Source organism: Litorivita sp. NS0012-18, assembly GCF_040371945.1.
Classification (GTDB): domain Bacteria; phylum Pseudomonadota; class Alphaproteobacteria; order Rhodobacterales; family Rhodobacteraceae; genus Litorivita.
The window spans coordinates 624,015-679,926 of sequence record NZ_BAABWS010000001.1 but is presented as its reverse complement, the minus strand read 5'-3'; the positions used below and the strand labels follow the sequence as shown (position 1 = coordinate 679,926).

Below are 55,912 nucleotides of genomic sequence, written 5' to 3'. Positions count from 1 at the left end.
GTCTTCGATTGCACCCATGGTGCAAAACCGGCCCAGCCGCGCCGCCAGCCCCAAAAGCAGCCCGCCAAACAGGCCGATCATGGTGACGATAAGCGCATCGCTCACGGGTCCCAGCATGGCAGATCCTCCCCAGTCAATGCCTTGCGGTTATGAGCGTGATGCGCGGCGGCGCTCAGTCGCCGCCGGTCTCGCAAAATAGCTCATATACCAATTCCAGTATGCGTTTGGGGCGGTCATCCGCCAAGCGGTAATAGATCGCCTTGCCCTCGCGGCGCGGGATCACCAGACCTTCGAGGCGCAAACGCGACAATTGCTGGCTGACGGCGGCTTGGCGCGCCGAGAGCAGGTCTTCAAGTTCGGTGACCGATTTCTCGCCGGTGACCAGATGGCACAGGATCATCAACCGGCCTTCATGGCTGACCGCTTTTAGGAAATTCGAGGCTGCGGTCGCGCTGTCCACGATGCGGTCCATTTCCGCTTCGGTGATGCTGTCGTCAATGACCGGAAGTCCCATGTCGATCGTCCTCGTGTTGTCGCGGTCTTGCCCTCGGGCGCCGCTGTTTTGTCTTTCGCGCCATGGGCGCTTAGGGCGCAGTGCGGGGTGTTGCACGCGCCGCCTTGATTAACCATTTGCGCTCTCTTGCGCGATTTTTACCCTTTTATGCAAGGGTCTTGGGCGCGATTGGTAAATCTTGCAGGCGACCGCGCCGCCTTTGCCTGCGTTTTGACCGCCCCGTGATCAGCCCGCAAAATCCGTCCTCTCGCGCAGCAGTTTTTCAAGCAGCGCCCAAAAGAAATCCTCTCCCGGATAGCCCTCGATGCGGCCTATTTCCTCGCCGTTCTCGATCAAGACGAAGGTTGGCGTAAAGACCACGCCGCGCGCGAACCGCAGGTCCGGCGGCGGGGCGTCGGAGATATCGACATGGCGTAGGGGTGCAAAGATCCCCGCTTCGGTCTTGGGGTAGATGGGGCCGATTTTCTCTTCCCATTCAATGCAATAGGGGCATCCAGGGCGGTCGACCATAACCAGCTCTGCCGCGGTTGCTTGCGCTGCGGGCCAAAGCAGCGCGGCCACAAGCCCCACGCGCGCCGCACTGCGGAGCAGGCGCGCGGCAGGGCGCGGCAGCGAGGCGGTGGCATGGGCGGTCAGGGCGGCATCCTCTTGCAGGCAATCGTTTTGATTGACGGTCGCTTGTTAAACAACATAATCTGAATATGTGAATTATTCAAGCAGGAGGTCGGCGTGCTCGAAATCACCTATGCGGGCGCCGCTTTGGCCGGAGTGCTGTCGTTCTTTACGCCCTGCATCTTGCCCATGGTGCCGTTTTATTTGTGCTATATGGCCGGCACGTCGATGGCCCAATTGCGCAGCGAAGGCGGCGTGTCGGGGCGCACGCAGCTGCGGTTGATCCTCTCGTCGGTCTTCTTTGCCTTTGGCGTGACCACGATTTTCGTGCTGCTCGGCCTTGGGGCGACAGCCTTGGGGCAGGCCTTTGCGCAATGGAAACAGCCGCTCAGCTATGTCGCGGCGGGGGTCTTGTTTCTCTTCGGGCTGCATTTTCTGGGCGTGCTCAAGATCGGCCTGTTCTACCGCGAGGCGCGATTGCAGAGTAAGGCCGAGCCGACCACGGTTCTGGGGGCCTATGTGATGGGGCTGGCCTTTGGCTTTGGCTGGACCCCCTGCGTCGGGCCGGCGCTGGCGTCGATTCTCATGGTGGCCTCGGGGATGGGCGATTTGTGGCGCGGCGGGATGCTATTGCTGGTTTACGGCTTGGCGATGACGGCGCCTTTTGTGGTGGCGGCGGTCTTTGCCAAACCCTTCCTCAACTGGCTGGCGCGCAACCGGCACTATATGGCCTATGTCGAAAAGGCGATGGGGGTGATGCTCATCCTCTTTGCTGTGCTGATCGCCACCAATAGCGTGAATTACATTGCGCAAAAGATGATCGAATGGTTCCCTGTGTTCGGCACCCTCGGGTAGGGCCTGCGCATCGGGACAGTCTGTGGAGGACATGAGATGAAGCGGATTATGATGACCTGCGCGGCGTTGCTCTTGTCGGCGCTGCCGGTGTTCGCGGCCAATGTCGGCGACGACGGGCTGCACAAGGCCGAATGGATGCGCGATACGTTCAAGGACCTGCGCGAGGATTTGGCCGAGGCCAATGCCGAGGGCAAGCGTCTGGCGCTGATCATCGAGCAGCGCGGATGTATCTATTGCCAGAAAATGCACGAAGAGGTTTTCCCGATCCCTGCGATCGACGCCTATATCAAGGACAACTATTTTTTCATTCAGATCAATATGTTCGGCGACATAGAGGTGATCGATTTCGATGGTGAGACGCTGCCCGAAAAAGAGATGGTGCGCAAATGGGGGCTGATGTTCACGCCGACGATGATGTTCTTTGGCCTTGAGGCTGACGAGGCCGCTGCGCCGCAGGTCGCCGTCGCGCAGGTGCCGGGCGCCTTTGGCAAGCACACGACGTTGAATTTGCTCACTTGGGTGAAGGAAAGGGGCTATGAAAGCGATGAGCCGTTCCAAAAATACCATGCGCGCAAACTGGCTGAAACCGGTTCGCAATAGGCGAGCGACCGCTTTGCGGCAGGGCAATTTTAGCTTTCAGTTAACGCTTTGGGCCGGTTGGGCCGGAGGCTGCTCCGTGAACGCATAAGTAAATTCAGAATTGTGAATTTGTTCTTGTCACGGAGATAGGTTGTGGACTACGGTATGCGAAGCTATCCAAGCCGAGAAACGATAGCCATGGGAGGAAACATGAAGCTTTCTACACTTACACTGGCGGCAACGCTGATTGCAGCAGGGGCGGCGCAGGCCAATCCGGTTGCACCTGCGGATGTCAAATTCACGGATGGTGCCGTGGCCGAATCGCTGACCGGCGCGGCGGGTGATCCGGCGCAGGGCGCGGAGATCATGAAGTCCAAAAAGCTGGGCAATTGCGTGGCTTGCCACGAGGCATCGGCGCTCAGCGACGCGCCCTTTCCGGGCGATGTCGGACCGATGCTCGATGGCGTTGGCAGCCGCTATGACGAAGCGCAGCTGCGCGGGATTTTGACCAATGCCAAGATGACCTTCGAAGGCACAGTTATGCCAGCCTATTACAAGGTCGACGGATTCAACCGTCCAGGCGACGGCTATACCGGCAAGGCCGCCACAGGTCCGCTCGATCCGCTGCTCAGCGCGGCGCAGATCGAGGACGTAATTGCATTCTTGATGACGCTCAAGGACGAGTGATCAAGAACCGAACCTTAAGGAGATGAACATGGAATTCTCACGACGCGAAACTCTGGCCATCGGGCTGGGTGCGGCTGCGCTGACGGTTCTGCCTCTGCGCGTGATGGCGGCGGCGGATGAGGCGATTGCCGCCTTCACCGGCGGCGCCGATGTGGCCGAAGGCGGTGTCACTTTGACCGCGCCCGAAATCGCAGAGAACGGCAACACGGTTCCGGTTTCGGTTTCGGCCGAAGGCGCGACATCGATCATGCTGCTGGCGGCGGGCAACCCGACACCGGGCGTGGCCACCTTTAACTTCGGCCCCCTCGCGGGCAGCCGCTCGGCCAGCACACGCATCCGCCTTGCAGGCACGCAAGACGTTGTTGCGATTGCGAAAATGGAAGACGGCAGCTTTGCCCGTGCAAGCGCGACCGTGAAAGTCACCATCGGCGGCTGCGGCGGCTAATTCAGGAGAGATAAGACAATGGCATCTGGTGTAAAACCCCGCGTCAAAGCCCCCAAAACGGCGGCGGCTGGCGAAACTGTCACCATCAAGACCCTGATCAGCCACAAGATGGAATCGGGTCAACGCAAGAACAAGGATGGCTCGCCCATTCCGCGTTCGATCATCAACCGCTTCACCTGTGAGTTCAACGGCCAGTCCGTGATCGACGTCAAAATGGAACCCGCGATCTCGACCAACCCTTATTTCGAGTTCGAAGCCGTCGTGCCCGAAGCGGGGGAATTCAAGTTCACGTGGTATGACGATGACGGGTCGGTCTACGAGGACGCGAAATCGGTCGCAATCGCGTAAGGCGTTGGACTTTAGGGAGGAATGATATGACGAAGCTGACAAGCACAAAGGCCCTTTTGGCGCTCGCCCTGACCGGCGGCGCTCTTGTGGGCGGCGCGGCTTTTGCCGACGAGGATGCGGAATTGGTCATCAATGGCGAGATTGAAATCGTCACCAAAGCGCCGCTTCCGGCGCATATGGAAGATGCCAATATGGATGCGATCTATTCCGGTTGGCGCTTTCGTGCGAGCGAAACCCAGCAGACCCAGATGGATGATTTCGACAATCCGGGCATGATCTTTGTGGATCAGGGCATGGATCAGTGGAACGCTGTCGAGGGATCTGAGGGAAAATCTTGCGCCTCGTGCCATGACGACGTTGAAACCTCGATGAAAGGCGTGCGCGCTGTCTATCCCAAGTGGAATGACGGGGCCGAGGAAGTGCGCACTTTGGCGATGCAGATCAACGATTGCCGCACCAGCCGCATGGGCGCCGAGCCTTACGGCTACACCTCCGGCAAGATGGCCAATATGGAAGCCGTGATTTCGCTTCAATCGCGCGGCATGCCGGTGAATGTGGCGATTGACGGTCCGGCCGAGGCCGCATGGGCGCAGGGCAAGGAGATGTATTACACCCGCACGGGGCAACTCGATATGTCTTGCGCGTCCTGCCACGAGGAAAACTATGGCAATATGATCCGTGCCGATCACCTCAGCCAAGGCCAGATCAACGGCTTTCCGGTCTACCGTTTGAAGAACGCCAAATTGAACACCGCTCACGCGCGGTTCAAGGGCTGTGTGCGTGATACCCGCGCCGAAACCTTCGCGCCTGGTAGCCCCGAATTTATCGCGCTGGAGCTTTATGTCGCCTCGCGCGGCAACGGGCTGTCGGTCGAAGCGCCTTCGGTGCGTAACTGATCAAGACTTTGCGTGGGGGCGCCGGATGCGCGCCCCTGCGCCACAAGCTCGCGCGGGTCGCGCGGACGACGGGACATATGACAATCGGGGCAGGGCCTCACATATCTGGCCGCGTCGGCCAAGGCTGCACGCGATACTCGCGGGCGGTTCAGGACATTTTTAACCTTTCGGAGCCGGTAGACATGATCTCACGCCGCGATTTTCTTCAGGTCGGTATGGCCGCATCCGCGCTGGTGGGCGCATCGGGGTTTGGCAATTGGGGCCGTTTGGCGGCGCAGCAAGCCCTGACCCAAGACCAGCTTTTGGAGTTCGAGACCTTTGGCAATGTCAGCCTGATCCATGTCACCGACATCCATGCGCAGCTCAAACCGATCTATTTCCGCGAGCCGCAGATCAACCTCGGCGTCGGCGCCGCCAAGGGACAGATGCCCCATGTCACCGGCGCGGATTTCCGCCGTGCTTACGGGATCGCGGATGGGTCGCCCTCGCATTATGCGCTGACCTACAATGATTTTACCGCGCTGGCGGGCACCTATGGCCGCGTCGGCGGTCTGGACCGCGTCGCCACCGTGGTCAACCAGATCCGCGCCGCGCGCCCTGATGCTTTGTTGCTCGATGGCGGCGATACATGGCACGGGTCCTACACCTGCTATCACACCGAAGGCCAAGATATGGTCAATGTGATGAACGCGCTCAAACCCGATGCGATGACCTTCCATTGGGAATTCACGCTCGGCTCCGACCGCGTGAACGAGATTGTCGAAGGTTTGCCTTTTGCCGCTTTGGGACAGAATATTTTCGATGCGGAATGGGACGAGCCTGCGGAACTCTTCAAACCCTACAAGATGTTCGAACGCGGCGGCGTGAAGATCGCCGTGATCGGGCAGGCCTTCCCCTATATGCCCATCGCCAACCCCGGTTGGATGTTCCCCGAATACAGCTTTGGCATCCGCGACGAGCATATGCAAAGCGTGGTGGACGAGGTGCGCGCCGCAGGGGCCGAACTGGTGGTCTGCCTGTCGCATAACGGCTTTGACGTGGACAAGAAAATGGCCGGTGTCGTCACGGGCATCGACGTGATCTTGTCGGGCCATACCCATGACGCGCTGCCCGAACCTGTGCTGGTGGGCGAGACGATCATCATTGCCTCCGGCTCGAACGGCAAATTCGTCAGCCGCGTCGATCTGGATGTGCGTGATGGCCGCATGATGGGCTTCAAACATAAATTGATCCCGATTTTCTCGGATGTGATCGAGCCGGATAAAGAGGTCGCCGCGCTCATTGACGTGCAGCGCGCGCCCTATGCGGATCAGCTGTCCGAAGTGATCGGCCAGACCGACAGCCTGTTGTATCGCCGTGGCAATTTCAACGGCTCTTGGGATGATCTGATATGCGATGCGCTCTTGTCCGAACGCGAGGCCGATATCGCCATGTCGCCCGGTGTGCGTTGGGGGCCGTCGATCCTGCCGGGGCAGGACATCACCCGCGAGGACATCTGGAACGTCACCTCGATGTCCTATGGCAAGGCCTACCGGACCGAGATGACCGGCGAATTCATCCATGTGATCCTCGAAGACGTGGCCGACAACCTCTTTAACACCGACCCCTATTACCAGCAGGGCGGCGATATGGTGCGGATCGGCGGCATGGGCTACCGCATTGATGTGTCGAAAAAACAGGGCGAGCGGATTTCCGAAATGACCCTGCTCAAGAGCGGCGAATTGATTGATCCGGCCAAGACCTACCAAGTCGCCGGTTGGGCCAGCGTCAATGAGGGCACAGAAGGTCCGCAAATTTGGGATGTGGTGGAAAGCCATATCCGTAAACAGGGCAGGGTCACCGTCGCCCCGAACAATAGCGTCACGGTGGTGGGGGCCTAAGCGCCCCCGCTTCGGCGGCATATTTTTTTACCCATTGAATTCACGTAGATGAATTTGATGTTTTGAAAGGAGCAAGAGACAGATGACAGTCAGCTTCAAAGGCAAATCCCCCTCGCGGCGCGCCTTCCTCAAGGGCGCGGCCACGGCGGCGGGGGCGCTTGCCACGGCGGGCGCGGCGCGTGCGGCGGGCGATCCGCTCATTACCGAAGTGCAACCTTGGGCCAGCGGCTTTGGCGACGGGGTGGACGAGACGCCCTACGGCCTTCCGATCAAATTCGAAACCGATGTGGTGCGGCGCAATGTCGAATGGCTGACGGCCGATACGATCTCTTCGATCAACTTCACGCCGATCCATGCGCTCGACGGGACGATCACGCCGCAAGGCTGCGCTTTCGAGCGGCACCATTCGGGCGCGATTGAATTGGCAAAAGAAGATTATCGCTTGATGATCAACGGCTTGGTCGATCAGGAATTGATTTTCACCTATGCCGATCTGGAGCGGTTTCCGCGCGTCAATCAGGTGAATTTCCTCGAATGCGCTGCCAATACCGGCATGGAATGGGCGGGGGCGCAATTGAACGGCGCGCAATTCACCCACGGTATGATCCACAATATGGAATATACTGGCGTCAGTCTTCGCACGATCTTGGAAGAGGCGGGCCTTGGTAAGGCGGGCGATCTCAAGGGTAAATGGATCTACGTGGAAGGGGCCGATGCCTCTTCGAACGGGCGGTCGATCCCGATGGAAAAGGCGCTTGATGACTGTATTTTGGCCTTCAAGGCCAATGGCGAGGCCCTGCGCAAGGAACACGGCTATCCTGTGCGCCTCGTTGTGCCCGGTTGGGAAGGCAATATGTGGGTCAAATGGATCCGCCGTATCGAGGTCACCGATGCGCCTGTCGAGAGCCGCGAGGAGACGTCGAAATATACCGACACTCTGGCCGATGGCACATCGCGCAAATGGACTTGGGTGATGGATGCGAAATCGGTCATCACCTCGCCCAGCCCGCAATCGCCAATCACCCACGGCAAAGGGCCTTTGGTGATCACCGGCCTTGCATGGTCGGGCAATGGCGCGATCAAACGCGTCGATGTGTCGATCGACGGCGGCAAGACATGGCAAACCGCACGTCTGGCCGCAAAGGGGCAGAAAATGGCGCTCTCGCGGTTCTATCTCGATGTCGATTGGGACGGCTCGGAGATGCTGTTGCAAAGCCGTGCGATGGACGAGACCGGCTATGTCCAGCCGACCAAAGCCCAGCTGCGCGAGGTGCGCGGTTTGAACTCGATCTATCATAACAACTGCATCCAGACCTGGTGGGTCAAGGAGAGCGGGGAGGCAGAAAATGTCGAAGTATCTTAAGTCTCTAGCCGCCGCAGCTTTGGGCGTTGCGGCGACGGTTTCGGCGGCGCAGGCCGGTCCCTTGGGCCTTGGCCGTGCGGCGACGCCCGAAGAGGTCGCGGCATGGAACATCGACGTGCGCCCCGACGGGGTGGGGCTTCCGGTCGGGTCGGGCAATGTCGAAGACGGCGAGGTTCTTTTCGCCGACAATTGCGCGTCCTGCCACGGCGATTTCGCTGAAGGGCGCGACAACTGGCCCAAGCTGGCAGGCGGTGTAGATACGCTTGACCATGAGGATCCGCTCAAAACGGTTGGCTCGTATTGGCCTTATTTGTCAACGACTTGGGATTATGTGAACCGCTCTATGCCCTTTGGCAATGCGCAAAGCCTGAGCGCCGATGAGGTCTATGCGATCGTCGCTTACATCCTTTATTCCAACGATATGGTCGAGGATGATTTCGTCCTGTCGAACGAGACGTTTCTGGACGTCGAGATGCGCAATGCGGACGGGTTTATCGTCGATGACCGCCCGCAGACCGAATATGCCAAATGGACCGGCGCGCCTTGCATGGAAAATTGCAAGACTGAGGTGAAAATCACCATGGAAGCCACGGTTCTGGATGTGACGCCGGAGGAGGAGGAGGGCGCCGCGCCCGTGGCGGAACCCGCCAAATCCGAACCGGCCACCCCCGCACCCGTGCAGGAGGCGGCGCTTGATCCGGAATTGGTGGCGGACGGCGAGAAAGTGTTCAAGAAATGCAAAGCCTGCCACCAAGTGGGCGAGGGGGCGCAAAACAAGACCGGCCCGATCCTCAATGATATCGCGGGGCAGACCATCGGTTCGGTTGAGGGTTATAAATATTCCAAGACGTTCAAAGGGCTCGCCGCCGAAGGGGCGGTTTGGGATGATGCCGCCTTGGCGGCGTTTCTTGCCAAGCCCAAGGCCTTTGCTCCCAAAACAAAAATGTCCTTTGCGGGTTTGAAGAAAGAGAGCGATATCGCGGCGATGATCGCCTATCTCAAGTCGCTGTCGCAATAACATCGAGGAAGGCAGGCCCGATTTCGGGGGCGGCAAGCAGGGGGCGCTTTGGCACCCCCTGTTTTGTTTGCGCTTTATGACGGGCGCGGCGGTGATCTTAACCCTTCATCAACCAAGACCTGAAATTCAGGGCAAAACCTCGCGCCTAAGGCAGAGAAATTCCCTGCTGCCCTTGCAGCCCCTTTGGCGCGCGACTAAGACTCCATTAGCATCTGATGCGTAATGATGCCCGGACAGCAGAAGGCAGGCGGATATGAAAGACCCAATCGATACCTATATGAACACCCTTGTTCCCATGGTCGTTGAACAAACGAGCCGTGGCGAGCGGGCCTATGATATTTTCTCGCGGCTTTTGAAGGAGCGGATTATTTTCCTCTCCGGTCCGGTGCATGACGGCATGAGCTCGCTCATCGTGGCGCAGCTTTTGCACCTTGAGGCGGAAAATCCGTCCAAAGAGATTTCGATGTATATCAACTCGCCGGGCGGTGTTGTGACCTCGGGTCTGTCGATCTACGACACGATGCAATATATCAAACCCAAAGTATCGACCCTCGTGATCGGTCAAGCCGCCTCGATGGGCTCGCTCCTGCTGACCGCAGGGGAGAAAGGCATGCGCTTCTCGCTGCCCAACTCCCGCGTCATGGTGCACCAGCCCTCGGGCGGCTACCAAGGTCAGGCGACCGATATCATGATCCACGCGCAAGAGACCCAAAAGCTCAAGACGCGCCTCAACGAGATTTATGTCAAACACACCGGCCAGACCCTCAAAAAGGTCGAAGCGGCGCTGGAGCGTGACAACTTCATGTCGCCCGAAGAGGCCAAAGATTGGGGCTTGATCGACGAGATCGTCGAAAGCCGCGCCAAGGGCGACGACGCGGAATAAATTATCACGGCTGCGTGCCCATGCGGGCGCGCCGCCATTTTCAGATTGTAGAGCCTCTTTGGCTGTCTTAAGCTACCCTTCAACGCGGGGCTTCGGGCGACCAGAACGGTCAACACGATGCAGATACGGGGCCTGAAAGGGACGACATGGCGAATACATCCAACGGCGACAGCAAGAATACCCTCTACTGCAGCTTTTGCGGCAAAAGCCAGCATGAGGTGCGCAAGCTGATTGCTGGCCCGACGGTGTTCATCTGTGATGAATGCGTCGAGCTTTGCATGGATATTATCCGCGAAGAGACGAAATCCTCGGGCCTCAAATCCTCCGAAGGCGTGCCTTCACCGCAAGAGATTTGTGATGTGCTTGATGATTATGTGATCGGGCAGCGGATGGCCAAACGCGTGCTCTCGGTCGCGGTGCACAACCATTACAAGCGGCTCAACCATTCGGCCAAAGGGTCGGATATCGAGCTGGCGAAATCGAACATCATGCTCATCGGCCCGACCGGTTGCGGCAAAACGCTTTTGGCGCAGACCTTGGCGCGCATTCTGGATGTGCCCTTTACCATGGCCGATGCGACCACTTTGACCGAGGCCGGTTATGTGGGCGAGGATGTGGAAAACATCATCCTTAAATTGCTGCAAGCCTCCGAATACAATGTCGAGCGCGCGCAGCGCGGCATCGTCTATATCGACGAGGTCGACAAGATCACGCGCAAATCCGAAAACCCGTCGATCACCCGCGATGTGTCGGGCGAGGGCGTGCAGCAGGCTTTGCTCAAGCTGATGGAAGGCACGGTTGCCTCGGTGCCGCCGCAGGGCGGGCGCAAACATCCGCAGCAAGAGTTCTTGCAAGTGGACACCACCAACATCCTGTTCATCTGCGGCGGGGCCTTTGCGGGTCTTGATAAAATCATCGCGCAGCGCGGCAAAGGCTCGGCCATGGGCTTTGGCGCTGATGTGCGCGACAATGATGCGCGCGGCGTGGGCGAGATTTTCACCGATCTGGAGCCTGAAGACCTGCTCAAATTCGGTTTGATCCCCGAATTTGTTGGCCGTTTGCCGGTGATTGCAACGCTCGAAGACCTTGATGAAGACGCGCTGATCACCATTCTGACCAAGCCCAAGAACGCGCTGGTCAAGCAATACCAGCGTTTGTTCGAGCTTGAGGATGCCAAGCTGAGCTTTACCGATGATGCGCTTTCGGCCATCGCCAAACGCGCGATCGAACGCAAGACCGGCGCACGCGGCCTTCGCTCGATCCTCGAAGACATCTTGCTCAACACCATGTTCGAATTGCCGTCGATGGAAAATGTCGAAGAGGTTCTGGTCAACGAGGAAGCGGTCAATTCCGATGCCGCGCCTTTGATGATCTTTGCCGAGAGCAAGGAAAAAGGCGCGACCGCAGGATAAGCGATACGCCCGTTTTGATAGAAAATGCCCGCTTTTTTGGCGGGCATTTTTCGTTTGGTAACGGCTCTTGTGATGTTGTGCAGATCGGGCGCATTGCGCAGATTGCGCCGCGCAGCGCTGCGGTGTATCGCAGCAGCAAAAGGCGCAATGAAGGATCACGTCAAATGAAACGCATTTTTACCGGTGGTGAGTTCGAAGCGAAAATCGGTTATTGCCGCGCCGTTGTCGCGGGCGGTTTTGTGCATGTGGCCGGCACGGTCGGCCAAGGCGACAGCGTCGAGGCGCAATGCCGCGCCGCGCTTGAGACCATCGGCAAGGCTTTGGCCGAGGCGGGCAGCGGGTTCGACCGTGTGGTGCGGGTGACCTACTACTTGCCCGACCGCAGCGAATTCGAACCCTGCTGGCCAGTTCTGCACGAGGTATTCGGCGATGCGCCGCCCGCCGCGACCATGGTCGAATGCGGATTGATCGACGATAAATACCGCATCGAGATCGAAGTAACGGCTTTGGCAGGGGAATAACCGCCCAAGCGGGCGGCGACGGCGCGGCGGCACTGGACCTCGGTGCGGTTTTGGGTCATATGGAATGGGACTAGTTGCGGAGAGACCAATGGGTATTCTGAACAGTGTTTTGCGTGTTTTCACCTGGTGGAATGGCCAGACCTTGAACACACAGCTTTATACATGGCGCAAAGGCGTCAAAGTGGGCGAGGACGAGCAGGGCAACCGCTATTACCGCACCGTGGATGGCAAGCGCCGCTGGGTGATTTACAACGGCGAGGCCGAGGCCAGCCGCATTGGCGCCGATTGGCACGGGTGGTTGCATCATACGTTCAAAGAGCCGCCCACCGACCGCCCGATGGTGCATAAGACATGGGAAAAACCGCATCAGCCGAACCTGACCGGCACGCCCTTGGCCTATGCTCCGGCAGGCTCCATTCGCCGCGAGGCCCCTGCCGAGCGCAGCGATTACGAGGCTTGGACGCCGGAATAAATGGCGGGCGCGCCGCGCCTGACCACGCTTCCGCGACGCAGAATGCGAGTGCAGATATATGTCTGAAAACACGACCGAAACCCTTGTTGGCGGCGCGGTTCTGGCCGCGGCGATCGGCTTTTTGTTCTATGCGGGGCAGGCCACGGGCTATTCCGCGAGCAGCGCAGGCTACCCGCTGACGGCGTCGTTTCGCTCGCTCGAAGGGGTGAGCGTCGGCACCGATGTGCGCCTCGCGGGGGTCAAGATCGGCACAGTGACGGATGTGGACCTTGATCCGGCAACCTATCGCGCCACGGCTGAATTCACCGTGTCGAGCGGCATTGAAATCCCTGACGACAGCGCGGTGTCGATTTCCTCCGAAGGGCTGCTGGGCGGCAATTTCGTCGAGATCATGCCAGGCGGGTCGCCCTTCTACCTCGCTGCAGGCGACGAGATCGAATTCACCCAAGGCGCGGTGAGCCTGATTTCCTTGCTGATGAAATTTGTCGCAGGCGACGGGAGCGCGGCTGACGCGGCGGCGAATTGATGCGCCGCGTGCTTTTGGTGGCCGTGCTCGCGGGTCTTGCCGCCGTCCCCCTCAAAGCGCAGCAACAGGCCAGCAAAGCCGATGGCGCCATCTTGCGCACCCTCGACAAGGTTTCGGGGCAGGTGTTCGACCATACGGTGGGCGCGGGCAGCGGCTTTGACCTTGGGCTTTTGCGCGTCGATCTGTCCGAATGCCGCTTTCCGGCGGGCGATCCTTCGGGGGATGCCTATGCCCATGTCACGGTGCGCGACGGGGGCGAGGACGTGCCGATTTACAGCGGCTGGATGATTGCCTCTTCGCCCGCGCTCAGCGCGCTGGATCATGCGCGTTATGATGTTTGGGTCATCCGCTGCAAAACCTCCTGAGGCGCCGCGCAGAGCGGCAGGGCGGTGATGTCGGCAGGCACATCCAATGCCGCGTTGAGCAGCCCGTGATAGTCTTTGCGCGGCACTTCAATCGCGCCTAAACTGATCAAATGCGGCGTGGTGAATTGCGTATCAAACAGCGTAAATCCGCAGCGGCGTAGATGGTCGACCAAATGCGCCAGCGCCAGTTTTGACGCATCCGTGCGCCGCGAGAACATGCTTTCCCCGAAAAATGCCGCGCCGCAGGTGACGCCGTAAACCCCGCCGCACAGCGCGCCCTCTTGCCAGATTTCAATCGAATGGGCCTCGCCGCGCAGGTGCAAGGCGCGATAGAGCCGCGCGATATCGGCGCTGATCCATGTTTCCTCGCGGTCGGCACAGCCGCGCAACACCCCGTCAAAATCGCGGTTCAACGTGACCTCATAGCCGCCGCTGCGCATCCGGCGGCGCAGGCTGCGCGACAGGTGAAACCCGTCCAGCGGCAAAAGCCCGCGGCGGCGCGGATCGACCCAGAACACTTCGGGGTCGTTCTCATGCTCGGCCATCGGGAATACCCCGATGCGGTAGGCCTCAAGCAAGGTATCAGGCGTGATCTGGGCGGCGATGGTCATTCAAATACTGCGAAACTCGTTCGGATTATTGCGGCGCACGTTAACGGAGCACTGTGCCCCGCCATTTAGGCTGATCTTTGGTGAAGTTTCCAGTGAGGTCTTGAAATGAGTGGAAGTGGAGAAGGGCCGGACAATCCGGCGATGATGATGGTCAGCCGCATGCATGCGCGCCACGGGGTGTTGCTTGATGCATATCGTCATGTGATTGCCGATAGCTCTGTGCTGCATCTGGGGGCCGAAGACGGGCGGTGGTGTTACGCTTTTGCTTCGGCGGGGGCGCTGCAAGTTGTCGGGGTCGAGAAAAGCGCAGAGCAGGTGAGCAAATTCACCCGCTATCCCGATATCGGCCTGCGCGAGCGTATCGATTTGCGCTGCGCCGATCCGATGGAGGAGCTGAGCGCAGAGGTGCGGGCCGAACGGCGCTACGATGTGGTGGCGATGTTCGATTTGCTCGAAGACGTCGCCGATCTGTTTTTGCTTTTCTCACATATCCGCGCCCTCGGGCCGCGTTTGGTGATCCTTGATGGGGTGTTCTTGATCTCGCAAGATCCGGTTTTGCGTATCGTCAGCCAGCCGGTGCCAAGCGGCGAGGGGGGCGGCGGCCCGCTCCGTCCGCGCGCCGTGCCCAGCCCGCGGGCTTTGGAGGTCATTGCCGAGGCGCTCGATTTTGAGCTGGAGTGGATAGATTGGACCCAAGTGCCCGAGGACGGGCGCATCGGGCTGGCTGATTATTTTGCCACCCACGGCGAGAAACGCGCCAGTTGCACGTTGGTCCCGCGCGATTTGTAGCGCGCTTGAATGAAAGCGCCCGCCAGAAAAGGCGGGCGTTTGTCATTTATATCAACCGCTTAGGGTTGAAACTTGTTTTCAAGCCAGTCTTCGAGCCAATGGATGTTATAGCTGCCATCCAAAATGTCCTGCTCTTGCAAAAGAGCATCGAAGAGCGGCACGGTGGTGTCGACCCCATCGACAATCAATTCGCCCAAAGCGCGGTTCAAACGGGCCAAGGCCTCGTTGCGATCACGGCCGTGGACGATCAGCTTGCCGATCAAACTGTCGTAATAGGGCGGGATCGTATAGCCGTCATAAAGCGCGCTATCCATGCGCACACCAAGCCCGCCAGGGGCGTGATAGGCCGTGATCTTACCAGGGCAGGGCGAGAATTTCGGCAGTTTTTCCGCGTTGATCCGCACTTCAATGGCATGACCGTTGATGGTCAGATCGTCCTGCTCGAAGGACATGGGCAGGCCTTCGGCAACGCGGATTTGTTCGCGCACGAGGTCCACGCCGAAAATCCCCTCGGTGACGGGGTGCTCGACTTGAAGGCGGGTGTTCATTTCGATGAAATAGAACTCGCCGTTCTCATAGAGAAACTCGATGGTGCCCGCGCCGGTATAGTTGATCTTGGCCACCGCATCGGCGCAGATTTTGCCAATGCGGGCGCGCTCTTCGGGGGTGATACAGGGGCCGGGGGCCTCTTCGAATACCTTTTGGTGGCGCCGCTGCAGCGAGCAATCGCGCTCGCCCAAATGCACGGCGCGGCCTTTGCCATCGCCGAACACCTGAATTTCGATATGGCGCGGCGTGGTCAGATATTTCTCGATATAGACCTCGTCATTGCCAAAGGCGGCTTTCGCCTCGCTGCGCGCCGTCATAAAGGCGCTTTCCATCTCGGCTGCGGTTTCGGCAACTTTCATGCCGCGCCCGCCGCCGCCAGCGGTGGCCTTGACGATGACCGGATAGCCGATTTCAGCGCCCAGCTTTTGCGCGGTTTTCAGGTCCGGCACGCCGCCGCCCGATCCGGGCACGCAGGGCACGCCAAGCGCCTTCATCGTGTCGATGGCGGTGATTTTGTCGCCCATGACGCGGATGTGCTCGGCAGTCGGGCCGATAAAGGTCAGCCCGTGATCTTCGATGATCTGCACGAAATTGGCGTTTTCCGACAAAAAGCCATACCCGGGGTGCACGGCCTGCGCGCCGGTGACTTCGCAGGCGGCGATGATCGCGGGGATCGACAGGTAGCTGTCGGCGGAAGAGGGCGGGCCGATACAGATGCTTTCATCGGCCATGCGTACATGCATCGCATCGGCATCGGCGGTGGAATGCACCGCGACCGATTGGATGCCCATTTCGCGGGCCGCGCGGATGACCCTGAGGGCAATCTCGCCTCGGTTGGCAATTAGGATTTTATCGAACATATGCTGCGCCTTATTCGATAACGACGAGGGGCGAGCCATATTCGACCGCATCGCCATCGGCGACGAGGATGCGCTTCACGGTGCCCGATTTCGGCGCCGGAATATGGTTCATGGTTTTCATCGCTTCGACGATCAACAGCGTGTCGCCTTCGCTGACCTGAGCGCCGACCGAAATGAAGGAGGGCGCGCCGGGTTCGGCTTGCATATAGACTGTGCCGACCATGGGCGAGGTCACCGCGCCGGGGTGGCTGGCGGGGTCTTCTTCGGCGGCGGGGGCGATTGGGGCCGGTGCGGCGGCGGGCGCCGGTGCGGCAGCGGCGGCAGGGGCCGCCGCGACTTGGGTGACGATTTCCTTTTTGCGGCTGACGCGCACGTTGAGGCTGTCGTCTTCGCCATATTCGCGTTTGACCTGCAACTCGGTCAAATCGTTTTCGCGCAAAAGCTCGGCCAGTGCCTGAATAAAGGCCACATCGGAGTCATGGGTGTTTTTTGTCATGTTGTCCTCAAACGGTCAGATGCGCTCATCTTTGTTGTGCGCGCTACCAAATCTGGCCTGCTTATATGGCATGCGTGGATGCGAATAAAGCGGGCAATTTCTTCCTCTTTGCGCTAACTCTTGTGGGAAAGCGAGGTGAAAATCCCCGATTTTGCGTCAAAACGGGTAGGGCGATATGGCTTAAAGGGGGGTTCCCGACAATTTCGCCACCAATTCCGCCAGCTTGCGCGCCTTGAATTTTTGCAAAAGCCGCGCACGGTAGACCTCGATTGTCCGGTAGCTCAGGTCCAGTTCCTTGCCGATTTCCTTGCAGGTTAGCCCGCGGCAGGTGAGGATCGCGACATCGCGCTCGCGGCGCGTTAACTCGACCAAGGGGCGCTCTTCGGAGATATCGGCAAAGGACCACACACCTTGGCGAAACGGGTCTTCGGGGGTGAGCGATTGCCCGCGCGCGCGGCACCAAAACAACGTTCCATCGCGGCGGCGCATGATGCGTTCATCTTGATGCCTACCGGTGCTGCGCATGCCTTCTCGCCAACGCGCACCGATGGTTTCAAACTCCTGAAGGGAGGGGTAGAGCGCGGAAAACTGGGTGTTTATATAGCTTTCGGGTGTGCCGCCGAACATGCGCGCGAATTGTTGGTTGCAGCGGCGCACGATGCGATTTTCCAAGACCACCAAGCCCGTCGGCGCATAGTCGAAGGCCAGATCGGACAGCGATTGCGGCGCGGCGCGATCCGCGGGATCGATGGGGTGCGAGGAGGGCGGCGTGCTGCGTGTTTGGGTGACCATAGCCTATTGTGGACCCACTGGCCCGCAGGCGTAAAGCGCAATATTGCACCTGCGCCTGCCTGCGGCTTGGCTTTTGCGGCGAGCGCGGCGCAGGGTTATGCGGCGCGGCTGGCGACGATGGCGGCGTTATAAGTCGCCAGAACCTGACTTGCGGCAAAGCGTTGATCCGAGGTGGGAATATCCACTCCGCCGACCTTCTCGCCATTGCGGGCAGCTTCAATCGCGCTTTGCTTGGCCTCACGCACGGCGGCTTGAATCTCGCGCACCAGATATTGCGCGCGCAGTTCTGCTTGCAACGCGAGGCTGCGGGCATGGCTCTCGGCCGAGGAAATTTCGGCCTGCTCGCGCAGCGCATCCTCGCTCTGTGTGGCCGTCTGCTGGGGCGGCGCAGTTTCGCGGCGGGTCTCGATGCTTTGCGCGGTTTGGGATTTTTCGGCCTGCACAAGGGCAAGGTTGTGGTCGTTGCTGGCGTCCCGCTCGGCCTTGAATGCGGCTTGCGCGGCGGCGTTTTGCTTGGCGTCCAAAGCCGCGGCGCGCGCCTCCTCTTCGGGGCTGCCAAACATGGCGTCGGCGTCTTCTTTGCGGCTTTTGTGATCCTCGCGCGCGCGCGGCGCACTGCGGTCTACCGCGCCTTCAATGGCGGCGCGCGCGGCGCTTTCGCTCGAGGACGGGTTGGCGGAGCGGCGCACCACATCGGCGGCGGCTTGGTTTTTTTGCTCCTGCGCGGTGCCGGATTTCTCTGCCCCTGCGGGATTGGCCAGAACCGTGGCCGGATTGATCGCCGAAGGCGGCGAGAGAGCGCCCGTGGCAGGGGCCGCACCGGGCACAAAGCCGCGCGCGCCTGTTCCCGCCGACGAGGTATCGGTTTGAGGTGTTTGGTGAATTTGCTTTTGCGTGCCGTCTTGCAGCACGCTGGACATCGCCCATCCGACAATCCGCATCGCTAGCATTTGTTACATCCTTCGATTACCCCCCACACGACTCAGAGGTTAAGAGGTAAATCTTTACATGCGATTAATACCTCTTAAGTGGACGTAATTCTTGAGGAAATTGGACGGTTCAAACCCTACCCTGCGTGGGGTTTGCGGGGGCGGCGGCGGGCAGGGCCCTGTGGATGACTTTGCCAAGGTCTACCTCGCAAAGCTTAACAGCTTCAGACATGTGAAGAAAAATTCACATTTGCGCGGCTGATTTTCAGGGCGCGGCGCAAAAGAAAAGGCCGAAGCAATGCTCCGGCCTTTGCATGCGTCATGTGACACCTGTTCACCCGCGGTTCATGCGGTTCTCGATCAACTCGTCGACCACGGCGGGTTCGGCCAAGGTCGAGGTGTCGCCAAGGCTGCCAAAATCGTTTTCGGCGATCTTGCGCAGGATGCGGCGCATGATCTTGCCCGAACGGGTTTTCGGCAAGCCGGGGGCCCATTGGATGAGGTCCGGTTTGGCGATCGGTCCGATTTCGGTGCGCACCCAAGTTTCAAGCTCTTTGCGCAGCTCATCCGTCGGCTCGACCCCGTTCATCAATGTGACATAGGCATAGATGCCTTGGCCTTTGATATCATGGGGATAGCCTACGACAGCGGCTTCGGCGACCTTGGCGTGGGCGACCAATGCGCTTTCCACCTCGGCGGTGCCCATACGGTGGCCCGACACGTTGATCACGTCATCGACGCGGCCGGTGATCCAGTAGTAGCCATCCTTGTCGCGGCGGCATCCGTCACCGGCGAAATAATAGCCTTTGTAGTCGGAGAAATAGGTTTTCTCGAACCGCTCGTGATCGCCAAAGACCGTGCGCATCTGGCCAGGCCAGCTGTCCTTGATGGCCAAGACGCCTTCGCATTCGGTGTCATGGATTTCCTCGCCGGTGTGGGGGTCGAGAACGACAGGCTTGACGCCAAAGAAGGGCAGGGTCGCAGATCCGGGTTTGGTGGCCGTCGCGCCGGGCAGGGGGGTGAGCATATGGCCGCCGGTTTCGGTTTGCCACCATGTGTCGACAATCGGGCATTTGCCCTTGCCGATCACGTCATTATACCAATTCCACGCCTCGGGGTTGATCGGCTCGCCGACGGTGCCGAGCAGCTTGAGGTCCGACAGGTCGTATTTCTCGACCCATTCGTTGCCTTGGCCCATCAGGGCGCGAATGGCGGTGGGGGCGGTATAGAACTGGTTCACCTTGTGTTTTTCGCACACGGCCCAGAAGCGGCCTGCATCGGGGTAGGTCGGCACGCCTTCGAACATGATGGTGGTCGCGCCATTGGCCAGCGGGCCATAGACGATATAGCTGTGACCGGTGACCCAGCCCACATCGGCGGTGCACCAGAAGATGTCGCCCTCGTGATAGTCAAAGGTGTATTGATGGGTCATCGCGGCATAGACCATATAGCCGCCGGTGCAATGCACGACGCCTTTGGGTTGACCGGTCGAGCCGGAGGTGTAGAGCACGAAAAGCGGGTCCTCCGCGTTCATTTCCGCCGGTTTGCTGTAATCATCGGCCTCGGCGGCCATTTCGTTATAGTCGTAATCGCGCCCGTCGATCCAAGTGGTTTGACCGCCCGTGCGTTTGACCACAAGGCATTTGACCGTGTCCTTGCAATGCAGCAGCGCCGCATCGGTGTTGGATTTGAGCGCGGTTTTGCGCCCGCCGCGGGGGGCTTCGTCGGCGGTGATCACCACTTTGGCGTCGCTGCCATTGATCCGCGCACCGAGCGCATCGGGCGAGAAGCCCGCGAAGACGATGGAATGCACCGCGCCGATCCGCGCACAGGCCAGCATCGCATAGGCCGCCTCGGGGATCATCGGCAGGTAGATGATGACGCGGTCGCCTTTGCGCACGCCCATATCTTCGAGGATATTGGCCATGCGGCAGGTGCGCCGGTGCAGCTCTTTATAGGTGATATGGAGCGCCTCATCCTCGGGGCTGTCCGGCTCCCAGATGATCGCGGTTTGATCGCCGCGGGTCTCCAGATGGCGGTCGATGCAGTTGTAGGAGGCGTTCAATGTGCCGTCCTCGAACCATTTGATATCGACCGATCCGAGGGTGAAGTCGGAGGATTTCACTTTGGTGAAGGGCTTGATCCAGTCAATCCGCTTGCCATGCTCGCCCCAAAAGGCCTCTGGGTCATTGATCGAGGCGGCATACATCTGGTCATAGGTCGCCTTGTCGGCGTGGGACGCTTTGGTGAATGCGGCGGAGGGCGGGTAGGATTGATCGGACATGGGATAGCCTTCACTACTATTTCGTTTGGATCTGGGTAACCCGTCCGCCGTGGCCCTTTCAATCGGGACCAAAGGCGGACGGATTTGGCTCTTTATGGCTTAAATCGCCAGATATTCGGCGCGCAGCGCCTCATCGCCGAGAACCTCGGAGGCCGCGCCGTCAAAGACGATGCCGCCGGTGTCGAGGATCACCGCGCGGTCGGCCAGCTCCAGCGCGCGCACGGCGTTTTGTTCAACGATCACCGTGGTGATGCCCTGCTCCTTGATGATGCGCAGGGTTTTCTCGATCTCGTCGACGATGACGGGGGCGAGACCCTCGTAAGGCTCGTCGAGCAAGAGAACCTTGATGTCGCGGGCCAAGGCGCGGGCGATGGCGAGCATCTGCTGCTCGCCGCCCGAAAGCGTCACGCCCTCTTGCTTGCGCCGCTCGCCCAGACGCGGGAACAGCTCGTAAAGGCGCTCCAGCGACCAGCCGATCGGCGGGGCGATTTGCGCCAGTTGCAGGTTCTCTTCGACCGTCAGCCCAGGGATGATGCAGCGGTCCTCGGGCACAAGCGCGATGCCTGCGGCAGAGGCCTGATGCGAGGCCATATTGTGCAGCGGCTGGTGATCAAGCCAAATCTCGCCATGGGTGACTTGCGGGCTGTCCATGCGCGCGATGGAGCGCAGGGTCGAGGTTTTGCCCGCCCCGTTGCGGCCCAAAAGCGCAAGGATTTCGCCCTCATGCACGTTGAACGAAATGTTCTGCACGATGTAGCTTTCGCCGTAGTAGCTTTCCATCTCCCAGACCGACAAGAAGGCGGGGGCGGTTTCGGCAAGGTTCTTGCCTTTGGAAAAGTCGGGTTTGACGTTCATATCGAATGCCTCCGCTTATGCCGTCTCGCCAAGGTATGCTTCGCGCACCTTGGGATGGCCTTTGATGTTTTCGGGCGTGTCTTCGACCAAGGGTGTGCCTTGGGCCAAAACGGTGATCCGCTCGGCCAAGGAGAACACCACATGCATGTCGTGTTCAATGATCGCGATGGTGATGTCGCGCTCTTCCTTGATCTGTTTGAGCAGGTCGATGGTGTTGTTGGTATCGGCCCGCGCCATGCCTGCCGTCGGCTCGTCGAGCAGCAAAAGGCGCGGCTCTTGCGCAAGGCACATGCCGATCTCGAGGCGGCGTTTGTCACCGCGCGACATGGAGGCGGCATTCATATGCCGCTTGTTCGCCATGTTCATATCCTCAAGCATTTTCTCGGCCTTCTCGACGATGTCTTTCTCGTTCTGCGTATGCTCGATGGCATGCAGGCGGAAGGCCCCGTCGCGTTTGGCAAAACAGGGGATCATCATGTTTTCCATCACCGAAAGATCGCCAAAGATCTCTGGGGTCTGGAACACGCGAGAAATGCCCATCTGGTTGATCTCGTAGGGCGTGCGGCCCAAGACCGATTGCCCGTCGAACATCACCGATCCGGTGTCGGGGATCAATTTGCCGACGAGGCAGTTGAGCAAAGTGGATTTGCCCGCCCCGTTCGGCCCGATGATTGCATGGACCGAGTTTTCGGCGACCGAGAGGTTCACATCGCCCAGAGCCTGCAGACCGCCAAAGCGTTTGCCGACGTTTTTGACTTCTAGAATACCCATTCTAACGTCTCCTTATTCTGCAGGGGTGGATTGGGCTTTGTCGCCCGCATCGTCGGATTTCTTACGCTTGAACAAACGTCCGATGCGTTGACCGCCTTCGACCAGACCGCCCGGCAAGAAAATCACCACGAGCATGAACAACAGGCCCAGCGTCAGGTGCCAGCCCTTGCCGATGAAGGGGTGCAAGATGCCGACGATCAGGTTTTCCAAGCCGTCCGGCATGAATTCAAACCAGCCGTGCAGAACTGTATCGTTGATCTTCGAGAAGATGTTCTCGAAATACTTGATGAAGCCTGCGCCCAGAACCGGACCGATCAATGTGCCCGCGCCGCCAAGGATGGTCATCAGCACCACCTCGCCCGAGGCGGTCCATTGCATACGCTCGGCGCCCGCAAGAGGGTCCATCGAGGCCATCAAGGCACCGGCCAGTCCAGCATACATGCCCGAGATCACGAAAGCCGCCAAAGTATAGGGACGCGCATTGAGGCCGGTATAGTTGAGCCGTGTCTGGTTCGATTTGATCGCGCGCAGCATCAGGCCGAAAGGCGAGCGGAAGATGCGGATCGCAAGATAGAAGCTGAGCAGCAAGATGAAGGCGCACAGGTAGTAGCCCGCATTGAACTGGAACAGCCACGGCCCGACGGTCATCTCGTAGGTCGAGCGCATTTCAATCCCGAAGAGCGAGGTCACAGGGATCGAGCCATCGGCCGTGGCCGATTGGCCAAGAACGCGCGGATCGCTGAGCGTCAGTTGCAGACCGGTTTCGCCATTGGTGATCGGGGTGAGCACCGAATAGGCGAGGTTGAAGGACATCTGCGCAAAGGCCAGCGTCAGGATCGAGAAGTAAATCCCCGAACGGCGTAGCGAGATAAAGCCGATCACCAGAGCAAAAAGCCCCGAGACAACCACCGCCAGAAGGATCGCGGGGATGACGTTCATCGACAAGAGCTTGAACATCCACACCGCAGAGTAGGAGCCCACACCGAGGAACGCGGCGTGACCGAAGCTGAGGTAGCCGGTCAGGCCAAAGAGGATGTTAAATCCGACGGCAAAGATGCCAAAGATCACGAAACGCTGCATCAAATCGGGATAGCCCGCGTTGAACTGCGCCATGGCAGAGCCTTCGGGGAAGGGGTTGAGAATGAAAGGCGCGCACATGGTCAGCACGGCCACGATCAGAAGAAGCGAGAAGTCTTTTTTGTTCAGACCCAGCATGGATTAGTCCTCCATCACGCCTTTGCGACCCATCAGGCCACGCGGACGCGTAAGTAGAATGATGATGGCGACGACGTAGATGATGATCTGGTCGATACCGGGAATGAGCGATTTGACCTCGTTCATGGAGGCGAAGCTCTCCAAGACACCCAAGAGGAAGCCTGCCAGCACGGCGCCCGGAAGCGAGCCCATGCCGCCGACAACCACCACAACGAAGCTCAGGACCAGAAAATCCATCCCCATGTGGTAATTGGGCGAGTTGATCGGCGCATACATCACGCCCGCAACCCCCGCCACGGCGGCCGCAAGGCCGAACATGAAGGTAAAGCGTTTGTCGATGTTGATGCCCAAAAGCCCCACAGTTTCGCGGTCGGCCATACCGGCGCGCACAACCATGCCGAAGGTGGTGAATTGCAAGAAGGCAAAGACACCCGAGATGATCAGGGCCGAGAAGCCGAAGTAGACCAGACGCCAGTAGGGGTAGATGATCACATTGGGATCAAAGCCCAAGAGCGTGCCGAAATCAAAGCTGCCCTTGAAGACATCGGGGGCAGGGGTCGGGATCGGGTTGGCGCCGTAGAAGGCCTTGATGATCTCTTGCAACACGATGGCAAGGCCGAAGGTCACGAGGATCTGATCGGCATGGGGGCGTTTGTAGAAGTGTTTGATCAATCCCCGCTCCATGATGAAGCCAAAGGCAATCATGATCGGGATGGAAAACAGGATCGCAAGCGGCACGGACCAATCGATAAGCGCCGCGCCGAAATCATTGCCGAACCATTGTTCCACGTAGGTCGTCTTGATCTTGGCCGGATTGCCAAGGAAGTCGGTCTTGGTGGGATCGATGGTTTCGAAGCTGAGGTTGAGGATCTTGCTCAGCGTGACGGCGCAGAAGGCACCGATCATGAAAAGCGCACCGTGGGCGAAGTTGACCACGCCAAGCGTGCCAAAAATCAGCGTAAGCCCAAGCGCGATCAGCGCATAGGCCGAGCCCTTATCGAGCCCGTTTAGAATTTGGAGGATGATTGCGTCCATTGTTCCCACCCGTGGGTTTTTTTATTTGGTGGTTAAAAGAGGCTCCGCAGCGGGCGATCGGACCGGTTCGGCCCAAGCGACGGCGAGCGGAAAGAAACCGGCCGCGCTGCGAGAGCGCGACCGGTCTTTGGCGTGTGCCTTACGCGCCGGGGTTACAGGTGCCCAATGCACCACCCGCAAACATGGGGTGGTCGGGTGCGTATGTAACCTGAGCGGCGGGCGTGACTTCGACCACTTCGAGAACGTCGAACTCGGAGGTCGGGTTCTCTTTACCGCGCACAACCAGAACGTCTTTGAAGCACTGGTGATCGTCGGCACGGTAGAGGGTTTTGCCGTTGCCCAGACCGTCGAACTCGAAGCCTTCGAGGGCCTCGACAACGCCGCAGGGGCTGAAGGTGCCCGCACGCTCGCATGCATCTGCATAGAGCAGGGTCTGGCAATATACGGTGTGGGCCGCCTGCGAGGGCGGGAAGCCGTATTTGGTGCCGAAGGATTTCACAAAGGCTTTAGAGCCTTCGTCCTGCAGCGACCAGTGCCAGTTGGTGGAGCCAAGGATGCCCTTGATGTTCTCACCCGCACCGCGCGCCATCAAGCGCGAGAAGAGCGGCACAACGATTTCGAAGTTCTTGCCGTTCACTTGCTTGGAGCGCAGGCCGAATTGAACCGCGTTGGTCAACGAGTTGACCATGTTCCCGCCGTAGTGGTTCAGAACCAGAACATCGGCGCCGGAGTTCAGAACCGGAGCAATGTAGGAGGAGAAGTCGGTCTGTGCGAGCGGGGTTTTCACCGTGTTCACGGTTTCCCAACCCAAGGCTTCGGTCGCGGCTTTGATCGACTCTTCTTGCGTCCAGCCCCATGTATAGTCAGCCGTCAGGTGATAGGCCTTGCGATCGTTACCATAAAGCTTGGACAGCACCGGCGCGAGGGCCGCGGCGGACATGTAAGCGTTAAAGAAGTGACGGAAACCGTTGGCTTTTTTGTCTTTGCCTGTGGTGTCGTTCGAGTGGGTCAGACCGGCCATGAAGATGACGCCGGCTTCTTGGCACAGGCCTTGAACAGCCACAGCAACGCCCGAGCTCGATCCGCCGGTGATCATGACGGCACCGTCTTTTTCGATCATCGATTTGGCCGAGGCACGTGCCGCGTCCGATTTGGTTTGCGTGTCGCCCGTCACAAACTCGACTTTCTTGCCGAGGATGCCGTTGCCCTTGAGGGCTTTGGACGAGAAGGTGTTCATCATGCCGCCGTCGCCGCCGCCATTGAGGTGCTCGACCGCAAGCTCATAGGCGCGCAGCTCGTCGGCGCCCTCATCCGCATAGGGGCCGGTTTGCGGCACGTTAAAGCCGAGGGTGACCGAACCGCCCGTAGGCTCGTTCGTATAGGCGGCAGCCGAAGAGGCCGTGAAGATCGTCGGCAGGGCGACACCAGCACCGGCAATGGCGCCGGATTTGATCACGCCGCGGCGAGTCAGATTACTTTTGGACATTATATCCTCCCGTTTCATGAATTGCGGGGGATGCCTCCTCTGCGCCCCCCGCGCGCACATTTGTGCAAAGACAGTATCGCGCCTGCGCAGAAAACTTTGCAACAACAGCCTTGAATTCCACGATTTTTTTGTAAAAAACTACACAGAGACGCGGCGTAACTTGTAAAATAGTTTTTCCGCACTGCAGAAACGCTTTGAAAGCGCAGGGAAATTACATGCCAAAGTCGACATTGACCGGTAGCCGTATTCGTGAACGGCGGACCATGTTGGGGCTACGCCAATCGCAATTGGCGCAGATGGTTCATATCTCGCCCTCATATCTTAATCTTATTGAACACAACCGGCGCAGAATCGGCGGCAAACTGCTGGGCGATATTGCCGAGGCTCTGGGCGTCGAGCAGGCGCTTTTGTCCGAAGGGGCACAGGCGGCCATGATCGCCTCCTTGCGCGAGGCAGCGGCGACCCCTTTGGGCAAGGCGGCGGAACTGGACCGCGCCGATGAATATGCGGGCCGCTTTCCCGGATGGGCGGGGCTGACGGTGGGGGCGCACCGGCGCATCGGCGAATTGGAGCATATCGTCGAAACCCTGACCGACCGTTTGGCGCATGACCCGCATCTGGCCGCGTCCTTGCATGAGGTGCTCTCGATGGTGACGGCGATCCGCTCGACGGCGGGGATTTTGGCCGACACCCGCGAGATCGAACCCGAATGGCGCGACCGGTTTCACCGCAACCTCAACGAGGATGCCACCCGTCTGGCCGAAGGGGCGCAATCCTTGGTCACCTATCTGGACCGCGCCGAAGGCGGCGAGGATCATGCCAACTCCCCCCAAGACGAGATCGAAGCCTTCTTGCGCCAGCACGGGTTTCATTTTGCCATGCTCGAAGCCGCCGCCGACCCCGAACCGGTGATCGCCGCTCTGGTGGAAGAGGCCGGTTTCACCTCGCTTTCGGCCAAGGTGTTGGTGCGCGCGCTGTTGCGGCGCTATGTGACGGATGCGGCGCAGATGCCGCTTGGTGCGGCGCTGGAGGCGCTGGGCGCGCAGGAGGGGTTTGATCTTGCAGGCATTGCCGCGCGCTTCGGGGTTGGTTTGGGCACGGCGATGCGCCGTTTGGCGATGCTGCCGCCGGATGCCTTCGCGCGGCCCGTGGGGTTGGTGATCTGTGACGCCTCGGGAACGATGACCTTTCGCAAACCGATCGATGGCTTTCCCTTGCCGCGGTTCGGGGCGGGCTGTCCGCTCTGGCCGCTCTATGCGGCTTTGGGCCGGCCTATGGTGGCGCAGCGCGACGAAGTGCGCCAAAGCGGGCGCGGGGCGGGGCGCTTTGTCACCTATTCCATTGCCGAACCTGTCGGCCCTGCGCGCTTTGACGCGCCGGTTTTGACGCAGGCGCATATGCTTATCGTCCCGAGCAGCGACATCGATGCGCTGGCGGCGGTGGATATGCCCGAGGGCGCGGGCGCGGGGGGCGAGATCGGGGTGCGACAAATCGGCGTAAGTTGCCGGATTTGCCCCACAAAAGACTGTATCGGGCGCCGCGAGCCTTCCATCATGAGCGAAGAGTTTTGACTTGGCCGCAAGATGTGGTGTTAAGTAGCCTTCAGCAGTTTTCATTTTCATCGGGTCAGGGGAGGGGCACGTGAAATGGGCAAGCATGTCCTTCTGATCGAAGACGAACCCAATATCATCGAGGCCATCAGCTTTTTGCTCAGCCGCGACGGCTGGCGCGTGGACACCCATTCGAACGGCGTTGACGCGGTGCAGGTGGTCCAAACCAAAGCGCCCGACCTTGTGGTGCTCGATGTCATGCTTCCTGGAAAAAGCGGATATGATATTTTGCGCGAATTGCGCGAGGGTGCGGGCACGGCGGATTTGCCGGTCTTGATGCTCACCGCGCGCGGGCAAAGCCGCGACCGCGAGATGGCGGCGCGATTTGGCGCCAGCCGCTTTATGACCAAACCCTTCTCCAATGCGGAGGTTCTGGAGGCGGTGCGCGATCTGGTGGCGCCGTGACGCCGCTGCGCCCGCCAAACGAGGATCGCGGTCCTGTCTTTTTGGAGCGCAAAACCTATCGCGCGCGGCGGATGATGGATGGCGCGCGGCTGTTGCCGCTGTTGGGCGTGGCGCTTTTTATGGTGCCCGCGCTTTGGCCCAAATCCGCTGTCATCGCACCTCCCGCGCCTGACAGCTTTGCGGCGCCTGTAACCACCTCGGGCGCAATGCTCTATGTCTTCGGGCTTTGGGGGTTTTTGACCTTGGCCGCTGCGGTCATGGCGCGCGGGCTTGCGCGCGCCGAAGAGGCCGAGGCCGCAAGCGCGACGTCCGGTTCCAATGACGCTGCGCTTTTAACGGCAACCGCACCGGACGCCGATCACGCCGATCACGCCGATCACGCCGCGCAACAAGGCGCCGCAGCGCGACATGAGGGCGGGTGATGCTCAATCTGTTGGTTGCGGTTTGCCTTGGCTATGTCGCTTTCTTGTTCTTGGTGGCCTTCGGGGCCGAACGCGCGGCCAGACGCGGGCGCGGGGCGTTCTTGCGCTCGCCTTGGGTCTATACGCTGTCTTTGTCGATCTATTGCACCGCTTGGACGTTTTATGGCGCGGTGGGATCGGCGGCGCGCAGCGGTCTTGAATATGTCGCCATCTATATCGGCCCGACGATTGTCATGGTCGGATGGTGGTGGGCCTTGCGCAAAATCGTGCGCATCGGACGGCGGCAAAGGATCACCTCGATCGCCGATCTGATCTCCTCGCGCTATGGCAAATCCAACCTTCTGGCGGTCTTTGTCACGCTCTTGTCGGTGATTGGCACGACGCCCTATATCGCTTTGCAATTGCAATCGGTGACCTTGAGCTTTGCCAGCTTCTCATATGCCGATGGCGGTGCGAATTTCGGCAATGCGCAATCCACCGCCTTTTGGGTCGCGCTGGGCCTGTCGTTGTTCACGGTGCTGTTCGGCACCCGTAATCTGGATGCGAACGAGCGCCACCACGGGGTGGTCATGGCCATCGCGGTCGAGGCGGTGGTCAAGCTGTGCGCGCTTTTGGCGGTCGGAATTTTCGTGGTTTGGGGCTTGGGCGGCGGCGTCGGCGCGGTGATGGCGCGCATCGACGCGTCGCAATTGGGCGAATGGCAGGTCCACGGCGGGCGCTGGAGCGCGTTGATCTTCCTGTCGGGCGCGGCGTTTTTATGCCTGCCGCGGATGTTTCAGGTGCTGGTTGTCGAGAATGAGGATGAAAGCTACCTGCGCCTCGCCTCATGGGCTTTTCCGGCCTATCTGATGCTGATGAGCCTCTTCGTTCTGCCGATTGCGGTGATCGGGCTTGATTTGATGCCCGCAGGTTCAAACCCCGATCTTTTCGTCCTCACGCTGCCCTTGGCCGAGGGGCGCGACGGTTTGGCGCTTTTGTCATTTTTGGGCGGGTTTTCTTCGGCCACCTCGATGGTGATCGTCGCCTCTATCGCGCTGTCCACCATGGTGTCGAACCATGTCGTCATGCCGATCTGGCTTAAATTCGCGGGCGGCGGCGGGGCGACGGTGTCGGGCGATGTGCGCCATGTGGTGCTCTTGTCGCGGCGCATCTCTATCGCGGGGGTGGTGTTTTTGGGCTATCTCTATTTCCGCCTCTCCGGCGGCGGCACCGCGCTTGCGGCCATCGGGGTGGTGTCTTTTGCGGGGGTGGCACAGTTTTTGCCCGCGCTTTTGGGCGGGATATTTTGGCGCGGGGCCACGCGGATCGGCGCCTTGATTGGCATTTCCATCGGCTTTTTCGTTTGGGCCTATGTGATGCTCTTGCCCAGCTTTGGCGTCGGCGCGGTGCTCAGCGAGGCGGTGTTTGCCGATGGGCTTTTCGGTCTGGGCTGGCTGCGCCCCGAGGCCTTGTTCGGGATCGAGGGGCTTGACCCACTGGCCCATGCGGTGATGTGGTCGATCGGCTTGAATCTATTGGGCTTTGTTATCGGCTCTCTGCTCAGCTTCCCGCAGCCTCTGGAGCGGTTACAAGGCGCGCAATTCGTCAATGCGCTCGATTACGCGCAAAGCGCGCGCGGCTGGTCCGCCGCAGCCGCGCAAAGCGAGGACCTCATGGTCATGGCGCAGCGGATTTTGGGTGCGGCGCAGGCGCAGGCCCTGTTTCAAAAACAGGCCGAAGAGCAAGGTTTGGCGGGCTATCTGCCCGAGCCGACATCGGACTTTTTGCAATTGTTGGAGCGTGAATTGTCCGGATCGGTCGGGGCGGCAACGGCCCATGCGATGGTGGCGCAAATCGTCGGCGGCGCGATGGTGTCGGTCGAAGACCTGATGGCCGTGGCCGACGAGAGCGCGCAGATGATGGAATATTCCAGCCAGCTTGAGGCCAAATCATCGCAATTGACCCGCACCGCTCGCCAATTGCGCCAAGCCAATGAAAAACTGACCCAGCTGTCGGTGCAAAAAGACGCGTTTTTGAGCCAGATCAGCCATGAATTGCGCACCCCGATGACCTCGATCCGCGCGTTTTCGGAAATCTTGCGCGACACGGACGGGCTGACGGGGGCGGAAAAGGCGAAATACTCGTCGATCATCCATGATGAAGCCATCCGCTTGACGCGGCTCTTGGATGATCTTCTGGACCTGAGCGTGTTGGAAAACGGGCAAGGCAGCCTTAACCTGTCGCGCGGACGGCTGGGCGATGTGATCGATCACGCGCTGGCGGCGGCGGGAATGGACGGCGCGCGCGCGCAAGGCACGGCGAGGGCGATGCGCATCACCCGCACGATGTCGCAAGAGGGGGTGATGATCGAAACCGATCTCGACCGATTTGCGCAGGTTTTCATCAACTTGATCGCCAATGCGCAAAAATATTGTGATGCGAATGCGCCGCATCTCGATATCCGCACGCAGGTCGCGGCCGAAATGGTGGTGGTGGATTTTATCGACAACGGCAGCGGCATCCCGCGCGACTCGCAAAGCGTGATTTTCGAGAAATTCTCCCGCATCGGCGAGCAAAAGGCCGGAGGGGCGGGGCTGGGGCTGGCGATTTGCCGCGAGATCATGGCGCGGCTGGGCGGCACGATCAGCTACCTGCCCGGACAGGGCGGCGCGGCATTTCGCGTCACATTGCCGCTGGAAAATCCGCCCAAGCGGGGAATTTCTGCGCCGCAATAAAGGGCAAGTTAACCAAATCCCCGATAGGTTACCCCAAACGGATCCGCGAAAGGCGGTGTGAGGGGTATGGCAGAAGCTCGTTCAAATGCAGTTCTACGGCGCAAGGCAAGCGCAGCGCGTGAGGTTTATCAATCTCGCGCGATGTCGCTTGGCAAGGCGATCCGCTTGGCAATGGCCAAATCTGCGGACGAGCTGTTTGATATGCCTTTGGCCGTGACCGGCGTTAAACACGAAGTCTTCCAACAAGACGCTTTGCAAGAGACGATGTCGGATGAGACGCTTTTGGTGCTGCTCGACGGGCCGGACGGCGCGCGCGGCGTGATCAGCTTTGATATTCAAACCCTTGCCGCCTTGATCGAGGTGCAGACCACGGGGCGCGTGGTGCCAAAACCGGCCGATGCGCGCGCGCCGACCCCGACCGACGCGGCGATGATGGCACCTTTGGTCGACGACATGCTGCGCCGCTTTGCCGAAAACCTTGCCGAGGAAGAGCAAGGCTATTGGGTGCGCGGCTATCGTTTCGGGGTCCGGCTAGAGAATCTGCGGATGATGGGATTGGCGCTTGAAGCGCCTGATTTCAACCTGTTACGCGTCAATCTTGATCTATTTGCGGGGGCGAAACAGGGCGAAATGGTCTTGGTCTTGCCGGTGGTGGAAAAACCGCGCATTCCCTTGGCCGAGGGCGAGAAAATGCCCGATATCGGCGCGCAGATGGGCGAGGCGCTGATGCGCTTGCCTGCGCAAATTGATGCGGTGCTATGCCGGATCGTGATGCCCCTGTCGGCCATCGGCAAGCTCAAGGTGGGCGATGTTCTCCCGATCGAGCGCGAGGCGCTGAGCGATACGATTTTGGAAGTGGGCAAGAAACACAAGCTTGCCGAAAGCCGTCTGGGGCAAATGAACGGATTTCGCGCCGTGCGGTTGATTATGGATCGCCCCGATGGGGCGATGGAGGCCGAAGAGGACCATTACGGCGCGGATTTGAGCGGCGCAGCGCCCGATTTTGCCGCCAAAAAGGACAAAGGCGCACCGGCGCTGGCTGATCTTGGCGGCGCGATGGATGGCGATTTGGGCGGCGATCTGGGGTCGGATTTCGGCGGCTTGGATGATCTGAGCGATTTGCCGGACCTGAGCGATTTGCCCGATCTGGACGGCGGCGGCGATGATGATTTGCCCGATCTGTCCGATTTGGGCAGCTTTGACGGCGGCGGCGATTTGCCCGATTTGGGCGATCTGCCTGATCTTGGGGATTTGCCGGATCTGGGCGAGTTTGGCGAGCTGTCCGATCTTCCGGCGCTGGAGTGATGTAACGCTTCAGCTTTGCGCTTTAACCATCTGTATAAAAATAAAAACGCGCGAGATTCTTGCCCGCGCGTTCTGATCTTTTGGTGGGGGCGCACCCTTACGGTTTCGGAGCGGCCAAAGCCTCCAAAGTCGGGCGCAACCCGTCCAGCTGATAGCCCGCTTTCGCGGTCGCGGCGATGATCTCGTCGGTCGGCATTTGCCCCGCCTGCATCAAGGACCAGATCACCGAGCAGCGCGTGCCCGAGGCGCAATAGGCCAAAACCGGCCCCGCGCTGCCCTCCATCGCGGCTTTTTGCGCGGCGATATTTTCGGGGTTCATGGTTTGATGCGTCAAGGGGATGACGTGAAAGGCCAGCCCCGCCTCGGCCGCTGCGGCGGCCATGGCATTGGCTTGCAGCGCGGGCGGGATTTCCGCATCCGGCCGGTTGCAAATGACGGTGGTAAAGCCCTCGGCCTTGAGGGCTGCGAGGTCTTGCGGCTCAATCTGCGGCGAGACGGCGTAGCGGGGGGTGATGTTGCGAATATCCATATCTTTGCTTTAGGCCGCAACGGCGATCCTGTCCAGACGCGCGCGCAGCATCGGCGCAAGCGCCATACCGCCCAGCATCGCCCCGACAAAGACCACGCCCTCAATGCCGTTATAGCTCAGCGAGGCAATCGCCGGACCAGGGCACAGGCCCGCAAGCCCCCAGCCCACCCCGAAGAGCACCGATCCAAACGCGAGGTTGCGATCGACCTGCGCAATCGGCGCGGGCGGGAAGCTGCCCCCTGCGATCGGGCGCGCATTGCGGGTCAGGCGCCATGCGATCATCATCGGCAGGATCGCCCCGCCCATGACAAAGGCCAGCGTCGGATCCCAAGCGCCAAAGACGTCAAGCCAGCCTTGCACCTTGGTGGTGTCGGTCATGCCCGAGATGAAAAGACCGGAGCCGAACAGGCCCCCTGCGATCAGGGCTATCAAGATATGCATCAGATCACTCCCAAGATGTGGCGAAAGAACACGACGGACAGCCCGCCTGCGAGGATGTAGAAAACGGTGGCCGTCATGCCGCGCAAGGAAAACCGCGAAATGCCACACACCCCGTGGCCCGAGGTGCAGCCATTGGCGATGCGCGTGCCGACGCCCACCAAAAGCCCCGCCGCGATCAGCACGACAAGGTTTCCGGTCACATGGGTGTCAACGCCCGAATAGAACGGCATCAGCAGCATCGGCATGAGGAAGACCCCTGCGAGAAAGGCGATGCGTTCCTTGCCGGTGGACCAGCCCGATTTATCGACCAAACCGCCGATAATGCCGCTGGCCCCCATGATGCGGCCATTGCCCAAAAGGTAGGTCGCCCCGCCCAGTCCGATGAGCAGGCCGCCCGCCAGCCCCCAGATCCAATCCATTTCCATGTCGCGTTTCCTTTGTCAGTTTCCATGGCCGCGCGTGTTGTTGGCGCGGCAAATGTCGATGGGCCTTGCTTGCGGGTTCGCAGCCGCGCGGCAAGGCAGGCCGGCGCTCAAGGGGCCGCGCCGCGATGGGCGGGAGCCGTGAGATAAGTCGCCACGCTCCCTCTCGCAAGTGGGTCAGATTTTGTTGACCGGCACCTTGAGGAAGACATCGCCCTTTTCATCCGGCTCGGGCATGTTGCCCGCCCGCATGTTCACCTGCAGCGAGGGGATGATCAGCTTGGGCATGGCCAAAGTGGCATCGCGCGCGTCGCGCATTTTGACGAAATCATCTTTGCTCTTGCCCGCGCCAACGTGGATATTGGCGGCTTTTTGCTCGCCCACGGTGGTCTCCCATGCGTAATCCTCACGGCCGGGCGCCTTATAGTCGTGACCGACAAAGATGCGGGTCTCGTCCGGCAGGGCGAGGATTTTTTGCACCGAGTTGAACAGCGTCTCCGACGAGCCGCCAGGGAAATCGCAACGCGCGGTGCCAAAGTCGGGCATGAAGAGCGTATCGCCGACAAAGGCCGCATCGCCCACCACATAGGTCAGGCAGGCAGGCGTGTGGCCCGGCGTATGGAGCACATCGCCGCGCAGCTGACCGATGTGAAAGCTGTCGCCTTCGACAAAAAGTCGGTCAAATTGTGAGCCGTCACGCTGAAATTCTGTGCCTTCGTTAAAAACCTTGCCAAAGGTGTCTTGCACGATGGTGATGCGGTCGCCGATGCCGATCTTGCCGCCGAGGCGCTCTTGCAAATAGGGCGCCGCCGAGAGGTGGTCGGCATGCACATGGCTTTCGAGTAGCCACTGCACGTCAAGCCCTTCGGCCTCGACATGGGCGATGATCGCATCGGCCGACCGCGTATCGGTGCGCCCTGAGGAGTAGTCAAAATCGAGCACGCTGTCGACGATGGCGCAGGCGCTGCCCGTGGGGTCCTTTACCACATAGGAAATGGTGTTTGTGGCCTCGTCGAAGAAAGCTTTTACGTCAGGTTTCATGTGTAATCCTCTGGTTTGGAAAACATATAACATAATTTGCATGTGTTGCAAGGGGGCGGTTGATATGGGTCAAAGTTTCTGCGCGCCAGAGCGGATAAAATCGAGTAAAGTTTAGGGAGACCAAGGCATGACACGTTTTAACGCAGCCCAGACAAAATTGCTCGCAAGGCTCAAGGAACTGGACGGGCGGCTTCATGATATCGAGGCCGAATTGGAGGCGCCGCATTCCAAGGATTGGGATGAAATGGCTCTCGAGCGCGAGGGCGACGAGGTCCTCGAAGGGCTGGGCGAGGCGGGTTTGCACGAAATTGCGCGGATCAAAGCGGCCTTGCAACGTCTGCGCGAGGGCACTTACGGTGATTGCGTGCGCTGCGGAGGAGAGATTTCAGCGGCGCGCTTGGAGGTGTTGCCCGACACGCCCTTTTGCAAGAGCTGCGCGGCCTAGGGCCGAGGCTTTGCACTAACGGCGCCGCGCAAGGCGGGCTGGCCCTCCGACACGACCCAAGACCCGAATGGCAGTATCAATTCACCGGCTTTTCTGCCCGAGCCACACCAAAGGAGGAGAGACCCATGAAGACCCCGTCTTTTGAAGGCCAGATCGAAGCACTGGAAGCCGCGGTCGCAGCGGCCGATGGTAAGACCCGCGTGGCGTTGCAACAAAAGGTGCATGCATTGGTTCTTGAAATGAAGCGCCACGGCGTTCCGGTGCCCGCACACCTAAGCCATATCGATTGCGAATTGACCGATGAGGCCGTCGAGGCGCAATTCGACAATCTTCCGGTCTAGGCGCGATGGGTCTGCGGCCATGACTGCGGCGGACCTCTGGGCCAGATCACCGGACCTTGGCACCGCCGCGTGCCAAGGTCTTTTTCTTGTAAACTGTTGCATTAACGATTCCCTTCGCCGGTGATCGTCCGGCGCGCCGCCGCGCGTGCTTGCGTTGCGCTGCACGCTGCGTAGACTTTGCAAAACACGGGTTGAACGCGCTGCAAAAGCGGCGGCAGGACGGCGCGCGCGCTTTACATTGCAACGCGCGCGAGAACGCGCCGCCGGTCAGGAGGGAAAATGTCGGGTCTGTTGTCCTATCAATGCCGCGATGGGGTTGCGGTTCTGACGATCCAAAATCCGCCGGTCAACGCCTTGTCGCGCGGCGTGCGCAAAGGGGTGAAGCTGGGGCTGGAACATGCGTTGGCCGATCCGCAGGCGCGGGCGATTGTCTTGCAAGGCGCAGGCGGGCAATTCAGCGGCGGTATCGATCTGTCCGAATATGACCACCCGCGCGCCGATCCTTGGCTGGCCGAGGTATGCCGCGCCGTCGAGGATAGCCCCAAACCCGTCGTCGCCCTCTTGCAGGGGCGCGTTTTGGGACCGGCGTTCGAATTGGCCCTTGCGGCGCAGGCGCGCATTGCCGCGCCGGATGCGCGGATCGGATTGCCCGATGTGGTGCTCGGCTTGCCGACCGGATCGGGCGGGGCAATGCGCGCCGCGCGGCTGGCGGGGGCGGGGGCGGCGCTTGATTTGTTGCTTTCGGGGCGGGTCATTGGCGCACAAGACCCTGCCGCCGCGCCGTTTTTGGACGAGGTGGCGCAAGATGACGCTTTGGCCGCAGCCATCGCCTGCGCCACTGCCTTGGCCGGTGATGCGGGGCGCGTGGCCGCGCGCGAGCGTCTCGACGGACTTGCCGATCCGGCAAGCTATATCGCCGCCGTTCAGGCCGCGCGCGAGGGTTTTGGCGCGCTGGGTGAGGAGGACGATCCCGCCGCCGAGGCCTTGATCGCATCGGTCGAGGCAGCGCAGCTTTTGCCGTCCGAAGCAGCGCTGGAGTTTGAAGCGAGCTATTTCGACGACCTGGTGGGCGGCACGCGCTCATCCAGCCTGCGCCATCTTTATGCTGCCGAGCGCCGTGCGCCGCGCCATCTCACCGATGCGCCTTTACCCGATCTGTCGACCCTCGCGGTGGTGGGGCGCGGCGCGGCAGCGGCGGGCCTGTCGATTGCGGCGCTCGATGCGGGGCTGCAAGTGGTGTTGATCGATCCGGTCGGCGCAGCGGCGCAGGCGCAACAAACCGGCGGTTTGATCGCGCAGATTTATGCAAACGCCGAACAAAACGGGCGGCTTGGCGGCGACGCGCGGCGCGCGCGGCTGGAGCGGCTCAAAATCTCGGATGATCTGGCGGTGATGCGGGCTGCGGATGCGGTCGTGCTTGTGCTGGCGCAGGGCGAGACGGGCGGCGCGGGGCTGCGTGCGGCGACGCAATATATGCCGCCCGAACGTGCGATTTTGGTGCTGGGGCAATTGTCGCCAGACCTGCTTGAGGCCGCAGGCCCGCGCGCTGGCGATGTCGTGGGGCTGCATTTTGCCCGCCCGCCGCATCTGGCCGCCATGGGCGAGATCCTATCCGCGCCCTCCACCGGCGCGCTGGCCACCGCCGCCGCCGCCGCGCTCTTGCGCAAAATGCGTAAAATCGCCGTGGGCGCGCAGGGCGATCTGGCCCTGAGCCAAGCGCTGCTGCTTGCGATGCGGCAGGTGGGGGACGAATTGCTTGGCCTTGGCGTGACGCCCTATGCCGTCGATGATGCGCTGCGCGGGGCGCGCGCGGGGCAAGGCATCTATCGCGGCATCGACGCGATGGGCCTGCGCGCATCGGCGCATCTGGCCGAAGCGCACGCCCCCGAGGGCGAAGCGGGCGAGGCGGTCAGCCCCTTGCAAAACACGCTGATCGCGGCCGAGCGGTTGGGACGCGAAAGCGGCGCAGGCTTTTATGACTACAGCAGCGGCGCTGCAAAGCCCGACCAAGTGGTGCGCGAGTTGCATGAGGCGCTTTTGGCCCAAACGGGCGGCGCGCCGGTCCAGATGCCCGCGGCGGATATCCTTCGCCGCTTTGAGGCGGGGCTCGTGCAGCAGGCCGCGCGGCTGCTGGAAAGCGGCGCGGCGCGTCATGCGGGCGATATCGATGTGGCGGCTGTGCAGGCTTTGGGCTACCCGCGCGCCTTGGGCGGGCCATTGCACCGCGCCAATCAAGACGGCGTTTACACGCGCGCGGCCGACATCCGCCGCTATGGCAAAGCGGCACTCACCGAGCGGGCAAAGCGGTTCTGGACGCCCTGCGATCTGTTGGTGGATATGGTGAAAAACGGGCGCCGCTTCGGTTAGGCCCGCACCGCAGGATCAGCCCAGAAAAATCCCGATCACCACCATCATCAGGCCGATCACCGACAAGAACAGCGAGCCGAGATTGAGCGGGATGACCCGCTGGATCGCGGCGCGCAGCGCCTCGTCATCAAGGTTGGCACGGCGCGAGGCGCTGACGCGAAAGATGCTGATCAAAAGCCCCGCCAAGCCGACAAGCGATATCAGCGCTCCGATCCAGATCAATGCTTCCATACTGCGCGCCTTTCGTTTTCCTGCCTCGATGCGCCTGCGGTAATCCATGCCCCGCGCGGTTGCAAGGCGCGGGGGGCGAAAATCCCCGATTGCGGCAAGCGGGCTCTTGCGGGGCCATGCGCGCGCCGCTACTGAAGGTGCTTAAACCGGCCGAACCTGACGGAGTCCCCGATATGAATGACATGAATTCCGACGCCAGCTACCGCGTCACCGCCGACGAGTTGCGCAGCTTTATCGAGCGGATCGAACGCCTCGATGCCGAGAAAAAAGACCTCGCCGAGCAGCAAAAAGAAGTGATGGCCGAAGCCAAATCGCGCGGATATGACACCAAAGTCATGCGCAAGGTCATTGCCCTGCGCAAACGCGAGCCCGACGATATCGCCGAAGAAGAAGCGGTTCTGGAGATGTATAAAGAAGCGCTTGGCATGAGCTAAGCGCCCATCGCGCAGCATGATCTCAAAGACGCGCCTTCGGGCGCGTTTTGTTTTTTATCAATCATTTAAGCCTTGACCTTCGCGTGAAATCACCGCGCCCGCGCTTTGCAGGTTCCGAAAATATCCTCGCCGAAGGCGAAATCTTGGCTCCAGATATTGCCCCTCAGGGCAAGATCACCTCGACACCCGGAATACGCTGGATGGCGAAGAGATCGTCTTCGTATTGCTCGGTCAATTGCGCGACAAGCGCCGCATCAAATCCGGGAAGGTCGACCTCTTCTTCGATCGCCTCCTCGCGGGCAAACTTATCCAAGAACGCCGAAATCACCCGCCGGATCTGGATCTCGTTCATATCGGGATGATCCTTGAGATAGCCGCGAAAGCGTTGCAGCCCCTCCTTGCTCATGATCGAGCTTAGAATTTCATAGCCGCCTTTGATCTTGTGGTTGGGTTCCAGCCCGCTGATGTCGCGCACGATCTGTGACCAGATCAGCGGCGTATCCTCGTTGCACCACACGGTCACCGGCACGTCGGGCAAGGCCTCGCGAATGTCGCCGATCAGGTCGGACCAAAACAGGGTGCGCGGGTCGGAACCTTCGAGAAACAGGGCGAAATCTTTGTTTTTGGACCGCTCGAACACCGCGGGCAAAAACGTCGCGGGATTGCGGATCGAGAGGAAAAGCTCCATCTCGTCCCCCGCAAACAGGGTTTGCAACCGCTCCAGCTTGCGCACCGCATGGGGGTAGAGCGCCCCGCCCGAAACCGCCATGGTCGGCACGCCAAAGAAATTGTCGTTGGACAGGACCACGCGGGTGGCGACCTCGTCTTCCAAGATGGCATCGAGCAAGATATCGCGCGCATCGGTCGAGGCGCGCCCTGCGGGGACGGCGGCACTGGCTTCGCGCAACAGCTTGCGATACATGCTGGGTTTGGGGGCCGCGACGCCGATCTTGCCAAGCGCCTCACCGTTGCGGATCAAACATTTCACCAGCCTGTTTTCATCGGTGCAATGTGCGCCTGCATGAATGACGAGCTGCATAGGGGGCCAGTTCCGTTTGGTGTGTCTGCGGAACGATAATATACGCTCTTTTCTGGACAGTTAAACCGGTTTCGGGCAGGGAGGGGATAATGATGAAAACCCTATCTATTTCGCGGCGTCTCGGCCGCCGTATCCTGCCCAACCGGCCCAGCCCGTGGTCGCTGGGGGCTTTTGCCATTGCGGCGGTGGTTCTGGCGCCGATTGCATCGGTGCTGTGGCTCGCGCTCAACCCGACCGAAAACATCTGGCCGCATCTGCTTGCCACGACCTTGCCGCGCTATTTGTGGACGACGGTGCAATTGATGCTTGGCGTCGGGCTTTTGGCGGGCGCGGTGGGGACGGGGGCCGCATGGTTCATTGCGCGCTACGAGTTTCCATTGTCGCGCTGGCTCGAATGGCTGCTTTTGCTGCCCTTGGCGATCCCTGCCTATGTGGGGGCCTATGCTTTGGTGGATTTCCTCGAATATGCGGGGCCGGTGCAAAGCGGCCTGCGGGCGCTGTTCGGATGGCAATCGGCGCGCGATTACTACTTCCCCGAAATCCGCTCGCTCGGGGCGGCGGTGGTGGTTCTGGCGGTCTCGCTCTACCCCTACGTCTACCTTCTGGCGCGCGCGGCGTTTCGCGAACAATCGGCCACCGGCGAAGAGGTGGCCATGTCCTTGGGCCAAAGCGCTTTGCGCCGGTTCTGGCGCGTGGCTTTGCCCTTGGCGCGCCCTGCGATTGCGGCGGGTCTGGCGATTGTGATGATGGAGACGGTCAATGATTTCGGCACGGTGGATTACTTCGCCGTGCAGACCCTGACCGCCGGTATCTTCAGCGTCTGGCTGGATGGCAACAACGCGGGCGGCGCGGCGCAAATCGCATCGGTGGTGTTGATTTTGGTCGTGGCTCTGGTCGGGCTGGAGAAGACCTCGCGCCGCAAGAGCCGGTTCTTCTCGACCTCCTCCAAACACCGCCCGTTGGGCAAAATCCGCCTCACCGGCGGGGCGGGGATCTTGGCGATGCTGGCCTGTCTTTTGCCCTTCGCGATGGGCTTTGTCTTGCCGGCTTGGGTGATTTTGTCCCATGCGCTTGAAAATGCGGGACGATGGGCGGATCCGGCGCTGTTGTCGGCGCTGCGCAATACGCTGTTTGTCGGTGCGGTTGCGGCCTCGCTGACGGTGCTGGCGGGGGTGTTTATGGTCTACGGCGTGCGCCTGTCGGGGCGCCGCTTGCCACGGCTTTTGTTGCCGGTGACGACCATCGGCTATGCTGCGCCGGGCGCGGTGCTCGGGGTCGGCATCTTGATCCCGCTGGCGGCGATGGACAACCGGCTGGCCGATACCATCGAGGCCCTGACAGGCACCGATATCGGCCTTGTGCTGACCGGATCGGCCTTTGCGCTGGTGCTGGCCTACTCGGTGCGCTTCTTTGCCATCGCCCAAGGCGCCGCCGATGCCGCCATGGGGCGCGTCTCGCCCAGCCTGCCGATGGCCGCGCGCAGCCTTGGCCGCACCCAAGGCGCCACCCTGCGCGAGGTCTATTATCCGCTGATCCGCGGCTCGGTCGCCTCGGCGCTCCTGCTGGTCTTTGTCGATTGCGTCAAGGAGTTGCCCGCGACCTTGCTTTTGCGCCCGTTCAACTACGACACTTTGGCGACGCGGGTGCATGATCAGGCCAGCTTGGAAAACCTCGGAGAAGCCGCCCCCGCCGCGATCCTCGTGATCCTCGTCGGCCTCGCCGCCGTCGGACTTCTGGCCCGCGCGAACCGCTAGAGGCATTTTGGCGAAAAAGGGACTTGCCAGCCGCAGGCACGACAAGTAAATCACCCCCCAAGCCCCTATAGCTCAGCTGGTAGAGCAACTGATTTGTAATCAGTAGGTCCGCGGTTCGAGTCCGTGTGGGGGCACCATTTTTCATCTTCGCAATTCAAAGACGTCGGATTGTTCCTGTGTGGTGCCCGGGTGGCGACGGCCCTTTGTCCGATCGCAACGTAGGGGTTGTCCGATCCGCGCGCCTCCGCTTGGGGGTGTCGGGGGGATCGCGTGTGTGATGGTCAGATGCGTCCTCCACCGCGCCTTTGAGCGATCTGCAGAATCTGGGGCGCGCCGAGCGAAAAGCCGATATGGTTCGCATCGTTGACGGGCCTTTTGTTCTGGCGACGTGGGTTCGGGCGCGGCCAGTTGATCCCTACATCTATGGTCAAGCGGCACGCGCGCGGCCGAGGCGGGTGTTCGGGTGCGGGGCAGGGACGGGCCGAGCCGCGCCTAGAGCCGCGTCAGAATTCTTCCCAACTGCCGGTGCCGGTTTTCGCGCTCGCTTGCGCGCTATTGGTCCGCTCCGCTGGGAAGAAGGTCACGTCACCGGCGCTGACGGCCGTAGGCGTCTCCGGCTGTGTGCGAAAGCTGCTCAGGATCTGGGTCAGGCCGCTGGCCACGCCTTGCAAGATGCGGTTGGATTGGTTGCTTTCACCGACCATGGCGGCATTTTGCTGGGTGACGCGGTCGAGATGGCTGACGGCGGTGTTGATCTCTTGGATGACTTGCGATTGCTCTTGTGTGGAGGCGGCGATTTCGGACACCACGGTTTGCACATTGCCGACATCGCCGATGATCGAATGCAGCGCATCGCCCGCCTCGCGCACAAGGCTGGCGCCTTCGCCCACATGGCGCGAGCTTTCATGGATCAGCTGGTCAATGCGTTTGGCCGCTTCGGAGGCGCGCTGCGCCAGCCCGCGCACCTCGGTCGCCACGACGGCAAAACCGCGCCCCGCGTCCCCTGCGCGCGCCGCCTCGACGCCGGCATTGAGAGCCAGAAGGTTGGTTTGCACCGCGATGTCTTCGATCACGCTGATGATCGAGGAAATCTGCTTTGACGCGGCTTCGATTTCGCCCATCTTGTCGACCGCCTGTTGCACCACGGTGCGGCTTTGCTCGGCGTTTTTGCTGGTGTTGTTGATCAGGTTCTCGGCCTTTTGGGTGCCTTCGGTGGCCGAGCGTGTGGTCTCGGTCAATTCTTGCATCGCGGCGGCGGTTTGCTCCAATGAGGCGGCTTGGTTCTCGGTGCGATGCGCCAGATCCCCCGAGGAGGCATGAAGTTTGCTGGAGACGGCGGCGATCTCATTGGCCGAAGATTTGATTTTGGTCAGCGAGCCGCCCACATCGAGCAGCGCCTTGTTGAAGGTCAAGCGGATGGAATCATAGCGCTTCGGAAAATCGCTTTCGGCGGGCGATGGGATCGGCTCGGCGAGATTGCGCTGTGTCATCCGGCCGATGCCGCCTTCGAGGTAGCCAAAGGCACGGTTCAGCTCTTCTTGCTGCGCGGAAAAATAGGAGTCGATGACCAGATTGGTGTCAAAAGACAAAGCCCGCGTCAAAACCCCCAGTTTTCCCGAGAGGGTGCGGCGGCTGCGGGCCGTGACCGACAGGCCTGCGGCCTCGACAAGCATCGATTGCAGATGCGAGGAGGCGCGCGCGTAGCTCGACAAATAGTCATTGAAGGGAAGCTGGATTTCGAAATGCACCTTGCCGATGGTGGCGGCGGACTGCACGTAGGCTGCGGAGAAATCGGCGTTCAGCAGCATGGTCCAATGGTCATGCTGGCGGCTTTTGGCTTTGGCGATGCTGGCGTCGGATTTGAACATATTTGCCAATTCGGGAACGCTTCCCGCATAATCGTAAAACCGCTCCAGAACCTCGCCAAGCCGCGGGATGAGCAGTTCTCCGACGGCATTCAAGACCTGCCTGTTGTCACCGTCGAGTGCGAAATTCTTCAGCCGTGTTTGTAGCTCAACCGTCATCTGCTTGCCTATGCCGCTGTGGTGCTGGGTGTTTGACAGATGTGATAGATGCGAAGTCCTAATCAGCTTTTAACCTCGATCCGAATTTGTGTCTTGGGCTGCGGTTTTGTTGAGCGCGGCGCGTGCGAAAACACGGGCGCACAAACGACGAAGGGCCGCCCGAGGGCGACCCTATCGTTGCTGTTTCCAGCGATACCAACTGGGGTGGTTGGTCCAAATTGGAGCGGGCGAGGCGATTCGAACGCCCGACCCTAACCTTGGCAAGGTTATGCTCTACCCCTGAGCTACGCCCGCTTCCTTTTGGTGAGGCAGGATTTAGTAATATCCCGCGCTGGCCGCAAGAGGAAAATGCGCGGAATTGGATTTTTTTTGGCGCAGGCCCCGATGAGGCCCGCGCGGGCGATGAAAAGATTAATGTAAACAACGCGATGGGGCGCATCCTTGAACCGAAGAGGCAATCAGGCCGGCCTTCGTCTCGCCTGCTGCGGCCGCTTCGCGCGCAAGCGGCGGGAATAGGCTTAGCGCCCCTGCGCCGCTTGCTCGGCCTTTGCGGCTTTGGCGCGCCGCCTTTTGGCGCGCAAGAGGTTGAGCGCCTCGACCGCCGCCGAAAACACCATCGCGGCATAGATGAAACCGCGTTCGAAATGCACGCCAAATCCGTCCGCAATGAGCGCCGCGCCGACCATCACCAAAAACGCCAGCGCCAGCATTTTCGTGCTGGGGTGGGTTTCGACGAAACCGGCGATCGGTTCGGCGGCGATCATCATCACGGCGACCGCCACGATGACGGCGGCGATCATCACCGGCAAATGATCGGCGATGCCCACGGCGGTGATCACGCTGTCGAAGGAAAACACCAGATCGAGCACCATGATCTGCACGATCACGGCGCCAAAGCTGGCCACGGCGGCCGTGTGGCCTTCTTCTTCGCCCTCGACCTCGTCGAAAATTTCGGTGCTGGCCTTCCACAAAAGGAACAATCCCCCCGCCAGCATGATCGCGTCGCGCCAGCTAAAGCCATGGCCAAAAAGCGTGACCACCGGCGCGGTGAGCGAGACGATCCAAGCGATCGACATCAGCAGCGCGATCCGCAGCACCAAAGCCCCGCCAAGCCCGATCAAGCGCGCGGCGCGGCGCTGGCTTTCGGGCAGGCGCGCGGCGGTGATCGAGATAAAGATGATATTGTCCACGCCGAGCACGATTTCGAGCACGGTGAGGGTGAGAAAAGAGGCCCATACAGCCGGATCGGAGAGAAGTTCTAACATAGCGGATCACTCAAGCGCGGGGTTGATCATTGCGACGGGCGTCGCGGCGCCGAGTGTAGCGCACTGCAGGGGCATGGCCAGAGAGAATGCGCGCGCGCTGTTGCGCGGTGCGGGATTTGCGCGGGGCGGCGGGCGGCGCGGTATTGCATGAGCTATGCGCCGCAAGCGTTTGATTTCAATGTCGAAGGGCGGCCAGCGCGGGCCGCCCTTCGGCCCTGAGGGTCATGCAATCCGCGCGGGGCTATTCCAGTTCGACCAGCAAATCTTTGGCGTCGATCTGCCCGCTTGGCTGCACATGCACGGCTTTGACCACGGCGTCGCGCTCGGCATGGATGCCGGTTTCCATCTTCATCGCCTCGATGGTGAGCAAAAGATCGCCCGCCTTGACGCGCGCCCCCACGGTGGCCGCGACCGAGGCCACGACACCCGGCATCGGGGCGCCGATGTGGTTGGGATTGCCCGCTTCGGCTTTGGGCCGCGCGGCGGTGGTGGCTTTGACCAAACGGTTCGGCACGCGGATCACCCGCGGTTGGCCGTTGAGTTCGAAAAACACCTTCACATCGCCGTTCTCGTCGGTCTCGCCCACCGCTTGCAGGCGGATTTCCAAGGTCTTGCCAGGGTCGATCTCGGCGGCGATCTCTTCGGAGGGTTCCATCCCGTAAAAGAAGGTTCGCGTCGGCAGGGCGCGCACGGGGCCATAGGTTTCGTGGCGCTCCATATAATCGGTGAAGACCTTGGGATACATCAGATATCCGTTCAGATCCTCGTCATCGATCTCGCGCCCGCCCAAGGCGGCGCTCAATTCGGCGCGGGCGGCTTCGATATCGACGGGGGCGAGATGTTTTCCGGGGCGTTCAAGGTTGGGTTTCTCGTCCTTGAGCACCTTTTTGACGATCAGATCGGGAAAACCGCCCGGAGGCTGGCCCAGATTGCCGCGCATCATATCGACGACGCTATCGGGAAAGGCGACGTCTTTGGCGGGGTCTTCGACATCGGCGCGGGTGAGGTTCTGGCTGACCATCATCAAGGCCATATCGCCGACGACTTTGGACGAGGGGGTGACCTTGACGATATCGCCGAACATCCGGTTCACATCGGCGTAGGTTTGCGCCACCTCGTGCCAACGCTCCTCAAGGCCGAGGCTGCGCGCCTGCGCTTTGAGGTTGGTGAACTGACCGCCGGGCATCTCGTGCAAATATACCTCGGAGGCGGGGGCCTGCAGGCCTGCCTCGAAGGCCACATATTGCGCGCGCACCGCCTCCCAATACTCCGAGATTTGCCGCAGCTTGCCGATGTCGAGACCGGTGTCGCGCTCGGTATGGGCCAAGGCCTCGGCGATGGAGCCAAGACAGGGCTGCGATGTGCCGCCCGAAAACGCATCCATCGCGGCATCGGCAGCGTCCACGCCCGCCTCGGCGGCGGCCAGAACGGTCGCCGCGGAAATCCCCGATGTGTCATGGGTGTGGAAATGCACAGGGATCGCGATCTCGTCTTTGAGCGCCTTGACCAAAGCCTTGGCGGCGGCGGGTTTGAGCAGGCCCGCCATGTCCTTGAGGCCCAAGATATGCGCTCCTGCGGCCTCCAGCTCCTTGGCCATGGCGACATAGTATTTGAGATCGTATTTGGCGCGCTCGGGGTCGAGAACATCGCCCGTATAACAAATGGTGCCTTCGCAGATTTTGCCGCTCTCGATCACCGCATCCATCGCCACGCGCATGTTCTCGGTCCAGTTGAGGCTGTCGAAGACGCGGAAAACATCAACGTTTTCAGCGGCCTGAGCGACGAAGCTGCGCACCACATTGTCGGGGTAATTGGTATAGCCGACGCCATTGGAGGCGCGCAAAAGCATCTGCGTAAGCAGGTTCGGCATGGCCGCGCGCAGATCGCGCAGCCGCTGCCACGGGCATTCTTGCAAGAAGCGGTAGGCCACATCAAAGGTCGCGCCGCCCCAGCATTCGACCGAGAAAAGCTGTGGTAGATTGGCGGCATAGGCGGGGGCCACGCGGATCATATCGATCGAGCGCATCCGCGTTGCCAAAAGCGATTGATGCCCGTCGCGCATGGTGGTGTCGGTGATCAAAAGCTGCTTTTGCGCCAGCATCCAATCGGCCACGCCTTTGGCACCGTCCTTAATCAACAAATCGCGGGTGCCTGCGGGCGCGGTTTCGGTCTGCGCGCGCGGGGCTTTGGGGGCTTTGGCCTCGGCGGGTTTCTTGCGCCCTTGGGTTTCGGGATGTCCGTTGACGGTGATGTCGGCGATATAGGTCAAAACCTTGGTGCCGCGATCGCGCCGCTTGTCGAAATCGAACAATTCCGGCGTCTCGTCGATGAATTTGGTCGTGTATTGATTGCTCAAAAACGTCGGGTGTTTGAGCAGGTTTTCCACAAAGGCGATATTCGTGCTGACCCCGCGGATACGAAATTCGCGCAGGGCGCGGTCCATGCGTTTGATCGCCGCTTCGGGGGTTTGGGCATGGGCGGTGACCTTGACCAGAAGGCTGTCATAATAGCGCGTGATCACCCCGCCCGCATAGGCGGTGCCGCCGTCGAGCCGGATGCCCATGCCCGTGGCCGAGCGATAAGCGGTCAGGCGACCGTAATCGGGGATGAAGTTGTTTTGCGGGTCTTCCGTGGTGATCCGCGTTTGCAACGCATGGCCATGCAGGCGGATATCCGATTGCGCGGCTTTGCCGGTGGCCTCGGCCAAGCTCTTGCCCTCGGCGATCTTGATCTGCGCCTGCACGATGTCGATGCCGGTGACCTCTTCTGTGACCGTATGTTCGACCTGCACGCGCGGGTTCACTTCGATAAAGTAGAACTGCCCGTCATCCATATCCATCAAAAACTCGACGGTGCCGGCGCATTCGTAATTCACATGGGCACAGATTTTGCGGCCCAATTCGCAAATCTGCGCGCGCTGCGCCTCGCTCAAATAGGGGGCAGGGGCGCGCTCGACGACCTTTTGGTTGCGCCGCTGGACCGAGCAATCACGCTCATAGAGGTGGTAAATCTCGCCGTGGCTGTCGCCAAGGATCTGCACCTCGACATGGCGGGCGCGCAGGATCATCTTTTCCAGATAGCCCTCGCCATTGCCAAAGGCCGCCTCGGCCTCGCGCCGCCCTTCGCGGACCTTTTCTTCGAGTTCCGCCTCATTGAAAATCGGCCGCATCCCGCGCCCGCCGCCGCCCCATGAGGCCTTGAGCATCAGCGGATAGCCGACCTCGCCCGCCTCGGCGCGCACGGCGTCCATATCCTCGCCCAGAACCTGCGTTGCGGGGATCACGGGCACGCCCGCTTCGATGGCAACGCGGCGGGCCGAGGCCTTATCGCCCAACTGGCGCATGGTTTTGGCCTTGGGGCCGATGAAGGTGATGCCTGCCGCGTCGCAAGCATCTACAAAATCAGGGTTTTCCGACAATAGCCCATATCCGGGATGGATCGCATCGGCGCCCGACAATTTGGCGACGCGGATGATTTCCTCGATGCTCAGATAGGCCGCGACCGGCCCCATGCCCTCGCCGATCCGGTAGGCTTCATCGGCCTTGAAACGGTGCAGGCCCAGCTTGTCCTCCTCGGCGAAAACCGCCACGGTTTTCTTGCCCATCTCGTTGGCGGCGCGCATGATGCGGATCGCAATTTCGCCTCGGTTGGCAATGAGGATTTTGTTGAACTCGGGCATATCGCGGCTCTCCTTCGTCGCGGTGTCTCGCCGCGGCAGGGGGCGATCTTTCGCCCGCTGTGCGGAATATTGCTCAGGCTAGGCGGATGCTGCGGGGCAGCACAAGAGCCCATGCGAGGGGCTGTTACATTTTGGTAAGATTTTGCTCCGCGGGGCGGCACCGCTTGCGCAATGCTGCGCTGCGGCTGAGCAAAATGTCATAAAATTGCGCGGTTAAACCGGCGTTGCGGGCGGGATCGGCCTTTGGCGGGATTATTGGTCTGCTGAGGTGACCAATTTGCCCGATAGCTGCCCGTAGCGGGTGAGGCCCATCTGGCCCATATTGGCGATGAGATCGGCTTTGAGGATTTCGATCAAATGGGCGGGGCCATCGCGCCCCAGCGCGCCAAGCGCATAGTGCCACGCGCGCCCGAGCATGACGAAATCGGCCCCCAAGGCCAGCGCGCGCAGGATATCCAGACCGCCCTCGATGCCGCTGTCGAAAATCACCGGCAGGGAGGTGGCGGCGCGAATGGCGGGCAGGGCTTCGATGCTGCTGATCGTGCCGTCGAATTGCCGCCCCGCGTGATTGCTCACCCATATGCCGTCAACGCCTTGTTTTTCCAAGGCAATCGCATCCTTGGCGCGCAAGACGCCCTTGACGATAAACGGGCCGTCCCATGCGTCGCGCAGGGCCTGAAGATAGGCCCAATCGGGCGAGGTGCGCAGCATATAGCCCGCATGGGCGGTCGAGCTCAGCCCCGTCATATTGCCCGCGTAGCCATCAATGAGCCGCATGCGCGGCATGCCCATTTTTGCGGTGCCCATCGCCCAAGCAGGGCAGCGGGCGACCTGCGCCAAAAGCCGCGGGGTCAGGCGCGGCGGCGAGGTCAGGCCCGAGCGGGTCTGGCGCTCGCGCCGTGAGGCGACGGGCACATCGACGGTCAGAACCATGGTGTGAAAGCCCGAGGCCTTGGCGCGTTTGATCATATCGGTGCGAATATCGGGATCGCGCGGCGGATAGACTTGGAACCAGCCGTTGTTTTGCAAATGCGGGGCGACGTCCTCGGGGGTGCGGCTGGCCACGGTGGACAGCCCGTAAGGCAGGCCCGCGCGCGTCGCCGCCGCCGCCAAAAGCGCCTCGGCATCGGGCCAGAACAGCCCCGACATCCCCACAGGCGAGACCCCGAAAGGCAGCGGATGCGTCTTGCCGAACAGATCGACCGAGAGGTCGGGTTCTTGTTCGCCGTGCAGGATCGACGGGAAGAACAGCACCTCGTCCAGCTTGGCGCGATTGCGCCGCTGCACGGCTTCGGCGCCCGTGGCGCTGTCGAGATATTCCCATGCAAAATGCGGGATACGGCGGCGCGCACGCGCCTTGAGGTCTGAAATCGCGGGGAATTTTTGCATCATATCCATGCGCGCACGATGAAGCAGATCGCGCCGCCTTGTCCAGCAAAAGCGCATTTCACGCCGCGCCGGATATGTGCGGAACGTATCGAGAACGTGTCTTTTACTTTGCCGCAAGCCGCGCTATCTTTGCACCATGAGCAGTTTTGATGAATATGACGCCTTCGAGGGCGCCTCTCTCTCTGCGCGCGCCATGGCCGCGCGTCCGGCCCCCTATCTGGAGGGGCTGAACCCCGAACAACGCGCCGCCGTCGAGGCGATGGATGGGCCGGTTTTGATGTTGGCGGGGGCGGGGACGGGCAAGACCAAAGCCCTGACCACGCGGATCGTGCATTTGCTCAACACCGGACGCGCCGCGCCGAACGAGATTTTGGCGGTGACTTTTACCAATAAGGCCGCGCGCGAGATGAAAATCCGCGTCGGGCAGATGCTGGGCCAACCCGCCGAAGGCATGCCGTGGCTCGGCACCTTCCATTCGGTTTGCGTCAAACTGCTGCGCCGTCACGCGGAATTGGCGGGGTTGAAATCGAATTTCACGATTCTCGACACGGATGATCAAATCCGCCTTTTGAAGCAACTGATCGCGCTGACCCCGATCGACGACAAACGCTGGCCCGCGCGGATGCTGGCGGGGGTGATTGACGGATGGAAAAACCGCGCCCTGACGCCAAGCAAGGTGCCCGCCTCGGAAAGCGGCGCCTACGGCGGTTATGGCGTCGAGCTTTACCAGCAATATCAAAAGCGTCTGCTGGAGTTGAACGCCGTGGATTTCGGCGATCTGCTCTTGCATGTGGTGGCGATTTTTCAAACCCACGATGACGTTTTGCGGCAATATCAGCGTTGGTTCAAATACATCCTCGTGGACGAATACCAAGACACCAATGTGGCGCAATATCTGTGGCTGCGGCTTTTGGCGGGGGCGCATAAAAACATCTGCTGCGTGGGCGATGACGATCAATCGATCTATGGTTGGCGCGGCGCCGAAGTGGGCAATATCTTGCGGTTTGAAAAGGATTTTCCCGGATCGCATGTGGTACGGCTTGAGCAAAATTACCGCTCGACCCCGCATATTCTGGCCGCCGCGTCGGGCGTGATCGCGGGCAATGCGGACCGTTTGGGCAAAGAGCTTTGGACCGCCGAAACCGAGGGCGAAAAGGTCCGGCTGATCGGCCATTGGGACGGCGAGGAGGAGGCGCGCTGGATCGGCGAGGAGGTCGAGGCGATGTCGCGCGGCACCCGTGGGCGCGATCCGATGAGCCTTGATGATATGGCCATTCTCGTGCGCGCCTCGCATCAAATGCGCGCCTTTGAGGACCGTTTTTTGACCATCGGTCTGCCCTATCGGGTCATCGGCGGGCCGCGATTCTACGAGCGGATGGAGATCCGCGATGCCATGGCCTATTTTCGGGTGGTGACGCAGCCCTCCGATGATCTGGCCTTCGAGCGGATCGTGAACACGCCCAAACGCGGGCTGGGCGATAAGGCCCAACAAAAGATGCAGATCGCCGCGCGCGAAAACGGCGTGCCTTTGATCGAGGGCGCGCGGATTTTGCTGGCGCAAAAGGGGATCGGCGGCAAGGGCGCGTCGGAACTGGCCAAATTGATCGAGGGGATTGACCGCTGGCGCGCGATGATGCGCGGGCCTGATTTGGTGCGCGATCTTGACGATGATGCGGTGCTGGACGAGGGCGAGGCTTTGGGTGAGCCATTGATCGAGCCATTGATTGAGCCCTTGGCGGCACCGATGCAGCCCGCCGCTGCCGCCAGCCATATGGAATTGGCCGAGCAGATTTTGGACGAGAGCGGCTATACCGCTATGTGGCAAAACGACAAAAGCCCCGAGGCACCAGGGCGGCTTGAAAACCTCAAAGAATTGGTCAAGGCCTTGGAAAACTTTGACAATCTTCAAGGGTTTTTGGAGCATGTCGCGTTGATCATGGACAATGAAAGCGATGACCGCGAGGCGAAAGTGTCGATCATGACGCTGCATGCGGCCAAGGGGTTGGAGTTTCCGGCGGTGTTCTTGCCCGGATGGGAGGACGGGCTGTTCCCCTCGCAACGCTCGATGGACGAGAGCGGGAACAAGGGCGTCGAGGAGGAGCGGCGGCTGGCCTATGTCGGGATCACGCGGGCCGAAGAGATTTGCACCATTTCCTTTGCGGGCAACCGGCGGGTGTTTGGCCAATGGCAAAACGCCATGCCCTCGCGGTTTATTGACGAATTGCCCGAGGAGCATGTTGATGTGCTCACCCCGCCGGGGCTTCATGGCGGCGGGTATGGCGCGGCGCGGGGCAGTTTTAGCGGCACGGAGGCCTTTGAAGAGCGCGTCTCTTCGAGCGATGTCTATAATTCTCCGGGGTGGCGGCGGATGCAAGCCCGCGCCGCGCAGCGCCCCAGCGGCGCCGCCGCGCCCGTGACGATCGAGGCCAAGGCCGTGTCGACGCGAAGCGTCGGCGAGCGGGTGTTTCACCAAAAATTCGGCTACGGGTCGATCCTTGCGATTGAGGGCGACAAATTGGAGATCGCCTTTGAAAAGGCGGGCACCAAGAAAGTGGTGGCCAAATTCGTCACCTCGCCGGATGATATTCCGTTTTAAAATAGACGCTTAGCAGAAATTGATGCGCCCCGCGACGGAGTTTCCGTGGCGGGGTTTTTCGTGTTTGGCCCTGTGCGGGTCATCGGGGCGGGGCATGGCGGCGGACATAAAAAAACGGCGATGCCAGGGAGGAGGAGAGGCACCGCCGTTCATTTGTCACGACCCGCTCAGGGAGGAGGAGAGAGCGGATCGCTGGTCTCACGGCATCCCCAGGGAGGAGGAGAGGAGAGGCCGCAATCTGGTTGGAGCGCGTGGCTCCGAATGGGTCTTGCGGTAGCGCCAGGGAGGAGGAGGGCGCTACCGCGAAGTGACGTCAGGCTCAGGGGAGGAGGAGAGGCCTGACGTATGGTTTGGAGCTGTGGCTCCGTTTAAAAGCGCGGCGACATCTAGGGAGGAGGAGCGATGTCGCCGCTCAAGCACAGAAACCTCAGGGAGGAGGAGAGAGGTTTCTGATCCCGAATTCTTAGATGAGGGCGCCGTATGCGCTCTCGTAGGCCACCGAACGGATCATGCCGGGGTTGAGGCCCAGATCGGCCAACTCGCGGTTGCTCAAGGTGGAGAGCTCGTCCAGCGTGCGGTTGAAGGTGCGGCGGCGCTCAAGGCGGCCGCGCAGGTTTGCGACGGCGTTGTGGAACAGATCGCCAATCCCGTGGTGGGCGGCTTGGGTATGTGTCTCGGATGCAAATGCCATTGCTTCGGCTCCTTGCGAATTTGAATGTCTGACGCGTTCTGCGTCTCGTTGAAATCAATTTAGCAAATTGCTGCATCTGCACAACGCCCAGAATGGGCAATGCTGCTATGCAGAAAATGCATATGGGGTTCTGACCTAACGTCACAAATTGTTGACGCATACGGGGAATTCTTGGGTGTTTTCCCCTAAGTTTAGCGATGTGCCGTCATGCGGGCTGTGCCGAAATACACTGCGAAGGCGGCCGGAAACCCCTTATTTTTATAGGGTGTTTCTACGGTATTGCGCTGCAGTGCAGCATTTTTGCGTGGCCTGAATTTGGCACAATTTAGGCTGCAATGCCGCAAGGGCTTGCGCGCGCGCTGCATTCCTGAGCCTTATGGGCGCGCAGAAAACGGGAGACGAAAATGACGATTTCGCGCGAAAAAATCTTGCAACGGCTGTCCGAACTGGCCTTGCCGGACGGTGGAAACCTGATTTCGGCCGATCTGGTGCGGGCTTTGACGCTCGAAGATGGCCCCTCCGGCGCGCAGGTGCGATTCGTCATCGAGGCCCCGAATGCCGAGACCGCCCGCCATATGGAGCCGCTGCGCGCGGCGGCCGAACGGGCGGTGATGGATTTGGGTGGCGTGGCCAAGGTGCAAGCGGCGCTGACCGCCCATGAGGCGCCCAAAGCGCCCAGCCTCAAGGTCGGCGGTCACCCCAAACCGCAAACCGCGCCGCTCAAACCGGCGAGCATCAAGAAAATCATCGCCGTCGGATCGGGCAAGGGCGGCGTGGGCAAATCCACGGTCTCGTCCAATCTGGCCGTCGCCCTTGCGCGGGCGGGCAAAAAGACCGGCCTGCTTGACGCTGATATATACGGTCCCTCGCAGCCGCGCATGATGGGCACGACCAAACGCGCCGCCTCGCCCGATGGCAAGATCATCGAGCCGCTGGTCGCCCATGGGGTTACGCTTATGTCGATCGGTTTGATGCTGGACGCGGAAAAGGCGGTGGTCTGGCGCGGGCCGATGCTGATGGGGGCCTTGCAACAGATGATGGGGCAGGTGAATTGGGGTGATCTGGATGTGCTGGTGATTGATTTGCCGCCGGGCACGGGCGATGTGCAGCTCACCTTGGGCCAGCGCGGCGCGGTGGACGGGGCGATTGTGGTCTCGACCCCGCAGGATGTGGCGCTTTTGGATGCGCGCAAGGCGCTCGATATGTTCAACACGCTCAAAACGCCGGTTCTGGGCCTGATCGAGAATATGTCGGTCTTTGTCTGTCCCGACTGCGGGCATGAGGCGCATATCTTCGGCCATGGCGGCGTGGCGGCTGAGGCGCAAAAGCTGGGCCTGCCGCTGCTGGCGACCTTGCCGATCGATCTCGACACCCGTCTGGCGGGCGACAGCGGCACGCCGGTGGCCGCAGGCGAGAGCGCGATGGCCGAGGCCTACGGCGCCTTGGCGCGGCGTTTGATCGACGGCGGCATTGTCTAAGGCGCGCGACGGGATGGCGGCGCATTATTGAGGGCCGTCAGTATATGGGACCGCCAATTACACAGGGCCGCGGTTTTATATGCCCGCCGCCGCATAGGGCGCGCGATCTAGCGCACCAATGACAGATGCCCCCGCACGGGGGTGTCTTGGGGCGGCTGGCGCGCGGCGCGGCCCGCCGCTTCTTTTTGGGCCAAGCCTCGCTCGAAGGCCTCAAGCCGCGCCAGATCGGCCATAGAGATCAGCGCCCCCGACACCACTCCCTTATATCGCACCCGTTTGCGCGCGCCATGATAGCGCACCTGCGCCAGATGGCGGGCAAGCTCGGCGGCGAGATGATCGCAGTCAATATCATAGGTTTGTGCCATGGATGGGGCCTTTGGTTGGGGCAGGGCGGTCAAGGCCGACCTTGCCGAAGGCAGGTTAACCGATCCGCATCGCGGCGCGCGCTGCCCCCGCCTTGGCGCGGCAAGCGGGCCGTATGGGAGGTCATGGGCCTTATGGGAAATCATGGGCCGCGTGGGAAAAGATGGGACATCTCGCCCAGATGGGGCGCGAGACTGGCCGGTTTTCGCCTGTTGCGAATCAATTTCGCTTGAATCCCATTGAAAACGGGGTGCATTTGATGGGAAAACCCGCGTTCATGGGCGGGCTCCGCGCCCGAAAACCGCCCTGCGCAGGCCAGATTCAAGATTTTTTGGGAATTTAGGGGAAGTTTTTGGTCCGCTATTTTGCCACTACATCTTGTGGTCATGTGGCTATGATTGTCAATTTAGGCGATTTTTGGCCTCTATATCTGGTTTCAAGGGCGGTTCAAAAACAAGATACAGTAGGAATATGGGTTAAAAACTTCTTGCGTGGGGTGAATTCCCATGGCATTCCTAAATGCAAGATGAGGACGGGAAAACAAAGGGACATAAAGATCCCGATAAAAACTCCCAAGTCAGGTTTCATACAGGCTCCCGCTTTCATCAAATCAGAGATCCGGCGCGCGGGCGAGCAGACATCCCCCCAGGTGGCGCGTGCAGCTGGACATATCCCGGAAACGGGACGAGGGCGGCGAATTGATCAGTGGCAGCAGATCAATTCGCCGTTTCCTTTCAAAGCCTTGGAAATCACTTTTGAGGCAAATAGAGGACCAAGAGGGCAGTGGGCCGCATATTCAGAGGCGAGAGCCAGCACAAGGTAGACGGTAAAGGCAGGGTCTCGATCCCGGCCTCTTTTCGTCGTGTGCTGGAGGCTTCT

The 55,912-nt window shown here is 60.7% G+C and carries 55 protein-coding genes and 2 tRNA genes (2 of these 57 only partly in view); 30 read left to right on the top strand and 27 right to left on the bottom strand.

Annotated features, from left to right (window positions below; genetic code table 11):
* The 3 genes from ABWV64_RS03210 to ABWV64_RS03200 all read right to left on the bottom strand — a co-directional run.
* On the bottom strand, positions 1-117 hold the 5' end (the start) of the coding sequence (locus ABWV64_RS03210) for a YeeE/YedE family protein (protein ID WP_353342841.1). It extends 942 nt beyond the left edge of the window; only the first 117 of its 1,059 coding nucleotides appear in the window; it begins with the start codon at positions 115-117; its stop codon lies off the left edge, out of view.
* A gap of 55 nt (positions 118-172) precedes the next feature.
* Entirely contained in the window at positions 173-514 is a 342-nt protein-coding gene (locus tag ABWV64_RS03205; RefSeq protein ID WP_353342840.1) for an ArsR/SmtB family transcription factor, read from the bottom strand.
* Positions 515-739: 225 nt separating this feature from the next.
* Positions 740-1,024, bottom strand: coding sequence for a thioredoxin fold domain-containing protein (locus ABWV64_RS03200; RefSeq protein ID WP_353342839.1), 285 nt, complete (start codon positions 1,022-1,024; stop codon positions 740-742).
* Positions 1,025-1,243: 219 nt separating this feature from the next.
* Between ABWV64_RS03200 and ABWV64_RS03195 the strand changes: the two genes are divergently transcribed.
* From ABWV64_RS03195 to ABWV64_RS03125, 15 genes are all read left to right on the top strand, one after another.
* The gene (locus ABWV64_RS03195; RefSeq protein ID WP_353342838.1) at positions 1,244-1,981 is read left to right on the top strand and encodes a cytochrome c biogenesis CcdA family protein; all 738 of its coding nucleotides are present in this window, start codon (positions 1,244-1,246) and stop codon (positions 1,979-1,981) included.
* A 36-nt stretch (positions 1,982-2,017) separates the two neighbouring features.
* The gene (locus tag ABWV64_RS03190) at positions 2,018-2,581 is read left to right on the top strand and encodes a thioredoxin family protein (protein WP_353342837.1); all 564 of its coding nucleotides are present in this window, start codon (positions 2,018-2,020) and stop codon (positions 2,579-2,581) included.
* Positions 2,582-2,770: 189 nt separating this feature from the next.
* Complete coding sequence (soxX, locus tag ABWV64_RS03185) at positions 2,771-3,247, top strand: sulfur oxidation c-type cytochrome SoxX (protein WP_353342836.1); 477 nt, start codon at positions 2,771-2,773, stop codon at positions 3,245-3,247.
* 28 nt (positions 3,248-3,275) lie between these two features.
* Positions 3,276-3,692 (top strand): thiosulfate oxidation carrier protein SoxY, encoded by a 417-nt coding sequence (soxY, locus tag ABWV64_RS03180; RefSeq protein ID WP_353342835.1) that lies wholly within the window; start codon positions 3,276-3,278, stop codon positions 3,690-3,692.
* An 18-nt stretch (positions 3,693-3,710) separates the two neighbouring features.
* Positions 3,711-4,040 (top strand): thiosulfate oxidation carrier complex protein SoxZ, encoded by a 330-nt coding sequence (soxZ, locus tag ABWV64_RS03175; protein ID WP_353342834.1) that lies wholly within the window; start codon positions 3,711-3,713, stop codon positions 4,038-4,040.
* Positions 4,041-4,066: 26 nt separating this feature from the next.
* The gene (soxA, locus tag ABWV64_RS03170) at positions 4,067-4,936 is read left to right on the top strand and encodes a sulfur oxidation c-type cytochrome SoxA (RefSeq protein WP_353342832.1); all 870 of its coding nucleotides are present in this window, start codon (positions 4,067-4,069) and stop codon (positions 4,934-4,936) included.
* 182 nt (positions 4,937-5,118) lie between these two features.
* Positions 5,119-6,816, top strand: a complete 1,698-nt coding sequence (soxB, locus tag ABWV64_RS03165) for a thiosulfohydrolase SoxB (protein WP_353342831.1) — start codon at positions 5,119-5,121, stop codon at positions 6,814-6,816.
* A gap of 82 nt (positions 6,817-6,898) precedes the next feature.
* Positions 6,899-8,179, top strand: a complete 1,281-nt coding sequence (soxC, locus tag ABWV64_RS03160; RefSeq protein WP_353342830.1) for a sulfite dehydrogenase — start codon at positions 6,899-6,901, stop codon at positions 8,177-8,179.
* Positions 8,163-9,197, top strand: coding sequence for a c-type cytochrome (locus tag ABWV64_RS03155; protein ID WP_353342829.1), 1,035 nt, complete (start codon positions 8,163-8,165; stop codon positions 9,195-9,197). Before soxC ends, ABWV64_RS03155 begins: the two co-directional genes overlap by 17 nt.
* A 253-nt stretch (positions 9,198-9,450) precedes the next feature.
* Positions 9,451-10,080, top strand: coding sequence for an ATP-dependent Clp protease proteolytic subunit (locus ABWV64_RS03150; RefSeq protein ID WP_353342827.1), 630 nt, complete (start codon positions 9,451-9,453; stop codon positions 10,078-10,080).
* Between the two features lie 146 nt (positions 10,081-10,226).
* Positions 10,227-11,492, top strand: coding sequence for an ATP-dependent Clp protease ATP-binding subunit ClpX (gene clpX / locus ABWV64_RS03145; RefSeq protein WP_353342826.1), 1,266 nt, complete (start codon positions 10,227-10,229; stop codon positions 11,490-11,492).
* 164 nt (positions 11,493-11,656) lie between these two features.
* Positions 11,657-12,013, top strand: coding sequence for a RidA family protein (locus ABWV64_RS03140; protein ID WP_353342825.1), 357 nt, complete (start codon positions 11,657-11,659; stop codon positions 12,011-12,013).
* 88 nt (positions 12,014-12,101) lie between these two features.
* Positions 12,102-12,485 (top strand): NADH:ubiquinone oxidoreductase subunit NDUFA12, encoded by a 384-nt coding sequence (locus ABWV64_RS03135; RefSeq protein WP_353342824.1) that lies wholly within the window; start codon positions 12,102-12,104, stop codon positions 12,483-12,485.
* A gap of 58 nt (positions 12,486-12,543) precedes the next feature.
* Positions 12,544-13,011, top strand: a complete 468-nt coding sequence (gene mlaD / locus ABWV64_RS03130) for an outer membrane lipid asymmetry maintenance protein MlaD (protein ID WP_353342823.1) — start codon at positions 12,544-12,546, stop codon at positions 13,009-13,011.
* Positions 13,011-13,376: a DUF2155 domain-containing protein gene (locus tag ABWV64_RS03125; RefSeq protein WP_353342822.1), complete on the top strand. Its 366-nt coding sequence runs from the start codon at positions 13,011-13,013 to the stop codon at positions 13,374-13,376. The genes mlaD and ABWV64_RS03125 overlap by 1 nt, the downstream gene beginning before the upstream one ends.
* On the opposite strand, the gene aat is transcribed toward ABWV64_RS03125, so the two are convergent.
* Complete coding sequence (gene aat / locus ABWV64_RS03120; RefSeq protein WP_353342820.1) at positions 13,340-13,987, bottom strand: leucyl/phenylalanyl-tRNA--protein transferase; 648 nt, start codon at positions 13,985-13,987, stop codon at positions 13,340-13,342. The genes ABWV64_RS03125 and aat overlap by 37 nt on opposite strands.
* A 105-nt stretch (positions 13,988-14,092) precedes the next feature.
* On the opposite strand from aat, the gene ABWV64_RS03115 reads away from it, so the two are divergent.
* On the top strand, positions 14,093-14,776 hold the full coding sequence (locus ABWV64_RS03115) for a class I SAM-dependent methyltransferase (RefSeq protein WP_353342819.1): 684 nt from the start codon (positions 14,093-14,095) through the stop codon (positions 14,774-14,776).
* Positions 14,777-14,835: 59 nt separating this feature from the next.
* Here the strand turns inward: ABWV64_RS03115 and accC are convergent, their stop codons facing one another.
* From accC to ABWV64_RS03065, 10 genes are all read right to left on the bottom strand, one after another.
* A complete protein-coding gene (gene accC, locus ABWV64_RS03110; RefSeq protein WP_353342818.1) occupies positions 14,836-16,185 on the bottom strand; it encodes an acetyl-CoA carboxylase biotin carboxylase subunit in 1,350 nt (449 codons plus the stop codon).
* A 10-nt stretch (positions 16,186-16,195) separates the two neighbouring features.
* Entirely contained in the window at positions 16,196-16,681 is a 486-nt protein-coding gene (gene accB / locus ABWV64_RS03105; protein WP_353342817.1) for an acetyl-CoA carboxylase biotin carboxyl carrier protein, read from the bottom strand.
* 180 nt (positions 16,682-16,861) lie between these two features.
* Entirely contained in the window at positions 16,862-17,398 is a 537-nt protein-coding gene (locus ABWV64_RS03100; protein WP_353344482.1) for a LuxR C-terminal-related transcriptional regulator, read from the bottom strand.
* Between the two features lie 170 nt (positions 17,399-17,568).
* On the bottom strand, positions 17,569-18,423 hold the full coding sequence (locus ABWV64_RS03095) for a hypothetical protein (RefSeq protein ID WP_353342816.1): 855 nt from the start codon (positions 18,421-18,423) through the stop codon (positions 17,569-17,571).
* A gap of 313 nt (positions 18,424-18,736) precedes the next feature.
* Positions 18,737-20,686, bottom strand: coding sequence for an acetate--CoA ligase (acs, locus tag ABWV64_RS03090; RefSeq protein ID WP_353342815.1), 1,950 nt, complete (start codon positions 20,684-20,686; stop codon positions 18,737-18,739).
* Between the two features lie 99 nt (positions 20,687-20,785).
* Entirely contained in the window at positions 20,786-21,541 is a 756-nt protein-coding gene (locus tag ABWV64_RS03085) for an ABC transporter ATP-binding protein (protein WP_353342814.1), read from the bottom strand.
* Between the two features lie 15 nt (positions 21,542-21,556).
* The gene (locus ABWV64_RS03080; protein ID WP_353342812.1) at positions 21,557-22,312 is read right to left on the bottom strand and encodes an ABC transporter ATP-binding protein; all 756 of its coding nucleotides are present in this window, start codon (positions 22,310-22,312) and stop codon (positions 21,557-21,559) included.
* Positions 22,313-22,324: 12 nt separating this feature from the next.
* Entirely contained in the window at positions 22,325-23,527 is a 1,203-nt protein-coding gene (locus ABWV64_RS03075; RefSeq protein WP_353342811.1) for a branched-chain amino acid ABC transporter permease, read from the bottom strand.
* Positions 23,528-23,530: 3 nt separating this feature from the next.
* Complete coding sequence (locus ABWV64_RS03070) at positions 23,531-24,562, bottom strand: branched-chain amino acid ABC transporter permease (RefSeq protein ID WP_353342810.1); 1,032 nt, start codon at positions 24,560-24,562, stop codon at positions 23,531-23,533.
* A 139-nt stretch (positions 24,563-24,701) separates the two neighbouring features.
* Positions 24,702-26,048 (bottom strand): substrate-binding protein, encoded by a 1,347-nt coding sequence (locus ABWV64_RS03065; RefSeq protein WP_353342809.1) that lies wholly within the window; start codon positions 26,046-26,048, stop codon positions 24,702-24,704.
* Between the two features lie 215 nt (positions 26,049-26,263).
* On the opposite strand from ABWV64_RS03065, the gene ABWV64_RS03060 reads away from it, so the two are divergent.
* From ABWV64_RS03060 to ABWV64_RS03040, 5 genes are all read left to right on the top strand, one after another.
* Entirely contained in the window at positions 26,264-27,619 is a 1,356-nt protein-coding gene (locus tag ABWV64_RS03060) for a short-chain fatty acyl-CoA regulator family protein (RefSeq protein ID WP_353342808.1), read from the top strand.
* Positions 27,620-27,694: 75 nt separating this feature from the next.
* Positions 27,695-28,063, top strand: coding sequence for a response regulator transcription factor (locus ABWV64_RS03055; protein ID WP_353342807.1), 369 nt, complete (start codon positions 27,695-27,697; stop codon positions 28,061-28,063).
* Positions 28,060-28,485 (top strand): hypothetical protein, encoded by a 426-nt coding sequence (locus ABWV64_RS03050; protein ID WP_353342806.1) that lies wholly within the window; start codon positions 28,060-28,062, stop codon positions 28,483-28,485. Before ABWV64_RS03055 ends, ABWV64_RS03050 begins: the two co-directional genes overlap by 4 nt.
* Positions 28,485-31,199: an ATP-binding protein gene (locus tag ABWV64_RS03045; RefSeq protein WP_353342805.1), complete on the top strand. Its 2,715-nt coding sequence runs from the start codon at positions 28,485-28,487 to the stop codon at positions 31,197-31,199. Before ABWV64_RS03050 ends, ABWV64_RS03045 begins: the two co-directional genes overlap by 1 nt.
* Positions 31,200-31,370: 171 nt before the next feature.
* Positions 31,371-32,504 carry a FliM/FliN family flagellar motor switch protein gene (locus ABWV64_RS03040; protein WP_353342804.1) on the top strand — a complete coding sequence of 378 codons (1,134 nt, stop codon included), beginning with the start codon at positions 31,371-31,373 and terminating at the stop codon, positions 32,502-32,504.
* Positions 32,505-32,601: 97 nt separating this feature from the next.
* Here ABWV64_RS03040 and ABWV64_RS03035 read toward each other — a convergent pair whose 3' ends face one another.
* The 4 genes from ABWV64_RS03035 to ABWV64_RS03020 all read right to left on the bottom strand — a co-directional run bounded on the left by ABWV64_RS03035 (position 32,602) and on the right by ABWV64_RS03020 (position 34,937).
* Positions 32,602-33,033 (bottom strand): protein tyrosine phosphatase family protein, encoded by a 432-nt coding sequence (locus ABWV64_RS03035; protein WP_353342803.1) that lies wholly within the window; start codon positions 33,031-33,033, stop codon positions 32,602-32,604.
* Positions 33,034-33,042: 9 nt separating this feature from the next.
* A complete protein-coding gene (locus ABWV64_RS03030; protein WP_353342802.1) occupies positions 33,043-33,474 on the bottom strand; it encodes a DUF6691 family protein in 432 nt (143 codons plus the stop codon).
* Positions 33,474-33,899 carry a YeeE/YedE family protein gene (locus ABWV64_RS03025; RefSeq protein WP_353342801.1) on the bottom strand — a complete coding sequence of 142 codons (426 nt, stop codon included), beginning with the start codon at positions 33,897-33,899 and terminating at the stop codon, positions 33,474-33,476. Before ABWV64_RS03025 ends, ABWV64_RS03030 begins: the two co-directional genes overlap by 1 nt.
* A 174-nt stretch (positions 33,900-34,073) precedes the next feature.
* Positions 34,074-34,937 carry an MBL fold metallo-hydrolase gene (locus ABWV64_RS03020; RefSeq protein ID WP_353342800.1) on the bottom strand — a complete coding sequence of 288 codons (864 nt, stop codon included), beginning with the start codon at positions 34,935-34,937 and terminating at the stop codon, positions 34,074-34,076.
* Between the two features lie 127 nt (positions 34,938-35,064).
* On the opposite strand from ABWV64_RS03020, the gene ABWV64_RS03015 reads away from it, so the two are divergent.
* The 3 genes from ABWV64_RS03015 to ABWV64_RS03005 all read left to right on the top strand — a co-directional run bounded on the left by ABWV64_RS03015 (position 35,065) and on the right by ABWV64_RS03005 (position 38,090).
* A complete protein-coding gene (locus ABWV64_RS03015; RefSeq protein WP_353342798.1) occupies positions 35,065-35,382 on the top strand; it encodes a TraR/DksA family transcriptional regulator in 318 nt (105 codons plus the stop codon).
* Positions 35,383-35,507: 125 nt separating this feature from the next.
* Positions 35,508-35,723 carry a hypothetical protein gene (locus ABWV64_RS03010; RefSeq protein ID WP_353342797.1) on the top strand — a complete coding sequence of 72 codons (216 nt, stop codon included), beginning with the start codon at positions 35,508-35,510 and terminating at the stop codon, positions 35,721-35,723.
* Between the two features lie 279 nt (positions 35,724-36,002).
* Positions 36,003-38,090 (top strand): enoyl-CoA hydratase-related protein, encoded by a 2,088-nt coding sequence (locus ABWV64_RS03005; protein WP_353342796.1) that lies wholly within the window; start codon positions 36,003-36,005, stop codon positions 38,088-38,090.
* 15 nt (positions 38,091-38,105) lie between these two features.
* Here the strand turns inward: ABWV64_RS03005 and ABWV64_RS03000 are convergent, their stop codons facing one another.
* On the bottom strand, positions 38,106-38,321 hold the full coding sequence (locus ABWV64_RS03000) for a hypothetical protein (RefSeq protein ID WP_353342794.1): 216 nt from the start codon (positions 38,319-38,321) through the stop codon (positions 38,106-38,108).
* Positions 38,322-38,494: 173 nt separating this feature from the next.
* Between ABWV64_RS03000 and ABWV64_RS02995 the strand changes: the two genes are divergently transcribed.
* A complete protein-coding gene (locus tag ABWV64_RS02995) occupies positions 38,495-38,755 on the top strand; it encodes a DUF2312 domain-containing protein (protein ID WP_353342793.1) in 261 nt (86 codons plus the stop codon).
* 163 nt (positions 38,756-38,918) lie between these two features.
* On the opposite strand, the gene ABWV64_RS02990 is transcribed toward ABWV64_RS02995, so the two are convergent.
* Positions 38,919-39,794, bottom strand: coding sequence for a hypothetical protein (locus tag ABWV64_RS02990; protein WP_353342792.1), 876 nt, complete (start codon positions 39,792-39,794; stop codon positions 38,919-38,921).
* A gap of 89 nt (positions 39,795-39,883) precedes the next feature.
* Between ABWV64_RS02990 and ABWV64_RS02985 the strand changes: the two genes are divergently transcribed.
* Entirely contained in the window at positions 39,884-41,548 is a 1,665-nt protein-coding gene (locus ABWV64_RS02985; protein WP_502902598.1) for an ABC transporter permease, read from the top strand.
* Positions 41,549-41,609: 61 nt separating this feature from the next.
* Positions 41,610-41,685 (top strand) — tRNA-Thr (locus ABWV64_RS02980).
* 366 nt (positions 41,686-42,051) lie between these two features.
* On the opposite strand, the gene ABWV64_RS02975 is transcribed toward ABWV64_RS02980, so the two are convergent.
* The 5 genes from ABWV64_RS02975 to ABWV64_RS02955 all read right to left on the bottom strand — a co-directional run bounded on the left by ABWV64_RS02975 (position 42,052) and on the right by ABWV64_RS02955 (position 49,914).
* Entirely contained in the window at positions 42,052-43,572 is a 1,521-nt protein-coding gene (locus tag ABWV64_RS02975) for a globin-coupled sensor protein (protein WP_353342791.1), read from the bottom strand.
* Positions 43,573-43,791: 219 nt separating this feature from the next.
* Positions 43,792-43,866: transfer RNA gene (locus ABWV64_RS02970), tRNA-Gly, on the bottom strand.
* Between the two features lie 224 nt (positions 43,867-44,090).
* Positions 44,091-44,837 carry a TerC family protein gene (locus ABWV64_RS02965; RefSeq protein ID WP_353342790.1) on the bottom strand — a complete coding sequence of 249 codons (747 nt, stop codon included), beginning with the start codon at positions 44,835-44,837 and terminating at the stop codon, positions 44,091-44,093.
* A gap of 241 nt (positions 44,838-45,078) precedes the next feature.
* Positions 45,079-48,516 (bottom strand): pyruvate carboxylase, encoded by a 3,438-nt coding sequence (locus ABWV64_RS02960; RefSeq protein ID WP_353342789.1) that lies wholly within the window; start codon positions 48,514-48,516, stop codon positions 45,079-45,081.
* A gap of 252 nt (positions 48,517-48,768) precedes the next feature.
* Entirely contained in the window at positions 48,769-49,914 is a 1,146-nt protein-coding gene (locus tag ABWV64_RS02955; RefSeq protein ID WP_353342788.1) for an alpha-hydroxy acid oxidase, read from the bottom strand.
* A gap of 127 nt (positions 49,915-50,041) precedes the next feature.
* Between ABWV64_RS02955 and ABWV64_RS02950 the strand changes: the two genes are divergently transcribed.
* Positions 50,042-52,501: an ATP-dependent helicase gene (locus ABWV64_RS02950; RefSeq protein ID WP_353342787.1), complete on the top strand. Its 2,460-nt coding sequence runs from the start codon at positions 50,042-50,044 to the stop codon at positions 52,499-52,501.
* A 463-nt stretch (positions 52,502-52,964) separates the two neighbouring features.
* Here the strand turns inward: ABWV64_RS02950 and ABWV64_RS02945 are convergent, their stop codons facing one another.
* Positions 52,965-53,192 carry a DUF1127 domain-containing protein gene (locus ABWV64_RS02945; RefSeq protein WP_353342786.1) on the bottom strand — a complete coding sequence of 76 codons (228 nt, stop codon included), beginning with the start codon at positions 53,190-53,192 and terminating at the stop codon, positions 52,965-52,967.
* Positions 53,193-53,596: 404 nt separating this feature from the next.
* Here ABWV64_RS02945 and ABWV64_RS02940 point away from each other — a divergent pair, with 404 nt between their 5' ends.
* Positions 53,597-54,670, top strand: coding sequence for an Mrp/NBP35 family ATP-binding protein (locus ABWV64_RS02940; protein ID WP_353342785.1), 1,074 nt, complete (start codon positions 53,597-53,599; stop codon positions 54,668-54,670).
* Positions 54,671-54,777: 107 nt separating this feature from the next.
* On the opposite strand, the gene ABWV64_RS02935 is transcribed toward ABWV64_RS02940, so the two are convergent.
* Positions 54,778-55,035 (bottom strand): hypothetical protein, encoded by a 258-nt coding sequence (locus ABWV64_RS02935; protein ID WP_353342784.1) that lies wholly within the window; start codon positions 55,033-55,035, stop codon positions 54,778-54,780.
* Between the two features lie 781 nt (positions 55,036-55,816).
* Between ABWV64_RS02935 and mraZ the strand changes: the two genes are divergently transcribed.
* Positions 55,817-55,912, top strand: the 5' portion of a protein-coding gene (mraZ, locus tag ABWV64_RS02930) for a division/cell wall cluster transcriptional repressor MraZ (protein ID WP_353342783.1). 408 nt of this gene lie beyond the right edge of the window; only the first 96 of its 504 coding nucleotides appear in the window; the start codon lies at positions 55,817-55,819; its stop codon lies beyond the right edge, outside the window.

Excerpts from the sequence above, each read along its gene's own strand:
- ABWV64_RS02950 (WP_353342787.1), top strand. The coding sequence starts at position 50,042 with ATGAGCAGTTTTGATGAATATGACGCCTTCGAGGGCGCCTCTCTCTCT.
- ABWV64_RS03005 (WP_353342796.1), top strand. The coding sequence starts at position 36,003 with ATGTCGGGTCTGTTGTCCTATCAATGCCGCGATGGGGTTGCGGTTCTG.
- ABWV64_RS03025 (WP_353342801.1), bottom strand. The coding sequence starts at position 33,899 with ATGGAAATGGATTGGATCTGGGGGCTGGCGGGCGGCCTGCTCATCGGA.
- ABWV64_RS03155 (WP_353342829.1), top strand. The coding sequence starts at position 8,163 with ATGTCGAAGTATCTTAAGTCTCTAGCCGCCGCAGCTTTGGGCGTTGCG.
- ABWV64_RS03000 (WP_353342794.1), bottom strand. The coding sequence starts at position 38,321 with ATGGAAGCATTGATCTGGATCGGAGCGCTGATATCGCTTGTCGGCTTG.
- soxC (WP_353342830.1), top strand. The coding sequence starts at position 6,899 with ATGACAGTCAGCTTCAAAGGCAAATCCCCCTCGCGGCGCGCCTTCCTC.
- ABWV64_RS02990 (WP_353342792.1), bottom strand. The coding sequence starts at position 39,794 with ATGCAGCTCGTCATTCATGCAGGCGCACATTGCACCGATGAAAACAGG.
- ABWV64_RS03135 (WP_353342824.1), top strand. The coding sequence starts at position 12,102 with ATGGGTATTCTGAACAGTGTTTTGCGTGTTTTCACCTGGTGGAATGGC.
- ABWV64_RS03035 (WP_353342803.1), bottom strand. The coding sequence starts at position 33,033 with ATGGATATTCGCAACATCACCCCCCGCTACGCCGTCTCGCCGCAGATT.
- aat (WP_353342820.1), bottom strand. The coding sequence starts at position 13,987 with ATGACCATCGCCGCCCAGATCACGCCTGATACCTTGCTTGAGGCCTAC.
- ABWV64_RS03060 (WP_353342808.1), top strand. The coding sequence starts at position 26,264 with ATGCCAAAGTCGACATTGACCGGTAGCCGTATTCGTGAACGGCGGACC.
- soxX (WP_353342836.1), top strand. The coding sequence starts at position 2,771 with ATGAAGCTTTCTACACTTACACTGGCGGCAACGCTGATTGCAGCAGGG.
- accB (WP_353342817.1), bottom strand. The coding sequence starts at position 16,681 with ATGACAAAAAACACCCATGACTCCGATGTGGCCTTTATTCAGGCACTG.
- ABWV64_RS02985 (WP_502902598.1), top strand. The coding sequence starts at position 39,884 with ATGATGAAAACCCTATCTATTTCGCGGCGTCTCGGCCGCCGTATCCTG.
- clpX (WP_353342826.1), top strand. The coding sequence starts at position 10,227 with ATGGCGAATACATCCAACGGCGACAGCAAGAATACCCTCTACTGCAGC.
- ABWV64_RS02945 (WP_353342786.1), bottom strand. The coding sequence starts at position 53,192 with ATGGCATTTGCATCCGAGACACATACCCAAGCCGCCCACCACGGGATT.
- ABWV64_RS03040 (WP_353342804.1), top strand. The coding sequence starts at position 31,371 with ATGGCCAAATCTGCGGACGAGCTGTTTGATATGCCTTTGGCCGTGACC.
- ABWV64_RS03115 (WP_353342819.1), top strand. The coding sequence starts at position 14,093 with ATGAGTGGAAGTGGAGAAGGGCCGGACAATCCGGCGATGATGATGGTC.
- ABWV64_RS02940 (WP_353342785.1), top strand. The coding sequence starts at position 53,597 with ATGACGATTTCGCGCGAAAAAATCTTGCAACGGCTGTCCGAACTGGCC.
- ABWV64_RS03030 (WP_353342802.1), bottom strand. The coding sequence starts at position 33,474 with ATGCATATCTTGATAGCCCTGATCGCAGGGGGCCTGTTCGGCTCCGGT.
- ABWV64_RS02935 (WP_353342784.1), bottom strand. The coding sequence starts at position 55,035 with ATGGCACAAACCTATGATATTGACTGCGATCATCTCGCCGCCGAGCTT.
- accC (WP_353342818.1), bottom strand. The coding sequence starts at position 16,185 with ATGTTCGATAAAATCCTAATTGCCAACCGAGGCGAGATTGCCCTCAGG.
- ABWV64_RS03075 (WP_353342811.1), bottom strand. The coding sequence starts at position 23,527 with ATGCTGGGTCTGAACAAAAAAGACTTCTCGCTTCTTCTGATCGTGGCC.
- ABWV64_RS03045 (WP_353342805.1), top strand. The coding sequence starts at position 28,485 with ATGCTCAATCTGTTGGTTGCGGTTTGCCTTGGCTATGTCGCTTTCTTG.
- ABWV64_RS03055 (WP_353342807.1), top strand. The coding sequence starts at position 27,695 with ATGGGCAAGCATGTCCTTCTGATCGAAGACGAACCCAATATCATCGAG.
- ABWV64_RS03140 (WP_353342825.1), top strand. The coding sequence starts at position 11,657 with ATGAAACGCATTTTTACCGGTGGTGAGTTCGAAGCGAAAATCGGTTAT.
- ABWV64_RS02995 (WP_353342793.1), top strand. The coding sequence starts at position 38,495 with ATGAATGACATGAATTCCGACGCCAGCTACCGCGTCACCGCCGACGAG.
- acs (WP_353342815.1), bottom strand. The coding sequence starts at position 20,686 with ATGTCCGATCAATCCTACCCGCCCTCCGCCGCATTCACCAAAGCGTCC.
- ABWV64_RS03070 (WP_353342810.1), bottom strand. The coding sequence starts at position 24,562 with ATGGACGCAATCATCCTCCAAATTCTAAACGGGCTCGATAAGGGCTCG.
- ABWV64_RS02960 (WP_353342789.1), bottom strand. The coding sequence starts at position 48,516 with ATGCCCGAGTTCAACAAAATCCTCATTGCCAACCGAGGCGAAATTGCG.
- ABWV64_RS03125 (WP_353342822.1), top strand. The coding sequence starts at position 13,011 with ATGCGCCGCGTGCTTTTGGTGGCCGTGCTCGCGGGTCTTGCCGCCGTC.
- ABWV64_RS03015 (WP_353342798.1), top strand. The coding sequence starts at position 35,065 with ATGACACGTTTTAACGCAGCCCAGACAAAATTGCTCGCAAGGCTCAAG.
- soxB (WP_353342831.1), top strand. The coding sequence starts at position 5,119 with ATGATCTCACGCCGCGATTTTCTTCAGGTCGGTATGGCCGCATCCGCG.
- ABWV64_RS02955 (WP_353342788.1), bottom strand. The coding sequence starts at position 49,914 with ATGGATATGATGCAAAAATTCCCCGCGATTTCAGACCTCAAGGCGCGT.
- soxZ (WP_353342834.1), top strand. The coding sequence starts at position 3,711 with ATGGCATCTGGTGTAAAACCCCGCGTCAAAGCCCCCAAAACGGCGGCG.
- ABWV64_RS02965 (WP_353342790.1), bottom strand. The coding sequence starts at position 44,837 with ATGTTAGAACTTCTCTCCGATCCGGCTGTATGGGCCTCTTTTCTCACC.
- ABWV64_RS03085 (WP_353342814.1), bottom strand. The coding sequence starts at position 21,541 with ATGAACGTCAAACCCGACTTTTCCAAAGGCAAGAACCTTGCCGAAACC.
- ABWV64_RS03190 (WP_353342837.1), top strand. The coding sequence starts at position 2,018 with ATGAAGCGGATTATGATGACCTGCGCGGCGTTGCTCTTGTCGGCGCTG.
- ABWV64_RS03080 (WP_353342812.1), bottom strand. The coding sequence starts at position 22,312 with ATGGGTATTCTAGAAGTCAAAAACGTCGGCAAACGCTTTGGCGGTCTG.
- ABWV64_RS03205 (WP_353342840.1), bottom strand. The coding sequence starts at position 514 with ATGGGACTTCCGGTCATTGACGACAGCATCACCGAAGCGGAAATGGAC.
- mlaD (WP_353342823.1), top strand. The coding sequence starts at position 12,544 with ATGTCTGAAAACACGACCGAAACCCTTGTTGGCGGCGCGGTTCTGGCC.
- ABWV64_RS03200 (WP_353342839.1), bottom strand. The coding sequence starts at position 1,024 with ATGGTCGACCGCCCTGGATGCCCCTATTGCATTGAATGGGAAGAGAAA.
- soxY (WP_353342835.1), top strand. The coding sequence starts at position 3,276 with ATGGAATTCTCACGACGCGAAACTCTGGCCATCGGGCTGGGTGCGGCT.
- ABWV64_RS03095 (WP_353342816.1), bottom strand. The coding sequence starts at position 18,423 with ATGCTAGCGATGCGGATTGTCGGATGGGCGATGTCCAGCGTGCTGCAA.
- ABWV64_RS03150 (WP_353342827.1), top strand. The coding sequence starts at position 9,451 with ATGAAAGACCCAATCGATACCTATATGAACACCCTTGTTCCCATGGTC.
- ABWV64_RS03065 (WP_353342809.1), bottom strand. The coding sequence starts at position 26,048 with ATGTCCAAAAGTAATCTGACTCGCCGCGGCGTGATCAAATCCGGCGCC.
- ABWV64_RS03010 (WP_353342797.1), top strand. The coding sequence starts at position 35,508 with ATGAAGACCCCGTCTTTTGAAGGCCAGATCGAAGCACTGGAAGCCGCG.
- soxA (WP_353342832.1), top strand. The coding sequence starts at position 4,067 with ATGACGAAGCTGACAAGCACAAAGGCCCTTTTGGCGCTCGCCCTGACC.
- ABWV64_RS02975 (WP_353342791.1), bottom strand. The coding sequence starts at position 43,572 with ATGACGGTTGAGCTACAAACACGGCTGAAGAATTTCGCACTCGACGGT.
- ABWV64_RS03020 (WP_353342800.1), bottom strand. The coding sequence starts at position 34,937 with ATGAAACCTGACGTAAAAGCTTTCTTCGACGAGGCCACAAACACCATT.